Source organism: Streptomyces sp. I05A-00742, assembly GCF_013055795.1.
Classification (GTDB): Bacteria; Actinomycetota; Actinomycetes; order Streptomycetales; family Streptomycetaceae; genus Streptomyces.
Window position 1 is genome coordinate 172612 of sequence record NZ_JABETO010000004.1, and the last position, 57671, is coordinate 230282.

45 protein-coding genes, 3 pseudogenes and 1 riboswitch (2 of these 49 only partly in view) are annotated in these 57671 nt (G+C 73.6%); of the genes and pseudogenes, 18 read left to right on the plus strand and 30 right to left on the minus strand.

Features of this window, described 5'->3' with window-relative positions; translation table 11 throughout:
• The 4 genes and pseudogenes from HN013_RS32760 to HN013_RS05575 form a co-directional block, all read left to right on the plus strand.
• A pseudogene (locus HN013_RS32760) lies at positions 1-304 on the plus strand (type I polyketide synthase) (its annotated part extends 2783 nt beyond the left edge of the window); the annotation flags it as partial.
• Positions 305-413: 109 nt separating this feature from the next.
• A pseudogene (locus HN013_RS33605) lies at positions 414-749 on the plus strand (polyketide synthase dehydratase domain-containing protein); the annotation flags it as partial.
• Positions 750-1277: 528 nt separating this feature from the next.
• Positions 1278-4742, plus strand: coding sequence for an SDR family NAD(P)-dependent oxidoreductase (locus HN013_RS05570; RefSeq protein ID WP_171163570.1), 3465 nt, complete (start codon positions 1278-1280; stop codon positions 4740-4742).
• 70 nt (positions 4743-4812) lie between these two features.
• Positions 4813-6420 (plus strand): CocE/NonD family hydrolase C-terminal non-catalytic domain-containing protein, encoded by a 1608-nt coding sequence (locus HN013_RS05575; RefSeq protein ID WP_171163572.1) that lies wholly within the window; start codon positions 4813-4815, stop codon positions 6418-6420.
• On the opposite strand, the gene HN013_RS05580 is transcribed toward HN013_RS05575, so the two are convergent.
• On the minus strand, positions 6365-7861 hold the full coding sequence (locus HN013_RS05580; protein WP_171163574.1) for an FAD/NAD(P)-binding protein: 1497 nt from the start codon (positions 7859-7861) through the stop codon (positions 6365-6367). The two genes, HN013_RS05575 and HN013_RS05580, sit on opposite strands and share 56 nt — an antisense overlap.
• Positions 7862-7999: 138 nt before the next feature.
• On the opposite strand from HN013_RS05580, the gene HN013_RS05585 reads away from it, so the two are divergent.
• Both HN013_RS05585 and HN013_RS05590 read left to right on the plus strand, forming a co-directional pair.
• Complete coding sequence (locus tag HN013_RS05585) at positions 8000-10195, plus strand: MMPL family transporter (RefSeq protein ID WP_171163575.1); 2196 nt, start codon at positions 8000-8002, stop codon at positions 10193-10195.
• An 11-nt stretch (positions 10196-10206) separates the two neighbouring features.
• Positions 10207-11220: a hypothetical protein gene (locus tag HN013_RS05590; protein WP_171163577.1), complete on the plus strand. Its 1014-nt coding sequence runs from the start codon at positions 10207-10209 to the stop codon at positions 11218-11220.
• Between the two features lie 32 nt (positions 11221-11252).
• Here the strand turns inward: HN013_RS05590 and HN013_RS05595 are convergent, their stop codons facing one another.
• Complete coding sequence (locus HN013_RS05595) at positions 11253-12119, minus strand: SDR family oxidoreductase (protein ID WP_171163579.1); 867 nt, start codon at positions 12117-12119, stop codon at positions 11253-11255.
• Between the two features lie 213 nt (positions 12120-12332).
• Between HN013_RS05595 and HN013_RS05600 the strand changes: the two genes are divergently transcribed.
• The 7 genes and pseudogenes from HN013_RS05600 to HN013_RS05630 all read left to right on the plus strand — a co-directional run.
• Positions 12333-13337, plus strand: coding sequence for a 3-oxoacyl-ACP synthase III family protein (locus HN013_RS05600; protein ID WP_171163581.1), 1005 nt, complete (start codon positions 12333-12335; stop codon positions 13335-13337).
• Between the two features lie 48 nt (positions 13338-13385).
• On the plus strand, positions 13386-13643 hold the full coding sequence (locus HN013_RS05605; RefSeq protein WP_171163583.1) for an acyl carrier protein: 258 nt from the start codon (positions 13386-13388) through the stop codon (positions 13641-13643).
• Entirely contained in the window at positions 13640-14869 is a 1230-nt protein-coding gene (locus HN013_RS05610; protein WP_312018505.1) for a beta-ketoacyl-[acyl-carrier-protein] synthase family protein, read from the plus strand. Before HN013_RS05605 ends, HN013_RS05610 begins: the two co-directional genes overlap by 4 nt.
• Positions 14870-15420: 551 nt before the next feature.
• Entirely contained in the window at positions 15421-18183 is a 2763-nt protein-coding gene (locus HN013_RS05615; protein WP_398978506.1) for a SpoIIE family protein phosphatase, read from the plus strand.
• Between the two features lie 113 nt (positions 18184-18296).
• Positions 18297-20363: a SpoIIE family protein phosphatase gene (locus HN013_RS05620; protein ID WP_249374749.1), complete on the plus strand. Its 2067-nt coding sequence runs from the start codon at positions 18297-18299 to the stop codon at positions 20361-20363.
• Positions 20364-20453: 90 nt separating this feature from the next.
• Positions 20454-20687 carry a hypothetical protein gene (locus tag HN013_RS05625; RefSeq protein ID WP_212763989.1) on the plus strand — a complete coding sequence of 78 codons (234 nt, stop codon included), beginning with the start codon at positions 20454-20456 and terminating at the stop codon, positions 20685-20687.
• Between the two features lie 72 nt (positions 20688-20759).
• A pseudogene (locus HN013_RS05630) lies at positions 20760-20942 on the plus strand (class I SAM-dependent methyltransferase); the annotation flags it as partial.
• A 236-nt stretch (positions 20943-21178) separates the two neighbouring features.
• On the opposite strand, the gene HN013_RS05635 reads toward HN013_RS05630, so the two are convergent.
• The 3 genes from HN013_RS05635 to HN013_RS05645 all read right to left on the minus strand — a co-directional run bounded on the left by HN013_RS05635 (position 21179) and on the right by HN013_RS05645 (position 25259).
• Positions 21179-22747 carry a malate synthase gene (locus tag HN013_RS05635; protein WP_171163587.1) on the minus strand — a complete coding sequence of 523 codons (1569 nt, stop codon included), beginning with the start codon at positions 22745-22747 and terminating at the stop codon, positions 21179-21181.
• 304 nt (positions 22748-23051) lie between these two features.
• Positions 23052-24332, minus strand: a complete 1281-nt coding sequence (aceA, locus tag HN013_RS05640) for an isocitrate lyase (RefSeq protein WP_171163589.1) — start codon at positions 24330-24332, stop codon at positions 23052-23054.
• 351 nt (positions 24333-24683) lie between these two features.
• Positions 24684-25259: a histidine phosphatase family protein gene (locus HN013_RS05645; RefSeq protein ID WP_171163591.1), complete on the minus strand. Its 576-nt coding sequence runs from the start codon at positions 25257-25259 to the stop codon at positions 24684-24686.
• A 96-nt stretch (positions 25260-25355) separates the two neighbouring features.
• Positions 25356-25506, plus strand: a riboswitch (cobalamin riboswitch).
• Positions 25507-25543: 37 nt separating this feature from the next.
• Here HN013_RS05645 and HN013_RS05650 point away from each other — a divergent pair.
• From HN013_RS05650 to HN013_RS05670, 5 genes are all read left to right on the plus strand, one after another.
• On the plus strand, positions 25544-25768 hold the full coding sequence (locus HN013_RS05650) for a CbtB-domain containing protein (protein ID WP_171163593.1): 225 nt from the start codon (positions 25544-25546) through the stop codon (positions 25766-25768).
• 20 nt (positions 25769-25788) lie between these two features.
• Positions 25789-26532: a CbtA family protein gene (locus HN013_RS05655; RefSeq protein ID WP_171163595.1), complete on the plus strand. Its 744-nt coding sequence runs from the start codon at positions 25789-25791 to the stop codon at positions 26530-26532.
• Positions 26533-26718: 186 nt separating this feature from the next.
• Positions 26719-27042 (plus strand): hypothetical protein, encoded by a 324-nt coding sequence (locus tag HN013_RS05660; protein ID WP_171163597.1) that lies wholly within the window; start codon positions 26719-26721, stop codon positions 27040-27042.
• 133 nt (positions 27043-27175) lie between these two features.
• A complete protein-coding gene (locus HN013_RS05665; RefSeq protein ID WP_171163598.1) occupies positions 27176-27706 on the plus strand; it encodes a DinB family protein in 531 nt (176 codons plus the stop codon).
• Between the two features lie 123 nt (positions 27707-27829).
• Positions 27830-28165, plus strand: coding sequence for a YnfA family protein (locus HN013_RS05670; protein ID WP_171163600.1), 336 nt, complete (start codon positions 27830-27832; stop codon positions 28163-28165).
• Between the two features lie 14 nt (positions 28166-28179).
• Here the strand turns inward: HN013_RS05670 and HN013_RS05675 are convergent, their stop codons facing one another.
• From HN013_RS05675 to HN013_RS05795, 25 genes are all read right to left on the minus strand, one after another.
• On the minus strand, positions 28180-28578 hold the full coding sequence (locus HN013_RS05675) for an NUDIX domain-containing protein (RefSeq protein ID WP_312018506.1): 399 nt from the start codon (positions 28576-28578) through the stop codon (positions 28180-28182).
• Positions 28579-28607: 29 nt separating this feature from the next.
• A complete protein-coding gene (upp, locus tag HN013_RS05680; protein WP_171163604.1) occupies positions 28608-29306 on the minus strand; it encodes a uracil phosphoribosyltransferase in 699 nt (232 codons plus the stop codon).
• A gap of 65 nt (positions 29307-29371) precedes the next feature.
• On the minus strand, positions 29372-30574 hold the full coding sequence (locus HN013_RS05685) for a questin oxidase family protein (protein WP_312018507.1): 1203 nt from the start codon (positions 30572-30574) through the stop codon (positions 29372-29374).
• Positions 30571-31008, minus strand: coding sequence for a DMT family transporter (locus HN013_RS05690; protein ID WP_171163606.1), 438 nt, complete (start codon positions 31006-31008; stop codon positions 30571-30573). Before HN013_RS05690 ends, HN013_RS05685 begins: the two co-directional genes overlap by 4 nt.
• 3 nt (positions 31009-31011) lie before the next feature.
• The gene (locus HN013_RS05695; protein WP_312018508.1) at positions 31012-31494 is read right to left on the minus strand and encodes a DMT family transporter; all 483 of its coding nucleotides are present in this window, start codon (positions 31492-31494) and stop codon (positions 31012-31014) included.
• Between the two features lie 13 nt (positions 31495-31507).
• Complete coding sequence (locus HN013_RS05700) at positions 31508-32179, minus strand: HAD family hydrolase (RefSeq protein ID WP_171163609.1); 672 nt, start codon at positions 32177-32179, stop codon at positions 31508-31510.
• Positions 32176-33150: a pseudouridine-5'-phosphate glycosidase gene (locus HN013_RS05705; protein WP_171163611.1), complete on the minus strand. Its 975-nt coding sequence runs from the start codon at positions 33148-33150 to the stop codon at positions 32176-32178. The genes HN013_RS05700 and HN013_RS05705 overlap by 4 nt, the downstream gene beginning before the upstream one ends.
• A gap of 96 nt (positions 33151-33246) precedes the next feature.
• Positions 33247-37341 carry an amino acid adenylation domain-containing protein gene (locus HN013_RS05710; RefSeq protein ID WP_171163613.1) on the minus strand — a complete coding sequence of 1365 codons (4095 nt, stop codon included), beginning with the start codon at positions 37339-37341 and terminating at the stop codon, positions 33247-33249.
• 707 nt (positions 37342-38048) lie between these two features.
• A complete protein-coding gene (locus tag HN013_RS05715; protein WP_171163615.1) occupies positions 38049-40268 on the minus strand; it encodes an NADP-dependent isocitrate dehydrogenase in 2220 nt (739 codons plus the stop codon).
• A gap of 114 nt (positions 40269-40382) precedes the next feature.
• A complete protein-coding gene (locus HN013_RS05720; protein WP_171163617.1) occupies positions 40383-42059 on the minus strand; it encodes an APC family permease in 1677 nt (558 codons plus the stop codon).
• Between the two features lie 164 nt (positions 42060-42223).
• Complete coding sequence (locus HN013_RS05725; protein WP_171163619.1) at positions 42224-43117, minus strand: DMT family transporter; 894 nt, start codon at positions 43115-43117, stop codon at positions 42224-42226.
• 209 nt (positions 43118-43326) lie between these two features.
• The gene (locus HN013_RS05730; RefSeq protein ID WP_312018509.1) at positions 43327-45213 is read right to left on the minus strand and encodes an ATP-binding cassette domain-containing protein; all 1887 of its coding nucleotides are present in this window, start codon (positions 45211-45213) and stop codon (positions 43327-43329) included.
• Positions 45214-45376: 163 nt separating this feature from the next.
• Positions 45377-45772, minus strand: a complete 396-nt coding sequence (locus HN013_RS05735) for a lasso peptide biosynthesis B2 protein (RefSeq protein ID WP_249374750.1) — start codon at positions 45770-45772, stop codon at positions 45377-45379.
• A gap of 17 nt (positions 45773-45789) precedes the next feature.
• Positions 45790-46092: a PqqD family protein gene (locus HN013_RS05740; RefSeq protein ID WP_171163624.1), complete on the minus strand. Its 303-nt coding sequence runs from the start codon at positions 46090-46092 to the stop codon at positions 45790-45792.
• On the minus strand, positions 46086-47840 hold the full coding sequence (locus HN013_RS05745) for an asparagine synthase-related protein (protein ID WP_171163626.1): 1755 nt from the start codon (positions 47838-47840) through the stop codon (positions 46086-46088). The genes HN013_RS05740 and HN013_RS05745 overlap by 7 nt, the downstream gene beginning before the upstream one ends.
• 95 nt (positions 47841-47935) lie before the next feature.
• Positions 47936-48097, minus strand: coding sequence for a hypothetical protein (locus HN013_RS05750; RefSeq protein WP_171163628.1), 162 nt, complete (start codon positions 48095-48097; stop codon positions 47936-47938).
• Positions 48098-48245: 148 nt separating this feature from the next.
• The gene (locus HN013_RS05755; RefSeq protein WP_312018510.1) at positions 48246-49439 is read right to left on the minus strand and encodes a M20/M25/M40 family metallo-hydrolase; all 1194 of its coding nucleotides are present in this window, start codon (positions 49437-49439) and stop codon (positions 48246-48248) included.
• A 17-nt stretch (positions 49440-49456) separates the two neighbouring features.
• On the minus strand, positions 49457-50173 hold the full coding sequence (locus tag HN013_RS05760; protein WP_171163632.1) for an XRE family transcriptional regulator: 717 nt from the start codon (positions 50171-50173) through the stop codon (positions 49457-49459).
• 217 nt (positions 50174-50390) lie between these two features.
• Positions 50391-51599 carry a M6 family metalloprotease domain-containing protein gene (locus tag HN013_RS05765; protein ID WP_171163634.1) on the minus strand — a complete coding sequence of 403 codons (1209 nt, stop codon included), beginning with the start codon at positions 51597-51599 and terminating at the stop codon, positions 50391-50393.
• A 44-nt stretch (positions 51600-51643) separates the two neighbouring features.
• On the minus strand, positions 51644-52909 hold the full coding sequence (locus HN013_RS05770; RefSeq protein ID WP_171163636.1) for an alpha/beta fold hydrolase: 1266 nt from the start codon (positions 52907-52909) through the stop codon (positions 51644-51646).
• Positions 52910-53177: 268 nt separating this feature from the next.
• The gene (locus HN013_RS05775; protein ID WP_171163638.1) at positions 53178-53888 is read right to left on the minus strand and encodes a GntR family transcriptional regulator; all 711 of its coding nucleotides are present in this window, start codon (positions 53886-53888) and stop codon (positions 53178-53180) included.
• Between the two features lie 57 nt (positions 53889-53945).
• Positions 53946-55310, minus strand: coding sequence for an aldehyde dehydrogenase family protein (locus tag HN013_RS05780; RefSeq protein ID WP_171163640.1), 1365 nt, complete (start codon positions 55308-55310; stop codon positions 53946-53948).
• Complete coding sequence (locus HN013_RS05785; RefSeq protein WP_171163642.1) at positions 55307-56311, minus strand: proline racemase family protein; 1005 nt, start codon at positions 56309-56311, stop codon at positions 55307-55309. The genes HN013_RS05780 and HN013_RS05785 overlap by 4 nt, the downstream gene beginning before the upstream one ends.
• Positions 56312-56340: 29 nt before the next feature.
• Positions 56341-57249 (minus strand): dihydrodipicolinate synthase family protein, encoded by a 909-nt coding sequence (locus tag HN013_RS05790; protein WP_171163644.1) that lies wholly within the window; start codon positions 57247-57249, stop codon positions 56341-56343.
• Between the two features lie 73 nt (positions 57250-57322).
• Positions 57323-57671, minus strand: the final stretch of a protein-coding gene (locus tag HN013_RS05795; RefSeq protein WP_171163646.1) for an NAD(P)/FAD-dependent oxidoreductase. The gene runs 1217 nt beyond the window's last position; 349 of the gene's 1566 nt are visible here — the last part of the coding sequence; its start codon lies off the right edge, out of view; its stop codon occupies positions 57323-57325.

Below are 57671 nucleotides of genomic sequence, written 5' to 3' on the forward strand. Positions count from 1 at the left end.
CCTGCCCGCCGCCGCATACCTGGAGGCCGCGTTCGCCGCGGCCGGAGAGGTCTTCGACGGGCCGGTGGAGGTGCTCGGGCTGCGCATCGACCGGGCCCTGAGCCTCCCCTGGGAGGACGACGCGGACCCGGTGCGGTTCCAGCTGTCCCTCTCCGACGAGGACGGCACGTTCCGCGCGGCGAGCCGCCGGCAGGACGGCGGCCCCTGGCAGCCGCACGCCCGCGGCAGGGTCCGCCGGCTGCTGCGCCCGGCCCCCGGACCGGCCGGCCCGCCGCCGGACGACGGGCCGACCGCCCACACCGTGGACGCCGGGGAGCACTACGCCCGTGCCGCCCGCGCGGGCCTCCCCTACGGCCCGGCCTTCCGGGTGCTCGACGACCTCCGCGTCGGCTCCGGCGAGGTCGTCGCCGCCTATGCCACCGGCCTGCCGCTCGACGGCNGCGGGCCTCCCCTACGGCCCGGCCTTCCGGGTGCTCGACGACCTCCGCGTCGGCTCCGGCGAGGTCGTCGCCGCCTATGCCACCGGCCTGCCGCTCGACGGCTGGCGGGCGCATCCGGTCGTCCTGGACGGGGCCCTCCAGGCATGTCTCCCCCTGCTCGCCGGACCGGGCCGGGGCGACACCCCGTACCTGCCCGTCGAGATCGGAGCGGCCCGGCTGTGGCTGTCACCGCCCGCCACGGGCCGGGTGCGCGTCAGGGCGCGCGGGACCGGGGCCGCCGAACTCCGCTGCGACATCACGCTCCTGGACACGGACGGACGGGTGACCGCGGAGCTGGAGGGGGTGCGGCTGCGCCGCTTCCCGGCCGCCGGGGCGGTCTCCATCAGCCGTTCCCACACCGTCCTGCGGGCCCTGTCCCACCCTCTGCTCCCGCACCCCGCCCCCGACGCACCGCTGGCCACGCCCGACGAGTCGGCCGACGCCGCCCCCGCCGTCCCGGAGCGGGAGCACCTGCGGTTCCTCCGGTTCAGGAACTCCGTCGCCGCACTGGCCGCGGACGCCGTGCGGCGGCTCCTCGCCGGGACGGGAACGGCCGGGACGGAGACCTTCACTCTCGCCGACCTGGCGGCGGCGGGAGTACGGCCCCGGTACGTCCCACTGCTGGAGGTGCTGCTGGCCCTGTGCGAGGAACAGAACCTGCTGCTCCCGGCCGACACCGACACCGGCCGGGCGTGGCGACGCCCACCGGGCGGCTCGCCCCCGCCGCGGCGGGTTCTGGAGCAGGCCTTTCGCGAGCTCCCCGAACAGGCCGTCGCCCAGGCCCTGTACGCCCGGTGCATGCTCCACCTGCCCGACGTCGTACGCGGCCGCCTCGACGCCCGCGAACTGCTCTTCGCCGAGGCGGACCGCCACCTGGTCGACCAGATCTACGCAAGCGCCCCGTACATGGAGAGCCAGCTGGCCATCGCCTGCGCGACGCTGCGCACGGCCGTCGCCCGCTGGCCGGCCGACCGGCCGCTGCGCGTGCTGGAGGTGGGAGCGGGCACCGGGGCCATGACCGGAGCCCTGCTCGACGTGCTGCCCGCCGAGCGGACGGAGTACGTGTTCACCGACGGATCCGCGGCCTTCCTGCACCGCGCCCGGCGGCGTTTCGAGCACCACGCCGGCCTCGGTCTCCGCACCTTCGACATCGACGAACCCTATGACGAACAGGGCTTCCTGGCGGGCGAGTTCGACGTGATCGTCGCTCATCACGCGCTGCACGTGGCCCGGGACCTGCGGAGGGCGCTCGGCCGGCTGGCGGAACTGCTCGCCGACGGCGGCCTGCTGCTGGCCACCGAGATGCACGACACGGCGTCCAGCGCCCTCTGCTTCGGACTGCTGGAGGAGTTCTGGTCCCACACGGACACCGGTCTGCGGCCCTCGTCCCCCCTGATGAGCGCGGCGCGCTGGAAGGAGGTGCTGGACGGCTGCGGCTTCACCGGGACCCGGATCGTCGGACAGGGCCGCCCGGACGGTCCTCCCGACGCGTCGGTGCTGCTGGCCCGGCGCGCCGCCCCGGCCGTCCGTACTCCGGAACCGGCCGTGCCCCGGTCTCCGGGCGACGACGCCCGGTGGATCCTGGTGACGGAGGGGGCGGAGGACGGCCGGACGGCCGAGCTCGCCGGCCTGCTGGCCGCCTCGGGGGCCCGCGGGGTGCGCCGGACGGAGCTCTCCACCGACCCGGACCGGTGGGCCGGGTCCTGGCGCGGTGCCCGCGATGCCGCGGACCCCGTGCACGTCGTCTGCCTGCTGGACGACCGGGGGACCCGGTCGGACCCGGAGGAGGCCGCCGAGCGGGCGGTGCGCCGCACGGCAGGTCTGGCCGCCTTCGCCCGGGCGCTGACCGAGCAGGGTCCGCCGCCGGTGGCGGCGCTGTGGCTCGTCACCGCCTCGGGGGCGGCCCTTCCGGCGCCCGCCTCCGTCGGCCCGCCGGAGGACGCCGCGGCGTGGGCCGCCGCCCGGTGCCTGGGCAACGAGCACCCCGCGCTGGCCGTGCGGCGGATCGCGGCCGGGAGCGGGACGGCCGTCCGGCGCCTGGCCCTGGAACTGCTGAGCCCCACGGACGAGGACGAGGTCGTGCTCACCCGCGACGGGCGGTTCGTGCCCCGCCTCACGTTGCTGCCGGAGGAGCGTCCCGCCGCCCCCGGCAGGCCGTTCCGGGCCGAGGTGCGGGAACCCGGGCTCGCGCACCGGGTCCACTGGACCACCGCCGCGCCTCCCCCGGCCGGGCCGGACGACGTCCTCGTCGAGGTACGGGCCGCCGGGCTGAACTACCGCGACGTCATGGAGTCCACCGGGCTGCTGCGCCCGGGGCCCGCGGCCGTCACGGCCACCGGGCAGTGCCTGGGCCTGGAGTGCGCGGGGATCGTCACGGCCGTCGGCTCCCGGGTCACCGGCCCGGCCCCCGGCGACCGGGTGTACGCCATGGCCCCGCGTTCCCTCGCGTCGCACGCGGTGGCCGACCGCCGGCTGGTCGCCCGGATGCCCGACGGGATGGACTTCGCCGCCGCGGCCACCCTGCCGGTGGTCTTCCTCACCGTGCAGCACGGCCTGGAACGGCTGGCCCACCTCACCGCCGGCGAGACCCTGCTGGTGCACGGTGCCGCGGGCGGCGTGGGGCTGGCCGCGCTCCAGCACGCCCGTGCCGTCGGCGCGCGGGTGATCGCCACGGCGGGGACGCCGGCCAAGCGGGACCTGCTGCGTCAGCTCGGGGTCGAGCACGTCTTCGACTCGCGCGGCCTGGACTTCGCCGAGCGGGTGCGCGGGGCGACGGGCGGCCAAGGCGTCGACGTCGTGCTCAACTCGCTGGCCGGGGAGGCTCTGGTGCGCGGCGCGGAACTGCTGCGGCCCGGTGGGCGGTTCGTCGAACTCGGCAAGCGCGACATCGACGCGGACAGCCGGCTGCCGATGTCCGTGTTTGACGCCAATGTGTCGTTCCTCGCCGTGGACCTCGGCCGGCTCCTGCACGCGGGACCGGTGCCCGAGGGCGTCCTCGACACCGTGGCGGAAAGGGTGCGCGACGGCGTCTACCGCCCGTTGCCGTACCGGAGCCACCCGGCCGCCCGGCTGCCGGAGGCCATGACCGCGCTGCGGCACTCCCGGCACCTGGGCAAGGTGGTGGTGACCTTCGACGCGCCGCCGCCGGTCGAGCCGCCTCCCGTGCCGGCGGCGCCGGATCCCGCGGGCGCGTACCTCGTCGCGGGCGGCCTGACCGGGCTGGGCGCGGCCTTCGCCCGGCACCTCGCCGAGCGGGGCGCCCGCCATCTGGTGCTGCTCGGACGCCGGGGTGCCGCGACGCCGGGCGCCGACACGCTGCTGGACGACCTCGCGGCCCGCGGGGCGCGGGCGGAGGTCCACGCCGTGGACATCTGCGACCGGGAGGCGGTGACGGGGATCGTCCGGGGCCTCCGGGCGGCCGGCCGGCCGCTGCGCGGAGTCGTCCACGCGGCCGCCGTCTTCGACGACGCGCCGCTGGCCCTGCTCACCGAGGAGCGCGTGCGCGGCGTGCTCCGTACCAAGGCCCTGGGCGGGCTCGTCCTGGACGCCGCGACGGCCGGGGAACCGCTGGACTTCTTCGTCTGCTGTTCGTCCGCCTCGGCTCTGGTCGGAAACCGGCAGCAGGCCCACTACGCGGCCGGGAACCTGTTCCTGGAGTCCCTCGTCCGGGCCCGGCGGGCGGCCGGGCGGCCGGGGCTGGCCGTCGCCTGGGGCGTCATCGACGACACCGGTCATGTGGCGCGCGAGGACCTGGCGGCCGTGCTCCGGCGCACCGGTCTCGGGCCGCTGACCTCCGCCGAGGCGTACACCGTGCTGGAGGGCCTGCTGGTCACCGACGCGACGGCCGTGATGGCCGGCCGGTTCGACTGGGCGCGGGCCGCCGCCCACTTCCCGGCCCTGGGCGCCCCCCGGTTCACGGGGATCGTGCCCCCCGCCGAACGCGACCGGGGCGACGGGGCCGCGGCGCTGCGCCGCCGGCTGGCCGCGGCGGAACCGGACGAAGCGCTGGAGCTGGTGGCGGAGGCGCTGCGCCGGGCGGTCGCCGACGTCCTGCGGACCGAACCGGAGCGCGTCGACCGCCGGCAGCCCCTCGACAGTCTCGGCCTGGACTCGCTCATGGCCGCCGAACTCGTCGGCGTCGTGTCGCGCCGGCTGGGCTGCGAGATCCCCGCCGTGGAGCTGCTCGACGCGGGCAGCGTCGACGGGCTGGCCCGGCGGGCCCTGGAACGGCTGGGCCGCGGCGCGGGAGCGGGGGGCGGCTAGCGCGCGGTGGGGCCCTGCCCGGCCGCCCCTTCTCGGCCGGGCCCGCCGGAGCACCCGACGAAAGGACCGTATGACTCCTTCCTCTTCTCCCTCTTCCGTCTGCCGCTCCCCGGCCGGCCGTCGCGCGGCAGCACTGCTCCTGGCCCTCGCGGGCCTCCTGCTCGCCCTGGCCGTCCCGGTGCCCCCGGTGCGCGCCGCGGACCGCCCGGTGGCGCGGCCGTTCGTCTTCCGCGGTGTCGGGGGCACCCCGCTCGAGGGGACCGTCGCGGAGCCGGCCGGCCGGGGGCCGCATCCGTTGCTCCTCCTGCCCTGCTGGGTGGCCATGCCGGAAGTGCTCATGCGCGGAATCCAGCTGGAAGCCGCGCGCAGGGGTTTCGTGGCCATCACCTACCGGACGCGCCTGCCGGTCGGCCCCGGAGCCAGCGATCTCCAAGGCCCCCGGGACGTCGGTGACGTCTCGCGGGCCATCGACTGGGCGCTGGATCACGCCCACGCCGACGTGCGGCACATCGGTGTGGGGGGTGTGTCCTACGGGGCGGCCCTGGGGCTGCTGGGAGCGGCCCACGACCGCCGGATCTCGGCCGTCGCCGCACTGAGCGGCTGGGTGGACGCGATGGACGTGCTGGAGGACAACGGGACGCCCACCCTGGTCTCGCCGGGAATGGGCGTCTACACCTCCGTCCAGGGACGCGGGGCGCTGCTGGGTGCCGTCCGGCGCCATGACCGCGCCCGCCTGGCCGCCTGGGCCCGCCCCCGTTCACCGCTCACCTACCTGGACCGCTACAACGCCCGTCGCGTCGCCATGTTCTTCGCCCACACCTGGGGAGAGGGGGTCGTCCCCGCTCCGCGCCTGGGCGACTTCTTCGACCGGCTCCGCGGGCCCAGGCGGCTGGAGATGCGGCCCGGGGACCACGCCGGACCGGAGATCGCCGAGGCGCTGGTCCCCGGCGAGCTGATCCGGTCGGTCCTGCGGTGGATGGACCGCCATGTGAAGGGGGTGGACAACGGGGTGGACGGGGAACCCCCGCTGCTGCTCCGGCCGGTCAACAGCGGTCCGCGGTTCGGCGCCGGGTACGGCTGGGAGGGCCACGCGGGCTGGGCGGCGATGACCGGGGCCACCCGGCGGCTGTTCCTGGGCACCGGACGGTCGCTGCGCGAGGCACCCGACGGCTCCACGACCGGCGCCGCGCTGCTCACCGGTCCCGGGTCGGTGACCGACAACGGGCTGCTCATGGTGCAGCGTTCGGCCGAGGCGGCCCTCGGGGCCCAGGTGCCCCGGCCCCTCGCGCTGGTTCCGCGGGGTGTCGGCGCGGTGTGGACCTCCCGCCCGGCAGCCGCTCCCCTGTACGTGCGCGGGAGGCCCCGGATGCGGCTCACCCTCACCCCGGGGGCCGGGACGGGCACGGTCGTCGTCCACCTCCTCGACGCGGACGCCCGGGGCAACGGCACGCTGATGACCTGGGCTCCGTACACCTTCTCCGGCCGGACGCCGGGCAGGCCGTTCACCGTCGAGGTCCCGCTGCACGCGACGGCCTACGACCTGCCGGCCGGCCATCGGCTGGCCCTGGTGGCCGGGACTGCGGACTCCCGGGTGCTGGCCCGGAACGCCCCCCTCCGGCGGATCACCCTGTCGTCCCCGGCCGGGTCGCCCTCCTGGGTCGACGTGCCTCTGCGCTGACCACGCCGGCGGCCACGGCGCGGGCCACGAGCCCGCTCTGGTGGACGAGGCTGGGCAGGCCGAAGTGGAACAGCACGGCGCCGCGGGTGGGATGTCCGAGCGCGTGGAGGCCGGTGTGCGCGCCGCCGACGCCCGGGACGCGGTGGGTGCGCCGGTCGGTGCGCAGGCCGCCCAGCGGATGGGCAGCGCCGCACCGCGCGGCGAGGGTCGCCTCGACAGGACCGGCCCGGCCGTCGCCCGGGGCTCCGGGGTTGAGGGCGTTGAAGAGCACGTCCACAGGGCACGTGGCGCCGCGCGCGATCAGGTCCAACCCACCGCGCCGGCCGGGTTCGACCGCCGACAGCCCCGCGAGGACGGTGAGCCGGCCCGACGTGAGCAGCCGCAGCATCAGCTCGGCCCGGTGCCGGGGCATGGGGCAGCACAGGCTCGTGACGGCGCGGCCGTGACACCGCCAGAGGGCGGTCTGCTCGGCCTCCGGCAACAGGTTCCACGCCTGGCCGGCGAAGCGGTGGAGGGCCTGCCGGAGGACGGCCAGGGCCACGCCCCCGCCCGCGGCGTCGGCCAGTTGTCTGCGCAGCCGGTCCACCGGCGGCTCCGTGAGCGCGAGTTCGCGGTGGAACACCTCCTCGCCGACGCCGGCGGACCGGAGTTCGGCCCGCAGCAGCGTCCGCAGTCCGGACGCCGTCAGGGGCCGGCCGGCGGCCAGTGACTCCAGCCGGGGCAGCGTCAGGTGGCGGGGCGGGTGCGGGGCGGGCGCGGCACCCGCCGAGGGCAGCACCCCGCCGCGCGAGGCGAGGGCGATGGGCCCCCGGTGACCGCGGGCCACCAGACCGGCCACGATGTCCACGGCCGTCAGGCCGGACCCGAGGACACCGACGTGCGCGTCGGCGGGGACGGCGGCCAGCGTGCGGGCGAGCGGGAACGGCACCGCGACCCAGCCGGGGACACCGGCCAGGCCGTAGGGGTCCGGCGGGGCGGCGGGCCCCGCGCACAGGACGACGTGGTCGAAGCGCTCGCCCCGCCCTCCGGCGGTCACCACGCGCACCGACTCCCCCGCGGGTTCGAGCCCGCGGGCGTACTCGCGGACGACGCGCAGCCGCCAGCCGGCGTCCACCAGCCGGCCGGCGGTCAGGGACAGCGTCTCGGCGAGGTACACCCCGTACAGGGCGCGCGAGGTCAGCCCCGACGCGTCGAGGACGCCGGGACCGCGGGCCCTGAGCCACCGTTCGGCGTGCGACGGGTCGCCGGGACGTACGGACATGTGCGCGGCGGCGATGTTGGTGATCACGTCCGCGTCGTCGGGCTGGTAGGCGCGGCCGCGCCAGAGGACGGGGGCGCCGTCCACGACGGTCAGTTCGCAGGGCCGCGCGACCCGCGCGGCGAGCTGTTCGACCAGACACGCTCCGGCCACCCCGGCCCCGACCACAGCGATGCGCCGCATTCGGCATGCATACCCGGCCGTGCGCCGGGAATTCGCCGACCGAATTTTCCTACTGTCATTCTATTTTCAAGGCAGGTAGGTGCCGGTCCTTCCCTCGCTAATCTGGTCGCCGGGAGCGGGGTGACCCGGGGAGGGCCCATGGCGCGCACAGCCCGTGCGATATTGCTGTCCGCGTCCCTCGTCGCCCTGTTACTGGCCTGGGCGGGAATCGCCGGAATGGACCGGCTGACAAACAGCGGATTCCTTCCCGACGACGCCCGGTCACGCCACGACAACGCCGCTCTGAGTGCCCGTTACCGGGCCGGCGGCGCCGATGTCGTCCTGCTCGTCGACGCCGCCGCGGGCGTCGACTCCGCCGGAGCGGCGCGGGCCGGCCGGCTGCTGGAGGAGCGGGTCCGCCGGGCGCCCGGAGTGCTCGCCACCACCTCGTACTGGTCGTCCGGGGACCCCACGCTGCGTTCGCGGGACGGGCGCACCGCACTCGTCGCCGTCGACCTCACCGAGGGCGAGGCGGCCGCCACCCGGGCCGCGGAGCGGCTCGTGCCCCCGCTGCTCGGCCGGGACGGGCCGGTGGAGGTGTCGGCCACCGGCCCGGCGTGGGTGAGCGCGGAGACGATGCGGGCCGCCCGGCGGGACCTGCTGACCGGTGAGCTCGTCGCGGTGCCCCTGACCGCGTTGGTCCTGCTGTTCGTCTTCCGGTCCGCCGTCGCCGCCCTGATCCCCCTGCTGACCGGGGTGTTCGCGGTGACGGGCACACTGGCCGGACTGCGGCTGCTGGCCTGCTTCATGGACGTGTCCTCCTACGCGGCCAACATCACCTGCGCCCTGGGCCTCGGACTCGCCGTGGACTACGGCCTGTTCATGGTGACGCGCTTCCGCGAGGAGCGCGCGGCGGGTGCGGCGGTCCCCGGCGCCGTGGCCCGCACCCGGCGCACGGCCGGCCGGACGGTGGCGGTCTCGGCCGGGGTCGTCGCGCTCTCGCTGTGCGCCCTCTTCGTCTTCCCCTTCGGCTTCCTCCGCTCCGTCGCCGCGGCCGGCATCCTCGTCGCCCTGCTGTCGGCGGCCGCCACCGTGCTGCTGGTACCGGCGATGCTGACGCTGTGGGGCGGGCACGTCGACCGGGGGGACGTCTTCGCCCGGCTGCGCCGCCGCACCGCGGGCGACGGCTCCGGAAGCGTGCCGTGGCGGCGGATCGCGACGGCCGTCTGCCGTCGGCCCCTGCGGTGGACCGCCGCCGCGCTGGCCGTCCTCGCCCTGCTGTCCCTGCCGTGCGCGCACGCCGTATTCGCCCCGAGCGACGACCGCGCCCTGGCCGCGGGCAGCGACCTCCACCGCGCGGGCCGCCGGCTCGACAGCGGCTTCTCCCCCGCCCCGGACCGGGTGGTGACCGTCGGTCTCCCGGCCGGCACCGGCGACGGCGCCCTGGACGCCTACGCGCGGCGGCTGGCCGCCCTGCCCGGCGCTGCCGGGGTCCGCACGGCGACCGGCGCCTACGCGAACGGCGGCCGGCTGCCGCTGCCCGCGCCGGAGGCGGCGCGGTTCGGCACCCCGGCCGGTCCGCTGCTCACCGTGGTCTCCCGGACCGGGCGCACGGACGACGCGACGCACCGGCTGGTCCGGGCGGTCCGTGCGACACCCGCGCCGGGGGGCGGCCGCGCCCTGGTGGCAGGCGAGTCGGTGCGGACCGTGGACACGGCGGACTCCCTGGCCGGGTCCCTTCCGCTCGCCGGCGCCCTGGTGGCGGGGGTCACCGCGGTCCTGCTCGGCCGCTTCACCCGCAGTGCGCTGATCCCCCTGAAGGCCGTGGCCGTGGCGGCGGCGAGTCTCTCCGCCTGTCTGGGCGTCCTGGTCCACGTCTTCCAGGACGGCCATCTCCGTTTCCTTCTGGGCGACTTCGCGACCGGCGGGTTCCTCGACGGTTCGCTCGTCGTGTTCGTCCTGGTCGTGGCGTACGCCCTGTCCGTCGACTACGAGGTGTTCCTGCTCTCCCGTATCCGTGAGGCGTACCTGGCGACCGGTGACAACACCGCGGCCGTGGTGCGGGGGGTGGAGACCACGGGCCGGGTGGTCACCGCCGCCGCGCTGATCGTGGTGTGTGCCATGGCCGCCCTGGCGTCCTCCGGCGTCACCGCGCTGAAGACCATCGGCACGGGCCTGGCCGTGGGCGTCCTGGTGGACGCGACGCTCGTCCGGGGCGTCCTGGTGCCGGGTCTGATGACCCTCGCCGGCCGCTGGAACTGGTGGCCGTCGCCACGGCCGCGTACGGCCGCCGCTCCGTCCGCACCGTCCCCTCCCGCTCCTCCTGCCCCTCCCCCTGATCCCCGCGGTTCCTGAGGAGGAACGACATGCGCATTCCGTCCGCCGTCGGTGTGGTGTCCGCCGCCCTGTGGCTGCCCCGCGGGCACTGCACGGTCGAGGACGCGTACATCGACGGCGTCCTCGTCGACGGCCAGGACGTGCCGCCGTCCCCGGACCGGGTGCCGCAGACCGGCGGCGAGACTCCCGAGTTCATGGCGGCCGGGGCGGTGCGGGAGGCACTGGCCGCGGCCGGCCGGGCGGCCGGCGACCTGGACGTCCTGGCCTACGCCTGGACCGTGCGGACGGGCCCCGAGCTGTACGCGCCGCCCTTCCGCCTCGCCAAGGCCCTGTCGGTCGGGGACTGTTCGGTCCTCGGCGTCGTCCAGGCGTGCAACGGCGGGGCCGCGGCGTTGGAGGTCGCGGTGACACGGATGCTGGCGGACGACCGGATCCGCCTCGCCGCGGCCGTGGCCTCGGACACCTTCGAGGAGTTCGGCTCCCGCCGGTGGACGGATCCCACGGTGATGGTCGGCGGGGACGGCGCCGCGGCGGTGGTGCTGTGCCGGGGGCCGGGGCCGCTGCGGCTGCGGTCGCTGGTGTCCAAGGGACACACCTGCGCCGGCATCCTGGAGGCCGCGCAGGGCCTGCGCGGCCGGCTGCCGGGCACGGAGACGGTGCCCGAACCCCCCTCCGAGACCCACCTCAAGGAGTCGCTGCACAGCGCGGAGCGGTTCGGGGTCTGCATCCGTGAGGTGGTGGACGAGGCCCTGGACGACGCCGGTCTCCGGGCCGGCGACCCGGGCATCACCACGGTCCTGCTGCCCCGCCTCGCCGCCCCGTTCGTCGAGGCGTTCGTCCTTCCGGCCCTTCCCGGACCCCTGCGGGACAAGGCGTTCGTGGCCGACCCGCACACCGGCCACCTGGGATCGGGCGACGCGCTGGCCAACATCGAATACGCCCGCCGGAACCTGACGTTGGACGCCGGTCAGCACCTGCTCGTCCTCAACGGCGGTCAGGGCGTGACGGCGTCGTGCATGGTGTTCGCGCCGGGCGAGGGCTGAGACCGCGGGCGCCCCGCCGGGCGCCCGCCCGGTCAGCCGTCGAGGTCGACGCGGGGGACGGTCCGGAGCAGCCCCGTCATCCGTCGCTGGATGCCGTCGGTCAGCGCCGGGGGCGCGTACTGGTGGACGCGCACCATCAGGCTCTCCCGCCCGGTGCAGTACCGCGCGGCGGGCCGCCGGGCGCACACCGCCCGGCACACCACGCGGGCGGCCTGCCCGGCCGGGCGGAAGGGGCGGTGCCGTGCCAGGCCGCCCAGGGCCACCAGGTAGGCGTTCTGGTACGGCGAGGCGCCCTCGGCCGCCAGCCGGATCATGCGCTGCGCGCCGTCGGCGACCATCGGCGACTCGTGGAAGCCCGGCTCGACCAGCGTCACTTTGACGCCGTCCCCCGCCACCTCCATCCGGAGGGCGTCGCTGAGCGCCTCCAGGGCGTGCTTGCTCGCCGCGTACCAGCCTTGGAAGGGGGAGGCGACGAGGCCGGCCATGGAGGTGACGTTGACGATGCGTCCCTCGCCCCGGCGCCGCATGCCCGGCACGGCGAGCCGGCAGATGCGGGCCGGGCCGAAGAGGTTGACGTCCAGCACCCTGCGGGCCTCCTCGTCGGTGACGTCCTCGACCGCCCCGGCGAGGTGCGTCCCGGCGTTGTTGACGACGGCCCAGGGGCCGCCGCCGGTCAGCTCCTCGATCCGTGCGAAGCCTTCCTCGCAGCTCTTGGCGTCGGCCACGTCCATCAGGACGGTCCGCACCGTGGTTCCGCCGTCCCGGGCCGCCGCGGCGAGGGCCGCCGCCTTCTCCTCGGTCCGGACCGTGCCGATGACGTCGAGCCCCCGGCGGGCCAGGCCGAGGGCCACCTCCCGGCCGATCCCGCCGCTGGCTCCGGTGACGACCACACTGCGCATGTGATTCCCCCTCGTCTCCTCGTGCCGGAAAACACCCGCGTCGGATCCGGCATTCATGCCTACCCGTACGGCGCTCGCCCGATTCCCCCGTCCATCGCACCGGTATTCCCCATACGACCCGATCGTCATATCGGCAATTCCCCTGGTTGTGCCCGCACTCCCCGCCGGGTATAGATGAGGGGCGGTCCTCAACCGCCCGAGAGGAGGCGGGAATTGACCCGTCCGCGCTATTCCCGGATGTCCGCCGTGGCGGCCCATCTGCCGGAGCGGAGGATTTCCACCGACGAACTCGAGGACATCATCCAGGAGAACAGCCCGGAATTCCGGGTGCCCCGGGGGATGATCCGCCGTATGACCGGCGTCGCCCACCGGTACCTGCGGCCGGACGACCAGATGCCCTCCGACCTCGCCGTGACCGCGGCGGGCAAGGCCCTGGCCGACGCCGGGTGGCAGCCGGGCGACCTGGATCTGATCGTCTTCGCCGCGGTGTCCATGGACCTCCTGGAGCCCGCCACCGCCCATGTCGTGGCCGCCAAACTCGGGGCGGGCTGCCCCGTGTTCGACGTCAAGAACGCCTGCAACAGCCTGCTGAACGGCTTGGAGGTCGGGGACGCGCTGATCAGGTCGGGGGCCTACCGCCGCGTTCTCGTCTGCTGCGGCGAGTGCCCCACCCACATCCTCCGCAAATCCGTGTCCGGGCCGCGCGAGTTCCTCGACGCCATGGTCGGTTACACCGTCTCGGACGTGGGGGCGGCGGTCCTCCTGGAGGCGTCGGACGAACCGGGACTCCTGGGGTTCGGCATGCGGGCGATCTCGTCGGAGTGGCCCGCGGGCGCGGTGCCGCTGCCCGGCGTCCCTTCCGGCGCCTCCCGGCTGCGCTTCGACCTGCCGGTCATGGCCAGGGCGGTCCACCGGCTCGTCGACGAGGAGACCCTCGCGTGGTCGTCGGGGCGGACCGGGCTCCCCATGACGGAGGTCTCGATGTGCTGTGCCCACCTGGCGGCCGGCGCCCTCGCCGACGACTTCTCCGCCACCGTCGGTATCCCCCGGAGCAAGCTGGTCACCACCATCACGTCCCACGGCAACACCGCCTCGGCCACCCTGCCCCTGCAACTGGACCTCGCCCTGCGCGAGGGCCGGGCGGCCCGGGGGGACACCGTCCTGCTGGCCGGTCTCGCGAGCGGCATCAGTCTGGGATTCCTGTGGCTGCGGTTATGACCTCCGCGGCCACGGGCGAGAAGCAACCGAGGGATGGAGGGCCAGCCCGTGTCCGATCTCCATGAGACCCTGTTCGGCGTTCTGGAAGGAAACTTCGGCATCCCCCGCACGGAGGTGAGTCCCGGGACGAAGCTCACCGAGCTCGGCCTGGAATCGCTCGCCCGCGCCGAGCTGGCGCTGATCCTCCGGGACCGGCTCGCCGTGGCGCTGACCGACGAGGACGTGCCCGAGGACACCACCGTCGGCGATGTGATCGAGCTGCTGTCCACCCGGGTGGCGGAGGCCGGCGCCCGGGAGGCCGGGTGACCGGGGACCGCCGGGTGGCGGTGACCGGCATCGGCCTGGTCACCGCGGCCGGGATCGGCCGCGCCCCCACCTGGGAGGCCGTGTGCGCCGGCGTCGGAACCGCCACCCGCACACCCGCTCTCCGCGGACAACGGGTCGACTTTTTCTGCACGTTGCCCCCTCTCGGCGCCGCCCTCGCCCCGCTGCGCCGCAAGGTGTGGCGGCTGGACCCGTTCGCGCGCGCCGCGCTGCTCGCCGCCCGCGAGGCGATGGCGGACAGCGGTCTCGACCCGGCGGAATGGGACGCGTCACGCGTCGGCGTCGTGCTGGGCAGCGGCTGCGGCGGGGGCTGGAGCGTGTGGCAGCAGCAGGAGCGGCTGCGCGACCGCGGGCCTGAGCACGTCTCCTCACTGCTGCATCCCATGAGCCTGATCAACATGGCGGCCGCCGAAGTGGCCCTGGAATGCGGGGCGCTGGGCCCCAGCCTGACCACCGTGACCGCCTGCGCGTCCGGGGCGGACGCCCTCGCCGCGGCCCGGCTCTGGCTCACGGCGGGGCTCTGCGACATCGTCCTGGCCGGTGGCACCGAGGTGGCCACCACCCCGCTGAACGTCGTGGGCTTCGACCGGCTCGGCCTGCTCTCCCGCCGCCGCGACGACCCGGCCACCGCCTGCCGCCCCTTCGACGCCGACCGGGACGGCTTCGTCGGCGGCGAGGCCGCCGCCGTCCTGGTCCTGGAACGCCCGGAGCACGCCCGGGCGCGCGGCGCCGCCCCCCGGGCCCTGCTCACCGGCTGCGGCTCGTCCACCGACGCCCACCACCCGACCTCCCCGCACCCCGAGGGCGCGGGCGCCCGGCGGGCCCTGCGGCTCGCCCTGGCGGACGCGGGGATGACGCCGGAGGAGGTGGACCACGTCAACGCGCACGGGACCGGCACCCCGCTCAACGACCTCGTCGAGGGCCGCGTCATCGAGGACCTTCTGCCGCACGGGCCCGGCGTCACCGCCACCAAGGGCGTCCTGGGCCATACGCTCGGGGCCGCCGGGGCGGTGGAGGCTGCGGTGACGGTACTGACCGTCCAGCACGGCCTCGTCCCGCCCACGGCCAACCTGGACCGGCTGGACCCGGGGCTGTCGCTCGACGTCGTGCGGGGCGCACCGCGGAAGCAGCGGGTCGGGGTCGCCGTGAGCCATTCCTTCGGGTTCGGCGGGCACAACACGGTGCTGGTGTTCCGTACGGCGGAGTGAGCGGGCCCGGCGGACGCCCGGAAAAATCTCCCGTGGCAGCCGTCCGACCGGTGTGGAACGGTGGAATCCGGAAAGAAGCACGACCGGAACCGCACACCCGACCCACCCGAGGAGGCCCCATGTCCTCGAAGCGACGCCGCAAGAAGAAGGCCCGCCGCAACCACGCGGCCAACCACGGCCGGCGCCCCCAGACCTGACGACGGCGGATGTGGCCCTCCGCCCCTCGGACGGGCACGTTCTCCCGGACGTCACCCGTACGAGGGGCGGAAGGCTGCGCCGCGCCCCGCCTGCGTATGGGATGGGACTGCGTGCGGTACAGCGCAGCCGACCGCTCTCCCCCGAGCCGAATGAGGAGCCGGCAGATGACCTTGTCGGAACGCGACGTGGCGGACGAGATCGAGCAGATGAAGGAGGACGCCCTGAACCAGGTGGTCACCGACGAGGACCGGGACGCCGGTCTGGCCGACGAGGACTGGTGAGCGCACGACGGGGCGCCCCCCGCGCGGCGGCTATCGTTCGCGCCGGGCGGGGCGGCGGGGTAGACATGGAGCATGGCCCGAATCCGGGGCCGCTCCTGGAGGCCCTCGGGCCGCTGGTCCGCCGGCCGGCACGTGGGTGAACGGCGCGAGCGGCGGCAGTGGCGCCGGCGGCCGCGCGGGGCGTCGGCGCGCCGGTGGCCGGTGGCGAGCACCCGCAGCGTCGCCGGTCAGATGTTCGTGCTGCAGGTGCTCATTGTGCTGCTGCTCGTCGTGGCGGCCGTCGGCACGCTGCTCTTCCAGGCGCGGACCGACAGGTTCCAGGCGGCGCGCGACCGATCGCTCGCCGCCGCGGAGGCGTTCGCGCACGCCCCCGGCCTGCCGGCCGCCATGGCCGGTCCCGACCCGTCCTCCGCCCTCCAGCCCCTGACCGAGGACGCCCGGCGGCGCGGCGGCGTCGACTTCGTCGTGGTCACCGACCGCGACGGCATCCGCTACACCCACCCCGACCCCTCCCGCATCGGGAAGCACTTCGTCGGCACCGTCGATCCGTCGCTGAAGGACGGGAAGGTCACCGTCGAGAGCGTGCACGGCCCCCTCGGCGAGGAGGTGCAGGCGGTCGTGCCGGTCCGCGACGACCGGGGCCGGATCATCGGCGCCGTCTCCTCGGGGATCAAGGTCACCGCGGTGAGCAGCGCGTTCGACCGGCAGCTGCCGTTCGTCCTGGGGGCCGGCGCGGTGGCGCTGATCCTGGCGACGGGCGGGACGGCGCTGGTCAGCCGGCGGCTGCGGCGGCAGACCCATGGACTGGGCCCGGCCGAGATGGCCCGGATGTACGAGCACCACGACGCGGTGCTGCACGCGGTCCGCGAGGGCGTGGTCATCGTCGGCGGCGACGGCCGGCTGCTGCTCCTCAACGACGAGGCCCGCCGGCTCCTGGACCTGCCCCCCGACGTGGAGGGCCGGCACGTCACCGACCTCGGCCTGGACCCCCGGACGGCCGAGCTGCTGGCCTCCCGCCGCGTCGTCACCGACGAGGTGCTGCCCGTCGGGGACCGGCTGCTGGCGGTCAACAACCGGCCGACCGACCGCGGCGGCGGCCCGCCGGGCAGCGTCGCCACCCTGCGGGACTCCACCGAGCTCCGGGCGCTCGCCGGCCGGGCCGAGACGGCCCGCGGCCGGCTGCGGCTGCTGTACGACGCGAGCGTGGCCGTCGGCACCACGCTCGACGTGCGGCGCACGGCCGAGGAGCTCACCCAGGTGGCGTCGCCCCGGTTCGCCGACTACGCGACCGTCGACCTCGCCGAGCCCGTCCTGCACGGCGAGGAGCCGCGGATGGTGATGGGCGGCGACACCGCCGAGCTGCGCCGGGTGGCGCTCACCGGGCCGCGGGACGACCATCCGCTGTACCCGGCGGGCGACCTCGTCACCTTCGCCGGCCCGACGCCGCAGGCCACGGGCTTCGTGAGCGGTCACCCGGTCCTCGTCACCGATCTGGCGACCTCCGCCGGCTGGCGGACGCAGGACATGGACCGCACCCAGGCCGTCCTCGACTACGGCTTCCGGTCGCTGATCACCGTGCCGCTGAAGGCGCGCGGCGTCCTGCTGGGCATCGCCAACTTCTGGCGCACCCGCGACAGCGAACCGTTCGAGGACGAGGACCTGTCGCTCGCCGAGGAGCTGGCGGCGCGCGCCGCGGTCTGCATCGACAACGCCCGCCGCTACACCCGCGAGCACGACATGGCCGTCGCCCTGCAGCACAGCCTGCTGCCGCGCGGCCTGCCCGAACAGACGGCGCTCGACGTCGCCTTCCGTTACCTGCCGGCGCAGGCCGGGGTGGGCGGCGACTGGTTCGACGTCATCCCGCTGCCGGGAGCGCGGGTCGCCCTGGTGGTCGGCGACGTGGTCGGGCACGGGCTGCACGCCGCCGCCACCATGGGGCGGCTGCGCACCGCCGTGCTGAACTTCTCCGCCCTCGACCCGCCGCCGGACGAGCTCCTCGGGCACCTCGACGAACTGGTCGCCCGCATCGACCAGGAGGCGGCCGGCGACGCCGACGAGCCCTCCATCGCGGGCGCCACCTGTCTGTACGCGGTCTACGACCCGATCTCCGGCATCTGTTCGCTGGCCCGGGCCGGGCATCCGCTGCCGGCCCTGGTCTCCCCCGAGGGCGCCGTGGACTTCCCTGAGCTGCCGGCCGGGCCGCCGCTGGGCCTGGGCGGCCTGCCCTTCGAGGCCGCGGAGCTGCGGCTGCCGGAGGGCAGCAACCTGGTGCTCTACACGGACGGGCTGGTCGAGGACCGCCAGCGGGACATCGACGCGGGCCTGGCCATCCTCCGCGACACACTGGCGGAGCAGCCCGGCCGGACCCCGCAGGAGACCTGCGAGGCGCTGCTCGACGCGCTGCTGCCGGCCCGGCAGAGCGACGACATCGCCCTGCTCGTGGCCCGTACCCGCATCCTGGAGCGGGACCGGATCGCCGAGTGGGAGCTGCCCTCCGACCCGGCGGTGGTGGGCCGCGCCCGGGCCGACGTCACCCGGCAGCTGGCGGAGTGGGGCCTGGAGGAGGCCGTGTTCACCACCGAGCTGGTCCTCAGCGAGCTGATCACCAACGCCATCCGGCACGCCTCCGGCCCGATCCGGGTGCGCCTGCTCCGCGACCGCACGCTGATCTGCGAGGTCTCCGACACCAGCAGCACCTCGCCGCACCTGCGCTACGCGGCGGCCGAGGACGAGGGCGGCCGGGGCCTGTTCCTGGTGGCGCAGCTGGCCGAGCGCTGGGGCACCCGGTACACACCCGAGGGCAAGGTCATCTGGGCCGAGCAGCCGCTCGGCTGAGTGGTGCGGCGGCCGCGTACCGGCCCGCCTCCGCCGCGGGCGGGCCGGCCGGTGATGTCATGCGCGGGGGGCCGGCGCGGGCGCCGGGCCACCGGACGACGGGAGGACCGACCATGACAGGCCAGGACAGCGCCGCGGCGCCGCCCCTGCCCCACGACTGGCGGATGTTCGACCCGGCGCCGGTCGCCATGGCGGTCACCCGGGGCCCCCGGCACCTGCTGGTCTACACGAACGCCTGCTACCGCGAGCTCTTCGGCGACCGGTCGCTCGGGGTGCCGGTCACCGAGGCCTTCGCCGATCTGCGGCAGCGCGGTGACCTCGCGCTGTTCGACGAGGTGCGGCACACGGGCGCGCCCGTCTCGCTGACCACCGCCCCGGCCCGGCTCCGCCCGCCGCCGGACGGCGACACCCGCTATTTCACGTTCAGCCTCTCGGCCGTCGGCGGCTCCGGGGAGGAGCGCGGGGTGCTGGTGGTGGCGACGGAGGTGACCGACCGGGTCGCGGCGGCCGAGCGGGTGCGCACACTGTCGGAGGAGCGGCTGCGGGCCCTGCGCCGGTTCGAGAACCTGGTGGCCGCCGGGACGCAGATGGTGTGGGTGACGGCGGCCAAGGGCGGCACGATCGAGCCGAGCCCCGGCTGGGAGCGGGTGACCGGCCAGACGTGGGAGCAGTTCCGCGGCGACGGCTGGCTCGACGTCCTGCACCCGGAGGACCGTGCGCCGATGGAGGCCGCCTGGCAGCAGGCGCTGCGGGAGGTGCCGGACGAGTTCCGGTACGTGTACCGGCTGCGGACGGTGGACGGTTCGTACCGCCACTTCGATGTGCGGGCGGTGCCCGTGCGCGAGGACGGCCGGGTCGTGGAGTGGGTGGGCACCTGCACCGACATCGAGGACCGGTGGCGGGAGGAGCGCCGCAAGGACGTCCTGGCCCGGGGGGCCGCCGTGCTCGCGGAGTCCACCAAACCGCGCGCCGCCTTCGCCGCGCTCGGGGACGTCATCGTCCCGGCCCTCGCCGACAAGTGCGGCATCTACCTCTTCCGCGACCCCACCGACCAGTTGACGGCCGGCACCCCGCTCGTCGTCGAGCGCATCGCCGCCCGCACCCGGGCCGGGCTGCCGGCCCACCCGGCCCGGCTGGGCGAGGAACACATCGCCGCGGACAGCGCGTTCGCCCGGGCGGTGCGCGAACGGCGGGTGATCCACGCCTCGTTCTCTCCCGAGCGCATTCCCCCGGGCACCGCCCCGCCGGACAGCGTCGAGTGGCTGCGGAACGTGAGGGCGCACAGCATGGTCGTCGTCCCGGTGGTCATCGACGGCACGCTCGCCGCCATCGTGGACGCCTTCTCCTGCGGCGACCGCGACCCGATGGGCCCGACGGACGAGGCCCTGCTCCGCGAACTCCTCGAACAGGCCCACGATCCGCTGCGCAACATCATCGAGTTCCAGCGCACCCAGCGCGTCGCCCTGGCCCTCCAGCACAGCCTGCTCACCGAGCCGCCGCGCTACGACGACCTGGTGATCACGGCCCGCTACCTGCCCAGCCCGGCCGCCGCGGACGTCGGCGGCGACTGGTACGACTCCTTCGTCCTGGGGGACGGCGCTCCGGTCCTGGTCATCGGTGACGTCGCCGGGCACGACATCGAGGCCGCCGTGACCATGAGCCGGATGCGCAATATGCTGCGGAGCCTGACGGCCGACCGCGAGGAGCCGCCGGGCGACATCATCCGCCGGCTGGACCGGGCCACCCAGGTCCTCGACCCGGACGAGTCCACCGCCACCTGCGCCCTCGTCCGGATCGAGCACGCGCCGGACGGCGGCCGGCAGGCCCACTACTCCGTCGCGGGCCACCCCCCGCCGCTCGTGGTGGACCGGGACGGCGGCACCCACTTCCTGGACGCCGCCACCTCCCCGCTGCTGGGCCTGCCCATCCCCGACGAGTGGCGGGTCAGCGCCGTCGAACCGCTGCCCCTGGGCGGCACGCTCCTCCTCTACACCGACGGCCTGGTCGAACGCCCCGACGAGGACATCGACCACGGCCTCGCCCGGCTGGCCCACGCGGCCTCCGGGCTCGCCCGCGCCTCCCTGGACGACTTCTGCGACGCCCTCCTCTCGGAGGCGGCCGCCGTCGGCAGGGACGACATCTGCCTGATCGCCGCGCGGCTGCCGGAGGACGACGGCTGACACTCCCCGTCGGACGGACGCCGGGGGCCGATACATGGCCCCGCCCGGTACCGTTGCGTGAGCCCGAACTCCCCGAGCGGAGGGCCGACGATGCTGCCCGAGATCACCGAACACGAGTGCACCGGTTGCGGCAGGGCGGTCAGGGGCATCTTCGGCCGCTGGGCCTGCCCCGACTGCAAGACCAGCTCCCCGTACACGGAACCCCCCGCCCCGTACGCGACCGGCCTCCGGAACGGCGTGGCACCACGGCGCGACCCGCTCCGGCACCATGTCTGCGGCGAGGTCGCGTGCGTGTGCCCGCGGCTGAACTGCCGGGGCCGCTAGCGCTCCCTGCGGGCGCGGTGCTCCGACCGCGCCCGGTACGACCGGCGGATCGGCGCGTGCCCCGACCATTTCGTCGACTTCGAGGCCGACGACTCGTGGTGGGAGCGGCTGACGGCCGCGGGGGTCGATCCGCGAAAGCCCGCGGTCGTCGCGTCGACCGGAGTCAGCATGTACCTCACGCGCGAGGCCAACACCGCCACACTGCGCCAGGTCGCCGCGCTCGCGCCCGGCCCCGTCTTCGCCACGACGTTCCTGGTGGCGAAGGTGTAGCACCATCAGCCCGTCCGGCGATACCGCCGCGGTGCGGCACTTCAGCCCGTCCGGCGATTGAGGACAAGCGGCGCAGCCGCTTTCACGGGGTCCAGGGCAGCGCCCGGCACTCAAGCCCGTCCGGCGATTGAGGACGCGCGCCGCAGGCGCGCTCACCGGGGGTGCGGGGCCCTCCCCGCGGAAACGGCGAAAGGGAGGGCCAGGGGCATTCCCCCCGCCCGTCACCCCCGCCGCACCAGATACCTCGCGTACGCGTCCGTAACGAAGAACGCCGACAGCTCCTCCTGAAGGGCCGCCCGGACAAGGACATCCCGCGCGTCCGCCCACCGCGCATGCGGATGCTCCGCGGCCAGAGCCGCACTCTCCTCGTCGAGCAGACGCAGCACCGCGGCCCGCCGCACCACCCCGTGGTGGAGCCACTGCCACAGCTGGCAACGGGCGAGTTCGGAGGTGGCGGCATCCTCCAGCCGCCCATGGTGGACGACGCGCCCGCTGCCGCGCAGCCAGGAGTCCAGGCAGCGCAGAGCGGTGGCGATGCCGGCGCGAACGCCCTGTTCGGTGGGGCGGCCGCTGGTGCGGTGGACGGCGAGCAGGTCGGGGGCGGTGACGTGGACGTCCTCCCGGGTGCGTTCGAGCTGGTGCGGGCGGTCGCCCAGGACGGCGTCGAAGACCGTGCGGCAGACGGGGACGAGCCCGGGGTGGGCGGCCCGGGTGCCGTCGAAGCCGTCCTCGGCCTCCCGTTCGGCGTCGAGCCGGATCCGGGCGAGTGCCGCCTCGTCCGCCTGGGGGTCGTGGCCGGGCACGTGGAAGGCCGTGCCGCCGATCGCGTGAGCGCCCCGCCGGTGGCAGGTGCGGACGAGGAGTTCGGTGTACGCGCGGAGGAAGGGCGCCGTCACGGTGATCTTCGCCCGGTCGGGCAGGACGTGGTCGCGCCGGTGCGGGAAGGTCTTGACCACGCTGCACAGATAGCCGCGGTGATCGGCGGTGAGTCCGGCGGCATGCTCCCGGAGTTCGTGCAGGATCTCCTCCATCTCGAAGGCGGCGGTGACCGTTTCGACGGTGACGGTGGCGCGGACCGTGCCGCGCGGGATGCCGAGGAGGTCCTGGGCGAGGACGAACACGTCGTTCCACAGCCGCGCTTCGAGGTGGTTCTCCAGGTGGGGCAGCGAGAAGTACGGGCCGCGTCCCGCGTCGGTCTGCCGCCGGGCGCAGTGGAAGAAGTAGAGCCCGAAGTCCACCAGCGAGGCGGGCACGGCCCGGCCGTCGATGAGCAGGTGCTTCTCGGTGAGGTGCCAGCCCCGGGGGCGTACGACGAGCGTGGGGGCGGTGGAGCCGCCGGGCCCGGCGAGCTCTTCGGTGAACGTCAGCAGCGTCCGGTGCCCGTCGATGACGTTCTGCCAGGTGGGGGCGGTGGCGTCGGCGAAGTCCGCCGTCCAGACCCGGGCGCCGGAGGCGAGGGCCTCGTTCGCCGTGAGCCGGTCGGGCGGTCCCGTGAGCTCGGTCCGGCGATCGGTGAGCCCGGGCGCGGGCGGTGCGACGCGCCACGAGCGGTCGGCGCGGACGGCCGTGGTGGCCGGGACGAAGTCGAGGGCGCCGCCGCGGACCAGCAGGGCGGCCCGGTGGCGGCGCTCGGCGAGAAGAGCGGAACGGCGGGCGGCGAAGGCCTCGTCGAGGCGGGCGACGAAGTCGAGGGCGGCGGGGGTCAGGATGCCGTCGAACCGGGCGGTGCGGTCGCCGAGGACGCTGAGCGCGCGAGCGCGGCGGGGACTGGAGAGGGCGGGGGATGCCATGGCGATCTCCTGGGGGTGGTGTGCGGGGCCCGGTTGGCCGGTGTGGCGCGGAACAGTGGTGGCGGTGGGGTGAAAGGGGGCGACGGGGCCCTGGGGAAGAGAGGGGGGTGCCTTCGGGGAGGGACCGATGGCTTCCCCCTCGGGCCCGCCGCGAGGCCGCCCGAGGGCGGCCCGGTCCGCGACGGATGGTCCGCGGGCGAGCCGCCCGCAGGGGAACTGCCCTGGAGGTCTCACGGGGAAACCGCTCCGGCGGGAGCCGTTCCGCTCGGAACGGTTCCTGCCGGAACTGCTGCCCGTCCAGGGGTTAGTGGAACTGTTCTTCTTCGGTGGAGCCGGTGAGGGCGGTGGTGGTGGAGGTGGGGTTGAGTGCGGTGGTGACGAGGTCGAAGTAGCCGGTGCCGACTTCGCGCTGGTGTTTGACGGCGGTGAAGCCATGTTGCTGGGCGGCGAACTCCTTCTCCTGGAGGTCGACGTAGGCGGTCATGCCGTGGGTGGCGTAGTCGCGGGCGAGGGTGAACATGGCGTGGTTGAGGGAGTGGAATCCGGCCAGGGTGATGAACTGGAAGCGGTAGCCCATCGCGCCGAGTTCGCGCTGGAACTCGGCGATCTCCTGGTCGCTGAGGGCGGCTTTCCAGTTGAAGGAGGGGGAGCAGTTGTAGGCGAGCATCTTGTCGGGGTGCTCGGCGTGGATCGCCTCGGCGAACTCCTTGGCCTGGGCGAGGTCGGGGGTGCCGGTCTCGACCCACAGAAGGTCGGCGTAGGGGGCGTAGGCGAGGCCTCGGGCGATGACAGGGGCCATGCCGTTGCGGACGCGGTAGAAACCCTCCGGGGTGCGTTCGCCGGTGCAGTGGGGGGCGTCGCGTTCGTCGATGTCGCTGGTGAGGAGGGTGGCCGCGAGGGCGTCGGTGCGGGCGACGATCAGGGTGGGGACATCGGCGATGTCGGCGGCGAGGCGGGCGGCGTTGAGGGTGCGGATGTGCTGGCCGGTGGGGACGAGGACCTTGCCGCCGAGGTGGCCGCATTTCTTCTCGGAGGCGAGCTGGTCTTCGTAGTGGATACCGGCCGCCCCCGCGGCGATCATCGCCTTCGTCAGCTCGAACGCGTTCAGCGGCCCGCCGAACCCGGCCTCGGCGTCCGCGACGATCGGAACCAGCCAGTCCAGGGTGTTGTCGCCCTCGGCGGTGGTGATCTGGTCGGCGCGCAGCAGCGCGTTGTTGATCCGCCGCACCACGGCCGGCACCGAGTTCGCGGGATACAGGCTCTGGTCGGGGTAGGTGTGCCCGGCCTGGTTCGCGTCCGCCGCCACCTGCCAGCCGGACAGATAGATGGCTTCGAGTCCGGCCTTGACCTGCTGCACGGCCTGCCCGCCGGTCAGCGCACCCAACGCGTGGATGTAGTCCCGCTCGTGCAGCTGCCGCCACAACCGCTCCGCACCACGCCGCGCAAGAGTGTGCTCCTCACGCACACTCCCACTCAACCGCACCACATCCTCCGCGGAGTACGTCCGCTCGATCCCCCTCCACCGCGCATCCGTCGCCCACCGCCGCGCCAACTCCCCCGCTGCCGCCGTCCCTGCCTCAACCATGACCGTCTCCTGGTGTCGCCTCGAAGATGCGTCCGATCACCGGCGGGGGCGCGGTCCGTGCTCCGGGCCCCTGCCGCAGTGCTGTCGAGCTATCGCGTGCGGCCCGCGCCGCTCCCGGGCCCGCTCCGGCGGGGCGGTGCGCGTCACGGGTGGCCGGCGGCGCGCGTCGACGCACCACCGGGCCGCACCATGACTGTGACAGTGGCACTCAGTGCCATCAACCGCGGCTTTCTGCCAATTTCCGTGACCCTCCGCCGACTTTCCGCGACCGTCAGCACCCACCGGAGAACGTCCGGACCGAACCGGGAACTTCGGGAAATCCATGGAGATCCCGGGCGCCCTCCGGTCGCGTCAGCGCGACAGCGGTCCGCCGCAGCGCCAGTTCCACCGCCCCGCCCGCCCGGTGAGGTCCGTGCGGGACAACGGCGGTACGTCCAGCCGCCAGAAGACCGCCGCCGGAAGATCCAGCGCCTGGACGACGGCGGCGCGGATCACCGCCGGTCCGGCGACGACGAGCACCCGGCCGCCCTCCTCCGCCTGTGACGCGAGCCAGTTCCCGGTACGGGTGAGCAGAGCGCGCACCGATTCGCCGCCGTGCGGCACCGCGTCGGGGTCCCCCAGCCATGCCGCGACCCCCGCCGGATCGGCTGTCGCGACCTCCTCCAGCGTCCGTCCCCGCCACCCGCCCACGTCCGGGTCGCGCAACTCCGGGGCTGGCACGGAGTGCACTCCCAGCGCGTCGGCCGTCGCACGGCACCGCCTCTCCGGAGCGGTGTACACCCGGCGAAAACCAGCCGATGCGGGCAGACTCGCCGCTACGGAGCGAACCTCCCGCAATGCGGCCTCATCCGGCATGTCGTCGTCGAACCGCGCCGCCCGCAGCGCCGGACTCATCGCCGGCGAGACCAAGATCACCCTGACCGTCATCACACCCGCCCTTTCCGTGACTTCACCCTCACACACCCGGCACGGCCAGGGGTTTCACGCCCGGCGGAGCGCGGGTGCGCCTCCCCTCGTCCATGGCGCGGGAGTGGCTCAAACGGTACGGTCGCGTGGACATGACGACGGGGTGACGGAAGCCGGTGGAAATCCGGCACGGTCGCGCCACTGTGTTCCGCCGGCGTTCCTGTGAACGCCCCGGGGAGTCAGACCCGCCCTTCGTCGTCCGAAACCCGAGGAACGGGACGCGACACTCCCCAGGAGGTTCTGCCATGCCGTCATCCACCGCCACCGCACCCGGCCCGTCCGCCGCACCCGCGGTAGCGCCGATATCCCTGAAGGCCATCGCCCCGTGGGCGGTCTTCGTCGGCCTTCTCATGCTGGTCCTGCTCTACTTCGTCGGTGCCGAGCAGGGCGCCACGTCGCTCATCGCCGGCGAGGACGTGCACGAGTGGGTCCACGACGGACGCCATCTGCTCGGCTTCCCGTGCCACTGACCGGCGGGGAGGCACGCACCGTGAACCCCGTCTCCGTACGGGCGCTGCTCGTCCGCGGGATGCTCGCCGGGCTCGGCGCGGGGCTGCTCGCCCTGGTCGTGGCCTACGCCCTGGGCGAGCCCCACGTGGACGCGGCCATCGCGTTCGAAGAGGCCCACAGCCATGAGCACGGCGGCGAGGAACTCGTCAGCCGCTCCCTCCAGTCCACCGCGGGCCTCGCCACCGGGATCCTGGTCTACGGCGTGGCGCTCGGCGGCATCGCCGCGCTGGCGTTCTGCGTGGCGCTGGGCCGCGTGGGCCGGTTCGGGCCGCGGGCCACGGCCCTGCTGGTGGCCGTGGGCGCCCTGCTGGCCGTCTACGTCATCCCGTTCCTCAAGTACCCGGCGAACCCGCCCTCGGTGGGGGATCCGGACAGCCTGGACCGGCGCACCGCGCTGTACTTCCTGATGATCGCGCTCAGCGTGCTGCTGAGCGTCGGGGCGGTCGTCCTCGGCCGGAGGCTGGCCCCCCGGCTGGGCAACTGGTACGCCACGGTGGCCGCCGCGGCCGCGCTGCTGGTCGCGGTCGGGCTGGCGTACGCCTTCCTGCCCTCGGTCAACGAGCTGCCCAAGGACTTCCCCGCCGGTGTCCTGTGGCGGTTCCGGCTCGCCGCGCTCGCCGTACAGGCCGCCCTTTGGGGGTCCTTCGGCCTGTTCTTCGGCCATCTCGCCGAACGGCTGCTGGTTCCGGCAGCGGTACGGGCCCGTCCGGTCACCGCTCGCTGAGCCCGGGGCGCCGTGCGCGTGGCCGCCACCACGCGTACGGTGTCCCGTCCTTCACCGGGGTGACGCTCACCCGATCGGGTGGTCGCACGTCACGGCCCTTCACCCGCCTCCGAAGGGGCACGACCCTGGCGTCGAGGCCCGGTGCCGTGCGACGCCCGGCAGGGCCGCGGGGCAAGGAGGTCCCTCATGACCGTACTGAGAAACGCGGCCAGGGCGGCGCTGGCCGCCTGTGCCGCGCTCGCGCTGGTGGGCGGGGTGTCCGTGGACGCGCACGCGGCGGTCGGCAAGTTCGAGTACGCCGGTGCGGACGGCATCAACAGCGTGTTCGTCAACCCCCCGACCGGGCCGTGCATCGGCTTCACCAAGGAAGCGGTCAGCGCAGGCAACTACACCGACACGGACGCCAAGGTGTACGAGGGCCTGGCGTGCGGCGGCCAGGGCGAGTCCCTGCCGAAGGGCACGGGAAAGTCCTGGGGCGTGTTCCGTCCCAACAGCGTGCGGTTCGGCTGACACATCACTCCCGGGCCGGTGCCCCGGCCGGCGGGAACGCGCGAAGCCGCCCTGCCGTCCGGCACCGGCCGCTACCGTGGACGGAACGAGGGGAGCGAGCCGGGGAGCACCGCGAGAAAGGCGATCACGACCATTGGACGATCCCACCACCGCCACCACGGTCACCGCATGCGCCGCCGGACAACTGGGCCAGGTCGGCGAGTTGGTCCGCATACTCACCGACGACCAGTACGTGCACCGTCCGCGCGGGGCGAGTCCCATCGCCGGTCATGTGCGGCACTGCGTGGACCACTACACGGCCATCCTCGCGGGGGCCGGCAGTGGCACCGTCGACTACGACCGGCGCACGCGCGGCGGACCGGTCGAGACGGACCGCGGGGTGGCGCTGGCCCGGCTGGCGCATGTGCGGAAGCTCGTCCGGACCGTCGCGCCGGGCGCCCTCGGCCGCCCGGTCGAGGTGGTGAGCGTCGTGGCGCCGGACGGGTCGATCGCGCGGACGCCGTCCACGGTGGGGCGTGAGCTGGTGTTCGTCGCCCACCACGCCGTCCACCACCTGGCCGTGATGGTGCCGCTCGCCCGGGCCCTCGGGGTGGAGGTCCCGGCCGAGTTCGGCTACGCGCCGGCGACCCTGGCCGCCGCCCGGCGGCCGGGACCCGGTGCCTGATCCGGGTGCCTGATCCGGGTGCCCGATCCCGGTTGCCGAACCGGGGGCCGGAGCGGAGGGGATACGGTCGGGGGCGGGCACACCCGCTCCCCGTCCCCGTCCCCGTCCCGTAGGAAAGCCCCCATGCTCGTCGCCCGTTCCGCCGCCCTGTTCGTCGTCGCCGCCCTGTTCGAGATCGGGGGCGCCTGGCTGGTCTGGCAGGGGCTGCGGGAGCACCGCGGCTGGATCTGGGTGGGCGCCGGGGTCATCGCGCTGGGCCTCTACGGCTTCGTCGCCACGTTCCAGCCCGACGCCCACTTCGGCCGGATCCTCGCCGCGTACGGCGGGATCTTCGTGGCCGGCTCGATCGTCTGGGGCATGGTCGCGGACGGCTACCGCCCCGACCGGTACGACATCGCCGGCGCGCTGGTCTGCCTCGCCGGGATGGCCGTCATCATGTGGGCGCCGCGCGGCAGGTGACCCCCACACACAGTTCACGTCCCGTCCGCCCCGCCCGCCAGCCGGTCCAGTGCCGCCCGGGTCGCCCGGCTGACGGGCGCGGGCCCGGCCGGGTCCAGCCAGGCCAGTTCGGCGATCTCGGACCGGGGCTCCGGGGTGCCGCGGTGGTCGGCCGTGTAGCAGGCCATGCGGACCTCGGTACCGCCGGGCTTGCCGTGTGCCGCCGCCCGGACGGTGAACGCCGGGGTGACGGTGTCCGGAACCAGGTCGACGCCCAGTTCCTCCCGGACCTCCCGGACCAGCGCCTCCCGGTCGCTCTCCCCCGGCTCCGGCTTGCCGCCGGGCAGGTAGTACGCGTCCTTGCCCCGCGAGCGGGCGACGAGGACCCGGCCGCCGTCCTCCCGGTGGATCCACGCCACCTTCTCGATCACCACCGGGCCCGCGGTTCCCTCCGGCCCGCCCATCAGCGCAGGCCGATGTCGGTGCCGAAGAAGCGGTCGCCGAAGTCCCCGATGCCCGGGATCATGTACGCGTTCTCGTTGAGCCGCTGCTCGACGGAGGACGTCACGATGCGCACCTTGGGATAGCGCCGGCAGACCGTGTCGATGCCCTCGGGCACGGTGATGAAGTTGATGAAGATGATGTTCTCCTCGGCGATGCCCTTGTCCAGCAGGAGCTGGATGGTGGCGAGCAGTGTGCCACCGGTGGCGATCATGGGCTCCATCACCAGCACATGCCCCTCGGTGATGTCCGCCGGGAGGGAGGTGTAGTAGTGGTGCGGCTGCTTGGTCTCCTTGTCGCGCTGCATGAGGATCTTGCCGATGCGGATGTCCGGGAGGACGGCGCGCAGTTGGCCCTCCATGCTCTCCCCGGCGCGGACGATGGAGACGCCGCAGACCGGCGAGGCCGGGCGCAGGCCCCGGTAGGTCGCCCCGACGGGGGTGGTGACGTCGTGCTCCTCGTAGGGCAGCAGGTCGAGGGCCGCCTCGACGAGCTTGCGGATGATGCCCTCGGAGGCGTGCAGGAAGTCGGCACGGGACGCCCCGCGGTCCCGGGCGACGGTGTGCAGGGCCCGCAGGTGGGGGGTCTCGGGCAGGACGTGGACGCTGGTGCCGAGGTAGGCGTCGACGGACGGTGCTGCGGAGGCGGTGGTGGTCGGCATGGCTGCCGTTCTCCCAACGTACGAGGGGTGGTTCGGGGTGGTCACGCGGCCGGTGCGGCCGCGGCTCACTCGTTCGGCGGCTGCTCGAAGGACGGCGGCAGCGCGGGCGTGGCCGTGAACTGCGCGGCGGCGTGGCGGTAGAGGGACCGCTGTCCGGTCCGCTCCCACATCCGGCGCATCACATAGACGAGCTTGGGGTTGTGCTCTTCCTCCTCCTCGAAGGAGCGCGCGGTGGTCAGCCGCCAGTCGGGCGCCCAGACCGCGGTGTCGCCTGCGTCGGCCGCACCGGCGAACGCGGCGTGCAGCGCGGCGAGTTTGTCCCGCTTCGGGAAGTCGGCCAGGGCGAAGACGACGCCGAGCATCCCGGTCCAGTAGCTGGTGAGGACGGTCCGGTGCTGTTCCTCCGACAGCCGGGCCGCGATCTGCTCCAGCGCGTGCAGCGAGGTGAGCAGGTGGAGCAGTACGAAGTCGCCGGGCCGGGACAGGTACAGCACGGTCACGGCCTCGTACAGCTGCTCCCACGAGGTCTCGACGGGCTGCGCGGCGATCCACGACGGCACGGCGTCGATCAGCGGGTGGCCCTCGGCGAGCATCCGCGCGTTGCGGTACTGGAGGCCGGAGCGGGCGAGTTCGGGGTGGATGCCCTCCGGGAGCGGCCCGTTCTCGGGGACGGTGCCGATCTCCCGTGCCCAGGCGGTCAGCGCCTCGCGGTCGGCGTCCCAGGCGCCCGCGACGCGGAGCAGCGAGTCGACCGGGCCGGCGTCGGCCGGGCCCTCGGCCGGGTCGCCGGCGCGCTCCGGGTGGGAAGGGACGTACGAGAACACCATGTACGCCAGACCCTCGACGGCCATCCAGCGGTTGCCGATGTCCAGGGCCCAGCCCAGGTGGATGGTGGCGTGGGTGAACGCGCCGACCCAGCCGGGGACCAGCTCGGGCACGTAACGGCGTACGACCTCGTCCAGGCCGAGTTCGCGTTCCTTGCGGTCGAAGTACTCGCAGAGCGCCGTGAAGTCGTACCGGCGGCCCAGGTACTCGCGCCAGTTGTCGTCGGTTACCTCGGACTTGGCGGGGCGGGCCGGTTCCAGGCCGTACCCGTAGGTGGTCAGGGTCGCGTAGCTCTCGTAGTAGTCCTTGATGCGTTCCGGGGCCGCCCCGAGCCGGGCCAGGGCGACCACGGCGTGCTTGACGTGGTTGCTGAGGTGACCGTTGAACTCGATGTGGTGGCTCCGGTCGTCCAGCAGTCGCTCGATCAACGGCGAGGTGTTCACTTCGTCTGTTCCTTCTTGCCACGCGTATGTGACAGGTAGATGCCGGCCAGGACGACGGCGACCCCGAGGCAGCGCAGCGGGGTGGGGGCCTTGCCCTCGGTCTGCCAGTCGATGAGGACGGCGGAGATCATCTGGCCGCTGATGACCAGCAGCGCGGCGTGCATCGCCCCGAGGCGGGGGAAGACGTAGCTGTTGACGGCCACGAACAGGGCACCGAAGAAGCCGCCCAGGTAAGCGGCCCACGGCGGGGAGGCCGCCCCGAACTCCCACTGGCCGAGCACGAGCAGGGCCAGGGTGAGGAACGCGAAGCCCACGGCGTGGTTCCACAGGGACGCCCGGAAGGGGCCGACGGTGGCGCCGAGACGTCCGTTGACGGCGCGGCTGGTGCCGATGACCGCGCCGTTGAGGAGGGCGAGGAGCACGTAGAGGAGCATCGCTCACCCTCCGCCGAAGATGATGAGGGCGCTGCCCGCGAGGACGCAGAGTGCCACGACGCCGTCCCGGGCGGTGATCCGCCGCTTCGGGGTGCGGAACATCCCGAAGTGGTCGGAGACCAGGCCGAAGACGATCTGGCCCACGAGCATGAGGGCGATCGTGCCGGACAGCGCGAGGCTGCCGTTGACCGCGATGGCGGCCAGGATGACGGTGAACGCGCCGGGGATGCCGCCCAGGTAGACCCAGCGCGGTACGTCCGCCGGCCGCCCGGGCCGCTCCTCCTCCCGCCCGCTCCCCCAGCGGAACAGCCGGGAGCCGGCGAGCAGGACGAGGAGGAGGGCCACCACCGCGCCCAGGCCGTGCGCGATCCATGAGGCGAACGTGGGGGTGGTGTGCTTGGCGAGCAGGCTGTTGTAGTGGGTCATCAGGGCGAGGAGCACCCCGCCGGTGATGCCCAGTAACCAGTCGGTCGACCGTCCGAACACGACGCCCCCGCCCTCAGTCCCCGACCGGCACGGCCGTGATGTGGTCCAGGACCTCGTCGAAGGTGTGGGCCAGCCAGGTGGGTTCGGCCGTCAGCAGTTCGGCCTCGGCGTGCACGCCGTAGGTGACGCCGATCGACCGCATGCCGCAGGCGCGGGCCATGAGCAGGTCGTGGGTGGTGTCCCCGACCATCACCGCGCTCCCGGCCGGGGTGTCCAGCTCGCGCAGGATCAGCTCCCCCGACTCGGGGTGCGGCTTGGGGTGGGTGACCCGGTCGGCGCCGACCACCACGCGGAACCGGTCCCGGATGCCCGCCGCCGTGAGCAGCGCTTCCGCGCTGGCCTGGAACTTGCTGGTGGCGACGGTGAGGACGACACCCCGCGCCTGAAGGCCGGCGAGGCCGTCCGCGACGCCGGGGAAGAGCAGTTCGGGGGCCCGGGGCAGGACGATCTCGCGGAACAGGGCCTGGTAGCGCCGGACCCCTTCCGCCGCCTGCTCGCTGTCGGGCGCGACCTCCATGAGCGAGCCGAAGGCCCGTTCCAGGGGGAGCCCGATGGTGGCCCGGACGGCCTCGGGCCGGGGGGCGTCGAGTCCCATGGCGGCGAACGCGGCGGTGAAGGTCTCGACGATCCCGCGCGGGGTGTCGACGAGGGTCCCGTCCAGGTCGAAGACGGCGACGGCGGTCATCGGTCACCGCCCGCCGGCCGCGCGGAGTCCTCGGTGCGGAGCCGGGCGTGGGCCACCGCGAGACGGCCCGCCAGTTCCGCGGTGCTGACGAGGACGGACGCGTTCGCCTGGGCGGCGCGGCCCTCGGTGACCCGGTCCACGGCCCGCATCAGGTACTTGGTGATGGCGTTGCCGCGGACGCCCTCGCGCTCGGCGGCGGCCGTGGCGTCGGCTATCGCGGCGTCGACCTCGGCGCTGTCGATGGCGTCCTCCTCCGCGATGGGCGTGGCCACCAGGAAGGAGCCGGGGGCGCCGAGCGCCCAGTGGGCCTCCACGGCGCGGGCGATCACGTCCTCGTCGTCCAGCCGGTGCGGGCTGCGGATGCCGCTGGTGCGGCAGTAGAAGGCGGGGAACTCGTCGAACCCGTAGGTGACCACGGGGACGCAGTGCGTCTCCAGGAACTCCATGGTCAGGCCGAGGTCGAGGATGCTCTTGGCCCCCGCGCAGACGACGGCGACCTTCGAGCGGGTGAACTGGACGAGGTCCGAGGAGATGTCCATCGTGGTCTCGGCCCCGCGGTGCACCCCGCCGATCCCCGCCGAGGCGAAGAACGGGATGCCCGCGAGCTCCGCGGCGACCAGGGAGGACGCCACGGTGGTGGCGCCCATGCCGCCCCGGGCCAGGACGACGGGCAGGTCCCGGCTGCTGACCTTGGGGATGCCGGGGGTCGAGGCGAAGCGCTCGATGTCCTCGTCCGTCATCCCGACGAGGATCCGCCCGTCCTCGACGCCGATCGTGGCGGGGACGGCTCCGCCGGCCCGGACGGCCGCCTCCACCCGCCGCGCGGTGGCGGCGTTGTCGGGGTACTGGAGGCCGTGGGTGATGACGTTGGATTCCAGTGCGACGACCGGGGCGCCGGAGCGGACCGCCTCCGAGACCTCTTCGCTGAACACCAGGGGGATGTCGCCGGGCTGTGAGCGGCGCGTGGTCATTCCTGTCCGATCCTTGAGTTATCTTCTTCGGAATTCAACGAATCTCTTCGCGATACTTCCGAGTTCTGCTGAATTTCGCTGGGTACTGCGGAGTTGTCAGTAATTCGGCGTCTTGCGCAGCAGTTCCTTGCGCCCGACCAGTTCGGGCACGTAGACCTGTTCGTTCCAGGCGTCCTGGTCGACGGGTTCGAGGGCGATGGAGACGACTCCCTCCTCGACCCCGAAGGCCGACTGCACGGCCCTGGTCACCGCGGCGACGAGCTCGGACTCCCGCTCCTCGCTGAGGGCGACGGGGAAGTGCTTGATGTTGACGTGGGGCAAGGTGAGCTCCTTGTTCTGGTCGTCGAGCCGGCGCCGCACCGCCCGGAGCAGTTCGTCGACGTCCGGGTCGCGCAGCAGGCCGTAGTGGTCCGCCCGGAGGCCGATCACGGTCGGCGGCTGCGCGGAGAAGCCGTCGCTGTTCTCGATGAACGAGTAGTCGTCGCCGCGGGCCTTGAAGAGGGTGACGGGGGCCTCGATGCGGCGTTCGGCCAGTTCGCGGAAGGTGTAGGTGAACTCGTAGGTCTGCCGGACGATACGGACGATCCGCTTCACCAGTTCGGTGTCGAGGCCGCTGAAGGTGCTGCCGATGAACGCGGCGAAGGACTCGTCGTCGGTGGCCTGCCGGAGGCACTCCTCCAGCACGGGACCGCTGATCGTGCCGGCGAAGACGGAGAACAGGATGGTGACGAACGCCGGGTTGCGGTAGCTCGGTTCGTCGCCGTGGACCGCCGCGTCACCGGCCCTGACCTCGGGCGAGCCCGGGGCGATCAGGAACAGGTTCGCCACCCGCTCGCCGGCCCGCTCCAGCTGGTGGGCCGTCTCGAAGGCCACCCGGGCACCGAAGGAGTAACCCCACAGCGTGTAGGGCCCGGTGGGCTGGATCCGCCGGATCGCCTTGATGTCCTCGGCGGCCATCTCCGCGATGGTGGCGTACGGCGTCTCCCCTTGGTTGATGCCGTGCGCCTGGACGCCGTAGAACGGCCGGTCGATGTCCAGCCGGCCGGCGAGCAGCCGCAGGTTCATGGGGTAGCCGCCGAGACCGGGCCAGCAGAAGACCGGGCTGCGCGAGCCCTCCTCCCGCAGCCGCACCAGCCGCGAACCGTCGCCCTCGCCGGCGGTGCCGTCGACGCGGCGGGCCAGCTGCTCGACGGTCGGCGACTCGAAGAGGGCCTGGAGCGGCAGGGAGGCGGCGAAGGTCCTGTTGACGCGGTTGATCAGGGAGACGGCGATGAGGGAGTTGCCGCCGGAGGCGAAGAAGTCGTCCCGCACCGAGACGGCGTCCCGCTTCATCAGCTTCTTCCAGATGTCCCCGATGCGCCGCTCGGTGCGCGTCCGGGGCGGGACGAAGGGCCGGTCGCCGACGTCCAGATCGGTCCGGCCGGAGGACCGCAGCGCCTTGACGTCGATCTTGCCGTTGGCCGTGAGGGGCAGCCGGTCCAGGACGACGACCTTGTTCGGCACCATGTAGTCGGGCAGGAAGCCGGCCAGATCCTCCTTGATCATCTCGGCCGGTCCCTGCATATGGACGATGTCCTCCTTCATCCCCTCACTGCGCACCTGGGCGGGGCTCACCCGGCCGCCGACGAAGAAGTAGGAGGGCCCGGTGCCGTCGCCCCGCGCCCGCAGCACGGCGTCGATCCGCCTGGCCGCCGGCAGGGCGTTGCCGGTCTCCGAGCTGTAGCCGGAGGACATGAAGCCCAGGCCCAGGTCGTTCATCTGGTACCGCTGGAGGGCGCGGCCGAGGTCCACGTAGGCGAGCCAGCCGCGCCCGGGCCGGCTCAGCACGGTGATGCCGAACTGCGCCCGGTCGTAGACGCGCTGGTTGATCGCGATGACGTCCTTCCTGCGCACCACCTCGTCCGATATTCGTTCCAGCCCGCCCGCGGAGTACCGGTACTGGCCCGGCTCCAGGTCCGTGACCTTCCCGGGGTGGGCCTGGACGCAGATGTCGAGCGGCGGTTCGGTGCGCGGCCCGCCGGACGGGACGATCCCGACGGTGCCCAGGTAGTAGTCCTCGTCCGCGCACTCCAGGACCTCCCGGACCGCGGGCACGAACTCCGGCTCGCCGACGGCCAGTCCGTACGCGGGCAGGACCTCGTCGAAGAGGCCCACCATGTGACCGGTCTCGATCGCCAGGACTTCCTGGATGTTGTTCTTGTAGACCGGCTCGATCGCCTGCTTCCTGCCCATGAAGTGGGCCACGAGCCGCGGCGCGCCCTCCGGCAGCTCCCGGATCAGCACCAGCCGGTGGGCCGACGGGTCGTAGTAGTAGTGTCCGGCCGGCAGCCCGGCGACCCCGCTCAGCTCCAGGTACAGCTGCGTGGCGTAGAGCGAACCGGGCGAGGCGTAGCCGTACTTGGGCAGCAGCCGTTCCGCGCTCCGGTACTGCCCGAAGTACCGCAGGACCGCGCCCAGTTCGGTGAGCTCCAGCTCCTCCGGGCGGCGCGAGGGCGCGCCGTCGGGCTCCCGGCCGAGCAGCCGGAGGAGGTCGTCCCGGGTGACCTCGCCGCCCTCGTAGAACCGGTAGGTCTTCCGGGCGAAGACGCGCCGCCGCTGTTCCGGCGTCGGCTCGGCGCCGGGGAGGGCGACCGCGGTCCGGCCGGCCAGGTCCTCCGCGTCGCGGGCGCCGGCGTTCGAGAGCTGGGCCCGCACCTGGAGCTTGCTCTCCTTCGACTGGTGGTGGGCCCCGTGCCGGCCCTGGTCCATCAGCGCGGCTTCCTTCGGGCTCAACTCGACGCAGGCGATCAGGTTCTGGAAGCCGGTGCGGGGATCGTCCTTGACGAGCACCGCCGCGTTCTTGACCCAGTCGTGGGCCTCGATCGCCAGCCGGATCTCGTCCAGTTCCACCCGGAAGCCGCGCAACTTGACCTGGCTGTCCACCCGTCCGGCGAACTGCACCGTCCCGTCGTCGTTCCAGGAGGCCAGGTCCCCGGTGCGGTACAGCCGGCCCTCCCCCGGGAACGGGCTGTCGACGAACCGTTCCGCCGTCAGCTCCGGCCGCCCGAGGTACCCGCGGGCCAGCTGGACGCCCCCGACGTACAGTTCACCGATCTCGCCGACGGCGACCGGGGACAGCGACGCGTCGAGGATGTGGTACCGGGTGTTGTGGACGGGCGACCCGATGGGGACCGCGCCCGGGCCCTCACCGATGCTCTCGCGGTCGACGGTGAACGCCGAGGCGTTGATGGTGCACTCGGTCGGCCCGTAGAGGTTGACCAGGTCGGCGTCCGGCAGGGCGTTGAGCACCTGGAGCGCGAGGTTCCGGGACAGTGCCTCGCCCCCGCTGAAGATCTGGCGGAGGGAGGTGCAGCGGCCGAATTCCTCGGTCTCCATGAGCGCCTGGAGCAGCGTGGGAACGCACTGGAGGGTGGTCACGCCGTGCTCGACGACGGTCTCGATCAGCCCCTCGGGGTCCCGGTACACCCCGGGGCCGCCCACCACCACGCGGCTTCCGCAAGCAGGGGCGAGGATTTCCCACTGCGCGGCGTCGAAACTCATGGGTGTCTTCTGCAGGACGACCTTTTCCCGGTCCAGTCCGCATTCCGCCCGCAGCCATTGCATCTGATTGACGATGCTGCGGTGCTCGATCATCACACCCTTGGGCTTTCCGGTGCTCCCGGAGGTGTAGATGACATACGCCATATCCGTGGCGTCCGGGCTGAATTCAGCATGCACCGGATCCGTCTGAGCAGATTCCGATAATTCCTTGACATCCCGCAGGGTGACGATTCTCGTGCCCGGCGGGGAAAGCTCCGCGAGCTTGTCCCGGAGCCGCTCCTGAGTGAAGACAATGCCGGTCGCGGCATCCTCGATCATATACCGCAAGCGCTCTTCCGGATACTCCGGCGAGAGCGGAAGATAGGCCCCTCCGGAGCAGATGATCCCCCATGCCCCGACCATGAGGTCCAGCGACGGCTCGACGAAGAGCCCCACCCGGACGTCCCGCTCCACCCCGAGACTCCGCAGGTGGCGGGCCACTTCCTCGCTCTTCTCCAGCAGTTCGCGGTAGGTCAGGCGTTCCCCGCCGGAGACCGCCGCGATGTCATCGGGATGTTCCGCGACCCGTTCGCGGAGCAGCTCCGGCAGCGATGCGTGCCCAGGCCACTCATGCCGGGCACCGCGAACACCGTCAACAAATAAGTGAGACATACTTCCCCCGTCACATGCGCTTTTGCGCGTGCCATTCCATATACCCGTACGAACGTGGCCGGTCTTGCCTCTGAGGAAATGTCGCCGACCCGGGCATTGCCACGCATGCCAGCATGCATCCTCCCGATTCATGCACGGCGCGCAAGACCGGAAAAGAGGTGATATCGAGACAGTAGGCGTTGGCCATGGACGGGTCAACGGTGGCCGGAAGGATGACCTGAAAGTTAGCGCGCTGTTTATACGGCGGACGACCGGATCGCCTCTTGGCGCGGTGGCGCCGGCGATCCGGCCGCGCTCTTCCGCGCCGCGGTCACCAGCCGCTATCCGGGGGTGCGATCCGTTCCGTTTCCCTTGATCCCCTTACGTCACAGGCTCGTTCGGGGGCGCGGAACGGTGGGCTCCGCGGGGATCGCGCCGGGACGAGGGGTGGCGGCGAGGGCATCCCCGACACGTTGGGGATGGCCGCAACCGGACGGGCGGTTTTCGGCCACAGAGGTGAGGGTGCCCCGGTCCCTCCCCCAGAAGGGGCACCCCCAGCGGGCTGAATAGCCCGTCCGGCGTTTGAGGACGCGCACCGCAGGTGCGCTCGGGGGTGCGGGGGCGCAGCCCCTGCAAGAAACAAGAAGGGGCGGGACCGGGGCACAAACACCAACGGCCCGGCAGCCGGCCGAGAAGCCGGCCACCGGGCCGCAACAGCGAAAGACGAATCAGCCCAGCTGCGCCAACGCCTGGTTGAACGTCACCGACGGCCGCATGACGGCCGACGCCTTCGCCACGTCGGGCTGGTAGTACCCACCGATCTCGACGGAAGACCCCTGCACGGCGATCAGCTCGCCGACGATGGTCCCCTCCTGCTCGGTGAGCACCTTGGCGAGCCCGGAGAACGCCTCGGCGAGTTGCGCGTCATCCGTCTGGGCGGCCAGCTCCTGGGCCCAGTACATCGCCAGGTAGAAGTGGCTGCCGCGGTTGTCGATGCCACCGAGGCGACGGCTGGGCGACTTGTCCTCGTTGAGGAAGGTCGCGGTGGCCCGGTCCAGGGTGTCGGCGAGGATCTGGGCGCGGGCGTTGCCGGTGGTCTTCGCGTAGTGCTCGAAGGACGGCACGAGGGCGAAGAACTCTCCGAGCGAGTCCCAGCGCAGGTAGTTCTCCTTGACGAGCTGCTGGACGTGCTTGGGCGCGGACCCACCGGCACCGGTCTCGAAGAGGCCGCCGCCGTTCATCAGCGGGACGACGGAGAGCATCTTGGCGCTGGTGCCCAGCTCCAGGATCGGGAACAGGTCCGTGAGGTAGTCGCGGAGCACGTTGCCGGTGACGGAGATGGTGTTCTCGCCGCGGCGGATGCGCTCCAGGGAGAGCTTGGTCGCCTCGACCGGGGGAAGGATCCGGATGTCCAGGCCCTCGGTGTCGTGCTCGGACAGGTACGCCTTGACCTTCCCGATGAGCTGCGCGTCGTGGGCGCGGCCCTCGTCCAGCCAGAACACCGCGGGGTCACCGGTCGCGCGGGCGCGGGTGACGGCCAGCTTGACCCAGTCCTTGATCGGGGCGTCCTTGGTCTGGCACATGCGGAAGATGTCTCCGGCGCCGACCGTCTGCTCCAGGACGACGTTCCCGTTGCCGTCGACGACCCGCACGGTGCCCGTGGTGGGGACCTCGAAGGTCTTGTCGTGGCTGCCGTACTCCTCGGCCTTCTGCGCCATGAGGCCGACGTTGGGCACGGAGCCCATCGTGGCCGGGTCGAAGGCGCCGTGCGCGCGGCAGTCGTCGATGACGGCCTGGTAGACGCCGGAGTAGCTGCTGTCCGGGAGGACGGCGAGGGTGTCGGCCTCCTGGCCGTCCGGGCCCCACATATGGCCGGAGGTGCGGATCATGGCCGGCATGGAGGCGTCGACGATGACGTCGCTGGGGACGTGCAGGTTGGTGATGCCGCGGTCGGAGTCGACCATCGCCAGGGCGGGGCCCTCGGCGAGCTCGGCGTCGAAGGACTCCTTGATCTTCGCGCCCTCGGGCAGGGCCTCCAGGCCCTTGAAGATGCCGCCGAGACCGTCGTTCGGGGTCAGGCCGGCGGCGGCCAGCGCCTCGCCGTGCTCGGCGAAGGTCTTCGGGAAGAAGGCACGGACCACATGGCCGAAGACGATCGGGTCGGAGACCTTCATCATCGTGGCCTTCAGGTGTACGGAGAACAGCACGCCCTCGGCCTTGGCCCGGGCGACCTGCTCCGTCAGGAACTCGCGCAGCGCGGCGACGCGCATCACGGACGCGTCCACGACCTCGCCCGCGAGCACCGGCACCGACTCGCGCAGGACGGTGGTGGAACCGTCGTCGCCGGAGAGCTCGATGCGCAGGGTGGCGTCCTCCGCGACGACCGCCGACTTCTCGGTGGAACGGAAGTCGTCGACGCCCATGGTGGCGACGTTGGTCTTCGAGTCGGCCGTCCAGGCGCCCATGCGGTGCGGGTGCGCCTTGGCGTAGTTCTTGACCGACGCGGGGGCGCGGCGGTCGGAGTTGCCCTCGCGCAGGACGGGGTTGACGGCGCTGCCCTTGACCTTGTCGTAACGGGCGCGGATGTCGCGCTCCTCGTCGGTCTTCGGGTCGTCCGGGTAGTCCGGCAGGGCGTAGCCCTGCTGCTGCAGCTCGGCGACGGCGGCCTTCAGCTGCGGGATGGAGGCCGAGATGTTCGGCAGCTTGATGATGTTCGCGCCGGGCGTCTTGGCCAGCTCGCCGAGCTCGGCCAGGGCGTCGTCGATGCGCTGGCTCTCGTCCAGGTACTCCGGGAAGCTGGCGATGATGCGGCCGGCCAGGGAGATGTCGCGGCTCTCCACGGTGACGCCGGCCGTCGAGGCGTACGCCTTGACCACGGGCAGGAAGGAGTGCGTCGCCAGCGCCGGCGCCTCGTCGGTGTGGGTATAGATGATGGTCGAGTCAGTCACCGGGTGCTCCGCTCCACGTTTGCAACATTGCTCGATATCAAGATATCCCGAGTGGGGCCGCTTCCTCACAGGGCCCTGCCCCACCCGGTTTCGGCGGGGCCTGGCCCACCCGTTTCAGGAAGACGCGGTCGCCCGGTCCCGTGCGGCGGCGCGAGGAGCGGGAACGGCGGGCACCGACCCGCCGTCGGCGTCGGCGTCGGTGCCGAGCACGGGGTCGGGGCCGGGCAGCCCGTCGTGGTGGGCGCGGACGCCGGCGCGGACCGCCCAGAAGTAGAAGCCGAGGGCGGACACCCCGACCAGGGCGGTGTCGAGGCCGCCGGGGATGATCCCGTGGCCGCCGAACTCGGGGCTGCCGAGTGCGGACAGCAGGGCCGTCCAGAGCAGGAACGCGGCCATCCACCAGGCCGGCGCGAACTGTTTGGCCAGGCTCCGCTCGCCCTTGCGGCGCAGGACGACGGCGGCGATGGGCAGCGAGACGAGGGTGAGCAGCGCGACCTTGCCGGTGTTGGGCCACTTGGACCAGTACAGGGCGCACGCGGCGAACGCGAAGGTCAGCGGGCAGAGCACGGCGGCGGCGGGGAGCCGGAACGGGCGGGGCAGGCCGGGCTTGGTCTTCCGGAAGACGCCGACCGCGATCGGGCCCATCAGGTACGAGACGACCATCGCGGCCGAGACGACGCTGGCCAGGGCCTCCCAGCTGTGGCCGATGGTGAGCAGCAGCAGGACGGAGAAGCCCAGGTTGAGCCACATGGCGGGGCGGGCGACGCCGTAGCGGGGGTGGACCTCGGCGATCTTCTTGGGGAAGAAGCCGGTCTCGGCGAGGTTCTGGGCCAGGTACGCGGACGAGGCGACGTTGCCGATGTTGGCGCCGGACGGGGAGATGAAGGCGCCGAACTGGAGCAAGGTGACGACCCAGTGCAGCATCAGCAGCTTGGCGAGGTCCGCGAACGGCGACGCGAAGTTGATCCCGCTCCAGCCGCCCGCCTCCGCGAGCCGCTCGGGCGGGACCGAGCCGAGGAAGGCGACCTGGAGCGCGAGGTAGATGACCAGGCCGAGGGAGAGGGCGCCGACGAGGGCGAGCGGAATGGCCCGGCCGGGGTTCTTGGCGGCGCCGCCGAGGTTGACGACGGCCTGGAAGCCGTTGAAGGCGAAGACGACGCCCGAGGCGGAGACGGCGGTGAGCACCGCGGACCAGCCGTTGGGGGCGAAGCCGCCGTGGTTCGTGAAGTTGCCGGTGTGGAAGCCGGAGGCGATGAGCGCGGCGATCGCCAGGACCGGGATGGCGAACTTCACCAGGGTGAGGAGGTTGTTCGCCCGCGCGAGCAGGGCCACCGACCAGTAGCAGGCGAGCCACAGGGCGACGGTCAGGACCAGGGCGGTCGCGATACCGCTGGCGGTGAGGCTGCCGTCGGAGACCAGCCCGCGGGCCCAGGCGAAGTTCCAGGACGCCATGTACTGGGTGCCGGCGATGGACTCGATCGGGATGAGGGAGGCGGTGGCGATCCAGACCGCCCAGCCGGTGACGAAGCCCAGCACCGGGCCGTGCGAGATGGAGCCGAACCGGGCCATGGCACCGGGCAGCGGGTAGGCCGCGCCGACCTCGGCGTAGGACATGGCGATCATGCCGATGAAGATCGCGCCGATGACCCAGGCGACCAGCGCGGCGGGGCCGGCGACCTGGGCCGCCTGGCCCGCTCCGAAGAGCCAGCCGGAGCCGAAGATGGACCCCAGGCCGATCATGATCAGGGCGAAGAGGCTGAGGCCCTTACGGTTGGCCGCGCTCACATCCACGAGGTGTTGTTCCGTTCTGCCCGGCTGCCTGGGCACTGTCGACGAGGGCTCGAAGCCGCACGGGCCCCCGGGAACGGACACCGGGTGTGGCGGCGAGAACGGCCGAGGACGTACAGAGCGACGTCGGACATAGTACGACAACCTGCCGAACGGCTTTCATCGGCTCAGGGCGGGCCGCCGCGGTCCGTCGTTTCGGCGGCCGGTTCCCCACCCTCCGGATCGACCCCGGGCAGCAGCAGGATCCCCCAGGTGGCGAGCACCGCGCCCACGCCCTCGGGGACCAGCCACCACCCCGTCCGCACCCGCTCCCCGTAGACGAGCATCCCGAGGGCCAGACTGACCACCCCCTCGCCCAGGGTGAGCGCGGGCTGGGAGGCCACCAGCGGGCCCGACTCCATGGCGTTGGCCAGCAGGAAGAGCGCGCAGGCCCCGGCCGCCACGAAGGCGTACGTCTGCCAGGCACCGAAGAAGGCCGCGGGACCGCGGTCGTCGAAGACTCCGGTGGCGGCCTTCATCAGCGTGGCGGTCAGCGCGTAGCCGATCGCCGACGCCGAGGCGAACAGGGCCGCCCGGGCCCGTCCGCGGGACCGGGGCAGGGCGCCCAGCACGCACAGCGTCATGGCCGCCCCGGTCACCGCCAGGGTCACCGTCCACCGGCCCGGGGAGACCTGGTCACGACCGCCCACCGGTGCCGCGGCCACCAGCGCCAGGCCGAGCCCGGCGGCGACCATCAGCGACGCCGCCCACCCCGCCGCGGGCAGCCGCCGCCGGGCGACCGCGCAGGCGATGAGGAGCGTGAACGGCAGTTCGGTGACCAGGATCGGCTGGACCAGCGACAGCGAGCCCAGGGTCAGCGCCAGCGCCTGACAGCCCGCCGCCCCGACGATCACGGCGACCCCGCCCAGCCACGCCGGACTGTGCACCAGGTGCCGGACCAGGCGCACGCTGAACGCGTCCCCCTCGGGCACCGTACGCGCGGCCAGCCGCTGGAGAACGGTCCCCGTGGCATTGGCCACGGCCGCCAGCAGGGCGACCAGCGCGGGAAGCACGGCAGTCACGACATCACCTCCGTCCGGCCCGTCGGCCACTGGTGCCACGTTCCCAGCGCCACCGGCCCCACCGCGGCACCGGCACCACCCGGCGGCACCGGTCACCCGCCCGGCCGCGCCGCGGCCGGGCGCCGCTTCCTGTACGACGGCGTCTGCCCGGTTGCCGCGGTCCGTACGGGTGCGAAGTGCCGGAGGGACCGCGGCCGGTCTGCGCGGCGTCATCGGTCTTCTTGCAGTTTGTAGAGCTCGAAGAAGATTCCCGTTCCCGCGCCGACGAGTTCGTCGAAGGTGCCCGTCTGGGCAATGCGGCCCTGGTCGAGAACGACGATGCGGTCGGCGAGGCGGGTGTTGGCCAGGCGGTGGGTGATGAAGACGGTGGCCCTGCCGTCGGCGAGGTTCTTGAGCCGGGTGAAGACGCGGTGTTCGGCGCGGGCGTCGAGGGCGGCGGTCGGCTCGTCCAGGACGAGGACGGAGCCGTCGCGGTGGAAGGCGCGGGCGACGGCGATCCGCTGCCACTGCCCCCCGGAGAGGTCATGGCCGCCCCACCAGGACCGGGCCAGCGAGGTGTCCAGTCCGTCGGGGAGTGCGGCGATGACGGTGTCCGCCCCGGCGGCTTCGGCGGCGGCGTGGACGGCGGTGTCGCCTTCGGAGCGGGGCCGGCCAAGGGTGATGTTCTCGCGGGCGGCCAGCGGCCAACGGGTGTAGTCCTGCGGAACGAGCGCGAGACGGGCCCGCACACTGTCCGGATCCGCGTCGGCGAGATCGACCCCGTCCCATGCCACCGTGCCCGAGGTGGGCAGGAACAAGCCGGTCAGAACCTTGGCCAGGGTGGTCTTGCCGGAGCCGTTCTCCCCGACCAGCGCGACGACCTCGCCTCGCCTGAGATCAAGGCTGATGTCCTTCAGCGCGGGCCCGGCTGCGCCGGGGTAGGTGAAGGAGACGTTCGCCGCGCTGATGACCTGCGGACCGTCCCCGGCGACGCGGACGGTGCCGCGGCGGCAGGCCCACGCTTTCGCCACGGTGAGGAAGCGGGCCCAGTCGTCCAGGGACAGCGAGGTACGGAACAGCCGGGCGCCGGCCCGCACCGTTGACGTCAGCGCCGCCCCGGAGGTCCGGACGGCCAGGGCCGCTGTGCCGGCGACGGCCAGGTCGATGCGGCCGGTGGACACGAGCAGCACCAGCACGGCCCAGGTCAGCGCGGTGCCGACGGTGGCCAGCGCATCACCGATGCCCTGGACCACCAGGGCCTGGCCGGTGGCCCGCAGTTGCTCGGCCTCCAGACGGCCGGAGATGACCCGGTATTGGCGGATGAGGAAATCGGCCATGGTGGCGGCGCGGACTTCATCCGCGGTGCCGCGGTCGGTGGTGTAGGAGCGGAAGACCGAACGGAGCCGGGAGTCGGCGAGGTTGCGGTGGTGGGCGGCGTGCTCGATCCGGGCCCCGCGCACCGCCCCCCAGGCCCCCGGGATGACGGCCGCCACCAGCAGCGGCAGCATCACCGGGTGCAGGACACCGGCGACCGTGGCGGCGGCGGCGAGCTGGGCGGCGGCGGAGGTCAGCTGCTGGGCGTCCACGATCAGGTCGCCGGCCTTCTCCGCGCCGTCCGAGGCAGCCGCGTGGGCGTCCTCGAAACCAGGGTCCTCGTAGGCGACGAGCTCGGCCGAGGTGGCGGCGGTGATGACCTCGAGGTCGGCTTCCCGTACGGCTTTCGGCGCGAGCCGGGCGGCGGCCGCGCGGGCCCCGCCGTCCAGCACGTACCGGCCGGCGGCCGCACATACGAGGAGTACCAGGGAGCCAAGGCTGCTGCGCAGGGAGCCGGTGATGTCAACGGAGGCGAACAGCGCGGCCAGGACACGGGTGGTGGCCGCCAAGGCCGTCGCGGTGAGCACAGCGGCACCGCTCTGGCAGCCGAGCAGGACCACGACGGCCCTGCGGTCGGTGCGCCAGCCGAGGCGGGCGGCCTGCCCCAGCGTGCGCGGCAGGCGGCGGGCGATGGCCCAGGTGGACAGGTTCACGGTCGCGTCGAAGTGGCGGTCGGAGGCCAGGCGCATGACCGGGGCCTGGCCCGCCGGGGCGGGCGGACGGGGGGATGCGGGTGGAGTCACGCGCCCCATGAAGGAACGGAACGCCCCTGACGGGCAAGGGAAATTGTTACCGTCGCAGCGCATCGCGCCTGGTCCGCTCGTCGCCCCCTGCCCCGCATTCACCCGTGAGGGGAGGACGGGGTCAGGAGGCGGAGCAGGCTCCCTGGACCACGGTGGCGGCGGGCTACGGAATGACCAGGACAGCCGTCCATGGCCGGTCGGCCGCGTCGGCTGTGTCACGGCCGACCGCGCCTTCGAGGGCTTCGACCCAGGCATGAGCGGCATCGGGCAGGAACCGGGCACCAAGCACCCACCGGGCCTGACCACCTGTCAGCGCGGTGGCGATGACGGTAGCCAGGCTGATCTCCATGCAGGCGATCCGGCCGGGCCACCAGACCGGCGTGACCGCGTGCACCGCGGCGTACAGGGCGCTCACACGCCCTGCTCGCGCATACGGCAGCACGCGCACGGTACGGACAGCGGCAATCTGCCGGCGCAGCGGCAGCCGGGCGAGAGCGACGGCCGCGGCGAGCGCCACGACGGCCACCGCACGGTCGGGCAGCGGCGTGGCGGACGCCATGTCCGGGGCCATGGACGTCACCGCCACCACCGCTTTCGCCGCTGCTGGGCCGGACGGTCGGTGTCGGCGTCGACGAGCACGCCGCGTTCCAGGAGGCCGTCCACGAAAGCGGCGATGCCCCTCTCGACAGTCCGGGGGTCCTGGCCGGTAGGCGCGGCGATCTCCTGGGCGAGTCCGGCGGTCGAGCCGTGGCGGGTGAGGGCGTGCCAGACGCGGGTGGCGTCCGCATCGAGCATCAGCCACTGCCCGTGGCGGACATCGAGCACGACGGTGCCGTGGCCGGTGTCGGCGTAGTGGATGTGACAGGCGGGGATCAGCATGCCACCCCCAGCGTGGCCCGCTGCTGCGGAGCGTCCGTGTGGCCGGTGAGCCACCAGCAGGTCACGACCAGCTGGTGCAGGTCGGCGATCGCGTGGGTGCTCTGTCCGCGTGCCGCCTCGGCCAGTGCCTGACGAACCGCGTCCAGGTCGATGAGCCCCTCGGACACGAGTGGGCTGTGGGAGATCAGTGCGTCGAGGCGGTCGTGGTTGCGGGCCAGGCCGGCGATGCGCTGGGCGGTGAAGGAGCCTTTCGAGCGGCGGGAGGTCAGCCACGCAGGAAGCTGGGGCAGGGCGGCGGCGAGCAGGGGTTTGTAGGCGACCATGCCCCGCCGGGCCAGGGCCGGGACGGCGAACGCAGCCCGCACGACCTGGTTGTCCAGGTAGGGGTGGACCGGCCGGATGTCGAGAGCGTCGCCGTAGGGCATCCAGCCGCGGGCCGAGGCGCCGACTGCTCGCAGGGCCGCCCATTGGTCGAACGTGTCCGCCCGGTCCGGCTGCCGAGTGTGCATGGCTTGCCGGACGAGGACGGCGACCTGCCGGCGCCCGCCGGTGGTCAGCCACGAGGCGGCCGGGCCCGGACGGCACCAGGACCACCCACCCCGGGTAGCAGGCGTCACAGGTCCGCGCTCCAGGGTGTCGGCGGCCTCGGCCAGAGCACCGACGCGACCGAGGCCGGCGGCCCGGGTGAGTGCCTTCCAGTACGGTCCGGGCGCGGCGTTGCGCAGCCGGGCGAAGGCGACGACCTGCCGCCGGGCCTCCCGGCGGTGGCCGTCCTGGATCAGCCGCACCCAGCAGGCGGAGGAGGAGTCGAGCACGACGTCACCCCCGTGCCCGGTCAGATGCAGCGCCAGGTCGCGGACCGGGTGCAGGTAGGCGGCGTCCATCGCGAACATCGCCGCTTCCAGGACCGGTTCGCTCGCGGTCGGCTGGCGGGCGGGGAAGGAGAACGGCAGCTCGGTCTCGGTCCCGGTGGCGACCGTATGCGTGATGGCGGGGTGGCGGGCGACACGGGCGGCGAAGGCCATGTCCTCGCCACTGGTGTAACCGTCGGTGTACGTCACCGCCCGCACCCGTCCCACCTCGGCCGCCAGCATCACGGCCGTCGAGGAGTCCAGGCCTCCGGACAGGTCGGCGCCCACCGGTCCCTCGGCGGCGTGGAGCCGGTGCTGGACGGCTTCGGTGAGCGCCTTGCCGAAGCGCCGGGCGCCCTCGCGCAGACCCACCGCCGGGCACGCATCGCTGACGTCCACGAGCTGGGGCGGCGTCCCGGGGGTGAGCAGCAGCCCGTACCCCCCGGGCACCTGTCGGACCTGCTCATACGGGGTGCGGTGCGGCCAGTGCTGCTCGCCGACGGTCAGCTGGGCCGCCAGCAGGCCCAGATCCGGCGCGGCATGCATCCCGTCGGCCAGCAGGCGGACCTGGGTCGCCCACTCCACCCGCCCCTTGCGCAGGCTGTAGTAGACGGGCCTGATGCCGGCCAGGTCACCGCACACGAACCGCTGATGCCCGTTGTCCGCGACCACCCAGTACGAGCCCGTCCAGTGAGTGAGTTCCGCCCACCGGCCGGACGCCGCCGGCGGCGCGGCCCTCATCTCTTCCTCGGTGACCGAGCAGTCGCCCAGCACCGCCAGCCGCACCTGTCCCTCGACGACGATCCGCACCCGTGCACCAGCCCCGCGGCGCACATTGTTCAGCCCTTCGACCTGCACACCGCCGGCGGCGCCACTGGCGAGCCACTGCTGTTGCATCCTCAACCTCCCTGGATCCGTCCGCTGTGACGCGCCCCCGGGGGCCCGGCCGCAGGCCGGCCCCCCGGAGGTTGTTCAGTCACGCCCTGGGCGTGTCACTCGAAGTAGTTCGACTTGTCGGCGTCGTTCTCCTTCTGGCGTCCCAGGGTCAGGACGGCCACCGGGTGGGTGCTGAACCGCGGCGCGAAGACGCCACTCGGTGCGGCTGCGCCCTCCTGCTCGACGGGGCTGTGCGGATCAGGCGTGTTCAGGACCATGACCGGCCCTCCTTCACATCGGTTGACCTGGAGGTGGTGCGATGGTGCCGACTCCATGTCACCGCGTTCGAAGGGCGGTTCCCAGAGACAGAAGTGGGGACTTCCGAGGAGCGGATCCGGGACGTTCCTGGAACCGGGCTGGAAGCTGTCAGCCTGCGTGGAGGAGGTCGAGGACTGCCCGGTGGTAGACGGCGTAGACCTGCGGCAGCTCGGCGAGGCGGGCGCGCTCGTCGATGCCGTGCAGCCCCTCGTAGGCCGGTCCGAACCCGGCCGTGGCCGGAATGCCCTCACCGGCCAGCAAGTTGCCGATATTCGACGGCCCCGCCGTCTTCGCCCGCACCGTCAGCCCCTCGGTGACGGCAGCCCTCAGCAGAGCGGCGGCCGGCTGTTCGTCCGCCGCGAGACGGAACGGTGGCCAGCTGGCCACCGGGGTGATCCGGGTCGGCAGGGGGGTGGGCAGCGTCGCGTCGAGCTCGGCCACCGCCGTGCACACCAGAGTCTCCGCGTCGTGCGCATCGAAGGCCGGTGTGGTGCGGATGTCGACGTTCAGCTCGCACCGGTCGGGGGTGACCGAGAAGCCCTGGCCGCCGTGGAATGAGGTCACGGACAACTTCGGCGGCAGCGGGAACCCCGATCCGGCCTCGACGCCGGGCAAGCAGGCCGCGTCAAGAAGACGTACGAGGTGTGCGGCGCGGGAGATCGCCCCCACGACAGTGCGGCTGGCCCCCGAGTGCCCGGAGGGGGCATGAACCGCGATGACAGCGCGCCACAGACCACGTCCTCCGGCTACGACCTCCTTCAGCCCCGGGTAGCCGATCATCACCCCTGCGGGCCGGGCGGCGGCGGGGTCGTCCAGATAGGCGCGGGCGCCGCCGAAGCCGCCGGTGTGCTCGTCCACGTCCAGGAGCACGGCCAGCCCACCGTGCAGGCCGGCGGCGCGGGGGTGCAGGTCGGCGGCGATGTGGCAGAACATCGAGGCGGCGAGCTTGGAATCGGCGGCGCCGCGGCCGCGCAGCCAGCCATCCACCACGTCCCCGGCCGTCGGCGAAAACGACCACGCGCCCTCGTCCCCGAACGGAGCAGTGTCCATGCAGGCGTCCAGAGCCCACCACCGGCCAGGCCTCCCGCCCACGATCTCCACCAATAGCCCTACCAGTGCACCGACTTCGTCATACAGGCGCCGGTGCGGCAGCGCACGGTCCGTCAGCCAGCCTTCAAGAACGCGCAGGACGGGCCCGTAGTCGTCGATACCGCCCCGGCTCGGCAACCGGATCAGCTCCTGCGCCAGGCCGATGACGGACGCGCACCGCTCGGCGGCCGCCGCCTGCAAGTTCTCGCTCACCCTGTTCTCCTCGCCCATCAGATGTGCCGCACCGACAGCGCGCGTACGGCCTCGATCGTCTCCACCGGCCGCGCGGACGCACACGCCTCCCGCCCGTGATGGACCAGCCCCACCGCCGCCTCCCGGCCCAGCAGCACCCCACAGTCAAACCCCTCCGCCCCGTGGAAACTCGGCAACGGCGCCACCGCGGCCGTCTCCGACGCCACGAAGAACCGTTCCAGTGCCTCCGACTGCTCGACCATCCCGATACGCAACGTCTTTCCACCGTTGCGCCGGGCGGCCGGGTCCCGCAGCTCCAGCAGCCGCACCAGATGATCGGTCAGCGCACGGTGCCTCGGCGGCCCGTACAGCACGCGGTAGTGCACCAGGTCCGCGTGCTCGGCCACCGCAGCCTCGATCGCTGCCAGATATGCCCCCTCCCGTGACCGGCTGCCGGTGACGACCAGCTGCTCGCGCGCGCCGGAAGCGACCTCGATCATCGCCTCGATCAGATCGGTCCAGCGGGTCAGCAGCTTGACGACCTGCGCCGTGCCGGAGCGCTCCAGCACGCTCGTGACCGCCCCGTCCTGATGGGCGAACAGCACCTCCGACCGCTCCCGGTACAGCTCGCACAACCCGGCCCGGTTCCGCTTCCCGGTACGCCGCCGCCCCGACTCGAAGGCGCTGAGCAAGCTCGCGTCCGCCGCCAGTCCAGTGATCACATTGAGGGCATCGGCCGCCTCCTCCAATGTCATGTTCCGCGCCACCCGGGCCCGCTTGAGTGCCGAATCCCCATCACTCCCCGCGGCCACGGAAACCACCCCTTCCCGTCCGCCGGATCCTCCCGCCTCTATCCTTCCCCGGCCGTCAGTGGATCAGCTTCCGGGTCACGGTCAGCGTCGTCCCACGGCCCGAGCCGCACACCTGTCTGAACTGCGTGACGCCGAACGTCACTTCGCCCCCACCCCGCCGTCAGGACCCCCGCCGCGCCGCCGTGACGCGCACGGTGTCCGCGGACCGGTCGCCCGCGAGGACGTCGATGCGGACGCCGGCGGACGGGTCGGTGAAGGTGCTGCCGGGATGGTGGGCGGCCAGGTCGAGGGGGGTGCAGCCGGGAGGGGCGGGCAGAGGGGCGGATGGGGAGGGGGTGGGGGGCAGGACGCGGATCGGGCCCTCGCCCGTCGGGACCGACGAGTCGACCTTGTAGATCAGGACGCCCGTGGAGCAGGGGTCGGGGTCGTTGCCGCCGGCCCGTCGGGACTCGGCCACGTACGCCGTGGTGGCGCCGGTGCGGATGACGGCGATCTTGGTGCCGCCCGGGCGTTCCACGGGTGTCAGCCGGACCGTGCGGCGGCCGGGGGCGGCCACGCAGGCGACCTGGGCGGCGCGGATCCAGCCGAGCTTCCAGGCGTGCCAGCCGAGGTACTGGGGAGCGGCGCCGGCGATGTCGCCCATGACGTCCCAGCCGCCGACGTGGCGGTGGGTGTCGCCGGTGAAGGCGTAGAGGTCGGGGAGGCCGAAGATGTGCCCGGTCTCGTGGGCGGCGACCTTGTGGCCCCACCGCCACATGTCCTGGCCGAAGGTGACGGCCCATTTGAGGCGTCGGCCGTCGGCGGTGATGCCGGAGCCGGCCGGGTCGTACAGGTACGTCGGGGAGAAGGGGATCGCCTTCGCGGTCCTGGTGGGGACCACGTACACCATGTCGTAGCGGGAGAAGTCGACGCCCGGGTCGGCGGCCGTGACGGCGTCGCGGAGGTAGCGCTCGTGGGCCTCGAAGGTGAGGCCGCGCTGGAAGCCGTAGTCGGTGGAGGCGGCCGGCATACGGACCCAGCGGTGGGAGAAGGTGAGGTCGAGCCGCGTCCGGCCGTAGGAGGCGGTGCGCATCCAGCCGGCGGCGGGGGCGAGGTGGGCCGCGTACGCCGTGGTGGAGTCGGGGGCGGGCGCGTCGGGGAAGTCGACGAAGAGGGTGAGGACGCGGTGGGTGCCGGTGGCGCGCCGGAACTGCTTGCGGTCGGTGTCGTGGCCCTCGTCGGTCCAGCCGGTCCGGCCCGGCAGCGCGCAGTCGGCGGCGGACGGCCGGTCGGGGCGGGGTGCCGCCGAGGCCGGGACGGGGGCGGTGCAGCAGGCGGCGAGGGCGAGGGCCGTGGCGAGCAGCCGGGGCCGGAGGGGCGGCGTGGGCATGGCACTCCTTGTTCGGACGGGCCGGTCGGGGAGGTGATCGGGGGTCAGGCGCGGCCCGCCGCCAGCCTCATGAGGCGGTCCAGGACCCGCCCGCCGGAGGCGCCGACGCCGTCGTGCTCCCACTCGTTGGTGACCCAGGCGCGGACCCCGGCGACCTCCCGGGCGGTGCGCAGGGAGAGTCCGGCGTCGACGTACATGTCGTCGTGGTAGACGGCGGCCGCGACCGGGACCCGGTTGGCGGCGAGGCGGGCGGGGTCGTACAGCGGCTGCCAGTCGTCCCGTTCGGCCAGCAGCGCGGTGGCGTCGGCGAAGGGACGCAGTCCGGCGACGTCCCGGAACATCCAGGGGTAGATCATCTCGCCGGTGAGCAGCAGCGGGTCCGCGTCCTCGGCGAACTCGGGGAAGCCGGCCAGGGCGCGGTGCGCGGCCCAGCCCGTGGGCCCGTTCCCCTGGCCGTAGAGGGTCTCCTGGAGGACGGCGAACAGGGGGTTGTCCGTGAACGCGGTCAGGGCCATGACCTGGTGGAGGAAGGTGGCGGTCGGTTCGCCCCGGTCGTCGAGGGCTTCGTCGAGCAGCCAGTGCAGCCGCTCGAAGCCGTCGCCCATGCCGAGGACGAGGCCGAGGGTGCGCAGTCGCCGGGCGGTGAGCCGGTCGCCGTCGGGCAGCCGGACCTCGGTGGTGGCGAGCAGGTCGGCGAGGCGGCGCAGGCGGGGGGCGTCGTCCGGGTAGCGGTCGTAGAAGTCCAGGACGCGGTCCCGGACGCGGGGGTAGGTGCGGGCGTAGACGTCGTCGGCGGTGGCGGTGAGGCCGGGGAGGCCCCCGGTGATATAGCAGGCGCGCAGCCCCTCGGGTGCGCGGGAGAGGTAGGTGAGGGTGACGAAGCCGCCGTAGCTCTGGCCGAGGGTCTCCCAGGGTTCGTCGCCGCACAGCGCGCGGCGGATCAGTTCGGCGTCGGCGACGATCGCGTCGGCGCGGAAGTGGGCGAGGTGGGCGGCGAGTTGGCCGGGTCCGGCGAATCGGGCGGCCGTACGGGCGGTCACGGGGGACGAGCGGCCGGTGCCGCGCTGGTCGAGGAGCAGCACCCGGTGGGTCTCCAGCGCCCGGTCCAGCCAGCCGGGTGAACCGGCGGACGGCCGGGGCGACTTGCCGCCTGGCCCGCCCTGGAGGTAGAGCAGCCACGGCAGCGCGTCGGCCGAGCGGGCGGGGTCGGCGACTTCGCGGGCGAACACCCGGATGGTGAGCCCGTCGGGCGCGGAGTGGTCGAGGGGGACGGTGAAGACGTGGTCGGCGGTGGCGTACGCGGGGTTCATGTCTCCCTCTCCGGACGGCGGTTCTCCGGACGGCGGACGGCGGTTCTCCGGGCGGCGGTTCTCCGCACCGCGGTTCTCCGCACCGCGGTTCTCCGCACGGCGACCCTCCGGGCGGCGACCCTCCGGACGGAGGTCGCGGAAGACAGCCTGGAGCCGGCGCCGGGCCGGGGGTACTCCCGTCTGCCCATCGTCCGGCGTTATGGAGCGGGCAGGCGGTATGACGAGAGGGGGCGTGCGACGGGCACGCCCCCTCTCCCCCGCCCACGGCTCACCGGCCGGCGCGCGCCTTCCCCCGTCCGGCCCGCCGCTGCTCGTCGCCGCCCCGGGCCCACAGCGAGCGCACGTGGCCCAGGTGCCGTCCCATGCACTGCTCGGCGCCCTCGGCGTCGCCCGCCAGCATCAGGTCGAGCAGTTCGAGGTGCTCCTCGGCCGAGGGGATCAGCTCGTCGCGCTCGTCCAGCGCGGTCAGCCCGTACAGGCGCGAACGCTTGCGCAGATCGCTGACGGTCTCGACCAGGCGCTCGTTGCCGGAGAGCCCGAGAAGGGTGAGGTGGAACCGCCGGTCGGCCTCCAGGTAGCCGATGAGGTCGTGTTCGCGTGCGGCGCGCACGATCTCCTCGGCGACGGGCCGGAGCGCCTCCAGGTCCTCGCGGGCCGCGGTGCCGGTGATCCGGCCGACCATGGGGACCTCGATGAGCGTACGGATCTCGGTGTACTGGTCCAGGTCGCGCTCGTTGACCTCGGTGACCCGGAAGCCCTTGTTGCGGACCGGTTCGACCAGTCCCTCGCGGGCGAGGTCGAGCATGGCCTCGCGCACGGGCGTCGCGGAGATGCCGAACTCCTCCGCGAGCCCGGGCGCCGAGTAGACCTCGCCGGGGCGCAGTTCACCGGAGATCAGGGCGGCGCGCAGGGCGTGGGCGACCTGGTCGCGCAGCCGCTCCCGGGCAGTGATGAGGTTGCGCTGCTTGAGGTGCCCCATGGTGTCCCTTTCGTGCCCCGATGGACTGGACCACCAGCGTACAATGTCACATTGGATTCAGGGCAACAGGGTGTACGTACGGCTTGACGTGTAGAACTCCAGTGCGGCCGCTCCCTGTTCGCGCGGGCCGTGGCCGGAGGCTCCGGCGCCGCCGAACGGCAGGTGGAAGTCGACGCCGGTGGAGGGGGCGTTGACCCGGATCATGCCGGTCCCGAGATGGTCGAGCCCGTGCAGGGCCGCGTCCAGGCCGGCCGTGTGCACCGAGGTGACCAGCCCGTACGGTACGGAGTTGGTGATCCGGACCGCGTCGGCGAGGTCGTCCGCGGCCAGCAGCGCCGCGACCGGGCCGAACACCTCCTCGGTGAGCAGCCGGTGGCCCGGCGGCACCTTCTCGGCCACGGTCGGCGCCGCGTACCAGCCGGGCCCCTCCGGGGCCTGCCCGGCGGCGAGGACGGAGACACCGTCCAGGGCGTCGGTGACGCGGTCGCGGGCCCCCGCGGAGACGACCGGCCCGCACACCGTGGCGACCTCGGCCGGATCGCCCACCGGGAGGGCACGCACCGCCTCCGCCAGGGCCTCGCGGAGGGGTTCGAGGGCGGCGCCCACCGCGATGACCCGGCCGGTGGCGGTGCACTTCTGGCCCGCGTACCCGGCGATCGCGGCGGCGATGTGCGCGGCGGCCCGTCCGATGTCGGCGTCCGGCAGGACGATGGCGGCGTTGAGACCGCCCATCTCGGCCTGGACCGGGACGCCCCGGGCGGTCGCCGCGGCGACGACCGCGGTGCCGACGGCGGTCGAGCCGGTGAAGGAGACCGCGTCGGCGGTGTCGAGCACGGCACCGCCCTCGGCCGCGCCGCCCGGTACGACCGTGAACACCCCGTCCGGGAGGGCCTGTCGCACGGTCTCGGCGAGGCGCAGGGCGCAGACGGTGGCCTCGGGCGCGGGCTTGAAAACGACCGTGTTGCCGGCCGCGAGGGCCGGCGCGGCCTTCCAGCTCGGGATGGCGTAGGGGAAGTTCCAGGGCGTGACGAGGCCCGCGACGCCGTGCGGGCGACGGCGGGTCAGCAGCAGTCCAAGGCCGCCGGCCGGTTCGTGGACGGCGCCGGTCGGCGCGTAGGGGGCCTGCGCGTAGTAGCGCCAGATGGCGACGGTCCGGGCCACCTCCGCCCGTGCCTCCGCGATGGGCTTGCCCACCTCGCGCACGGCGAGGGCGGCCAGTTCACCGGCGGCGGCCTCGATCGCCCGGGCGACCGCCGTGAGGGCCGCGGCGCGGGCGGCCGCGCCGCCGTCCAGCCAGCCCGGCTGCGCGGCACGGGCCATCTCGACGGCGTCGGCGGCGGCGCGGGCCCCGGGCGCCGTGAACTCGGTCAGGACGTCGGAGGGGTCGGCCGGGTTGTACGAGACCATGGGGGCGGAAGTCATAGGAGGAAGCCTCCGGGGAAGGGATCGGCCGGGTCGAGGAAGTACTGGGCGGTGCCCGTGATCCAGGCGCGCCCGGTGATGGCCGGCACGACGGCCGGCACCCCGCCGACCTCCGTCTCCCCCACCAGCCGGCCGGTGAACCGGGTGCCGATGAAGGACTCGTTGACGAAGTCCCGGCCCAGCGGGAGCGCGCCGCGGGCGTGCAGCTGGGCCATCCGGGCGGAGGTCCCCGTGCCGCAGGGCGAGCGGTCGAACCAGCCGGGGTGGATGGCCATGGCGTGCCGCGAGTGGTGCGCGTCCGAGCCGGGCGCGGCCAGGTACACGTGCTTGAGGCCGTTGATCCCGGGCTGCTCGGGGTGGACGGGCCGGTCCGGCGAGGCGTTGACGGCGTCCATGACGGCGAGCCCGGCGGCCAGCAGGTCGTCCTTGCGGGCCCGGTCGAACGGCAGCCCCAGCGCGTCGAGTTCGACGAAGGCGTAGAAGTTGCCGCCGAAGGCGAGGTCGTACGTCACCGTCCCGTACCCGGGCACGTCCGCCTTCCGGTCGAGGGCGACGCAGAAGGAGGGCACGTTGGTGATCGTGGCGGAGGTGGCCGCGCCGTCCTCGACCCGCACGTCGACGGTGACGAGGCCGGCCGGGGCGTCCAGGCGCACGGTGGTGACGGGCTCGGTGACCGGCACCATGCCGGTCTCGACGAGGACGGTGGCGACCCCGATGGTGCCGTGGCCGCACATCGGCAGCACCCCGGACACCTCGATGTAGAGGACGCCGTAGTCGGCGTCGGGGCGGGTGGGGGGCTGGAGGATCGCGCCGCTCATCGAGGCGTGGCCGCGCGGCTCGTACATCAGGAGGGTGCGGAGGTGGTCGAGGTGGTCGACGAAGTGCTGTCTGCGCTCGGCCATGGTGGCGCCGGGTATCACCCCGACACCACCGGTGATGACGCGGGTGGGCATGCCCTCGGTGTGCGAGTCGACGGCGTGGAAGACGTGGCGGGTGCGCACGGACGTCCTTTCGGGAGGCCGCGGGGCGGTCAGTGGTGGCCGTCGGCGACGGCCTTCTCGGTGGCGGCGCGCACCAGGGCCTCGGCCTCGCCGGTGAGGGGGAGGCGGGGCGGCCGGGTGGGACCTCCGGGGCGGCCGACGATGTCCATGGAGAGCTTGATGGCCTGCACGAACTCGGTCTTCGAGTCCCAGCGCAGCAGCGGGTGCAGCGAGGTGTAGAGCGGCCGGGCCGTCTCCATGTCCCCGGCGACGGCGGCGCGGTAGAGCTCGGCGCAGGTGGCGGGAAGGGCGTTGGGGTATCCGGCGATCCAGCCGACGGCGCCGGCGGTCGCCAGCTCCAGCAGGACGTCGTCGGCGCCGATGAGCAGGTCGAGTTCCGGGGCGAGTTCGGCGATCTCGTAGGCACGCCGGACGTCGCCGCTGAACTCCTTGACCGCCACGACGCTGCCGTCGCGGTGGAGCGCGGCCAGCAGGGCGGGCGTCAGGTCGACCTTGGTGTCGATGGGGTTGTTGTAGGCGACGACCGGGATCCCGGCCCGGGCGACGTCGGCGTAGTGGGCGCGGACGGCACGCTCGTCGGCGCGGTAGCCGTTCGGCGGCAGCAACAGGACGGAGCCGCAGCCCGCCTCGGCGGCCTGCTCGGCCCAGCGGCGCGCCTCGGCGCTGCCGTAGGCGGCGACGCCGGGCATCACCCGGGCCCCGTCGCCCGCCGCCTCGACGGCGGTACGGACCACGCGGGCGCGTTCCTCGTCGGTGAGCGTCTGGTACTCGCCGAGCGAGCCGTTGGGGACGACGCCGTCGCAGCCGTTGTCCAGGAGCCAACGGACGTGCGCGGCGTAGGCGTCGTGGTCGACGGAGAGGTCGTCGCGGAGCGGCAGCGTGGTGGCGACCATGATGCCGCGCCAGGGGCGGGCGGTGTTCCAGGAGGTGGCGGTCATGCCGTGAACCCTTCTGTGCTGTGTGACATTTTATTGATGGGCGATCGTATCCACAAGAGGGAGGCGACCGGGGTCAGTTGACGGCTTCCTCCCCGGACGCACCGGCTCCTCCCCCGGACGCACCGGGCCCGGGGGCAGCTTCTTCCCCGGACGCGCCAGGTTCTCCCCCGGACGCACCGGGCCCGGAGGAATCCTGCCCGTCGAGCGCGCCCAGCACCCCCAGCGGGACAGGCGCGGCGAGCGGTCTGCGGTCGGCCGACGGCGGTACGGCCCCCTCCGCCGTACCGCCGCCGGCGAGACAGGCCACGGCCGCCCCGCACACCCGCCCCTGGCACCAGCCCATGCCGGCCCGGGTGAGCAGCTTCACCGTCCGCGCGTCCCGGGCGCCGAAGTCGGTGACCGCCTCGCGGATCCGGCCCGCG

Coding starts and splice junctions, on each gene's coding strand:
- HN013_RS05570 (WP_171163570.1), top strand. CDS start 1,278: ATGCTCCACCTGCCCGACGTCGTACGCGGCCGCCTCGACGCCCGCGAA.
- HN013_RS05575 (WP_171163572.1), top strand. CDS start 4,813: ATGACTCCTTCCTCTTCTCCCTCTTCCGTCTGCCGCTCCCCGGCCGGC.
- HN013_RS05580 (WP_171163574.1), bottom strand. CDS start 7,861: ATGCGGCGCATCGCTGTGGTCGGGGCCGGGGTGGCCGGAGCGTGTCTG.
- HN013_RS05585 (WP_171163575.1), top strand. CDS start 8,000: ATGGCGCGCACAGCCCGTGCGATATTGCTGTCCGCGTCCCTCGTCGCC.
- HN013_RS05590 (WP_171163577.1), top strand. CDS start 10,207: ATGCGCATTCCGTCCGCCGTCGGTGTGGTGTCCGCCGCCCTGTGGCTG.
- HN013_RS05595 (WP_171163579.1), bottom strand. CDS start 12,119: ATGCGCAGTGTGGTCGTCACCGGAGCCAGCGGCGGGATCGGCCGGGAG.
- HN013_RS05615 (WP_398978506.1), top strand. CDS start 15,421: ATGGCCCGAATCCGGGGCCGCTCCTGGAGGCCCTCGGGCCGCTGGTCC.
- HN013_RS05620 (WP_249374749.1), top strand. CDS start 18,297: ATGACAGGCCAGGACAGCGCCGCGGCGCCGCCCCTGCCCCACGACTGG.
- HN013_RS05625 (WP_212763989.1), top strand. CDS start 20,454: ATGCTGCCCGAGATCACCGAACACGAGTGCACCGGTTGCGGCAGGGCG.
- HN013_RS05635 (WP_171163587.1), bottom strand. CDS start 22,747: ATGGCATCCCCCGCCCTCTCCAGTCCCCGCCGCGCTCGCGCGCTCAGC.
- aceA (WP_171163589.1), bottom strand. CDS start 24,332: ATGGTTGAGGCAGGGACGGCGGCAGCGGGGGAGTTGGCGCGGCGGTGG.
- HN013_RS05645 (WP_171163591.1), bottom strand. CDS start 25,259: ATGACGGTCAGGGTGATCTTGGTCTCGCCGGCGATGAGTCCGGCGCTG.
- HN013_RS05650 (WP_171163593.1), top strand. CDS start 25,544: ATGCCGTCATCCACCGCCACCGCACCCGGCCCGTCCGCCGCACCCGCG.
- HN013_RS05660 (WP_171163597.1), top strand. CDS start 26,719: ATGACCGTACTGAGAAACGCGGCCAGGGCGGCGCTGGCCGCCTGTGCC.
- HN013_RS05670 (WP_171163600.1), top strand. CDS start 27,830: ATGCTCGTCGCCCGTTCCGCCGCCCTGTTCGTCGTCGCCGCCCTGTTC.
- upp (WP_171163604.1), bottom strand. CDS start 29,306: ATGCCGACCACCACCGCCTCCGCAGCACCGTCCGTCGACGCCTACCTC.
- HN013_RS05690 (WP_171163606.1), bottom strand. CDS start 31,008: ATGCTCCTCTACGTGCTCCTCGCCCTCCTCAACGGCGCGGTCATCGGC.
- HN013_RS05700 (WP_171163609.1), bottom strand. CDS start 32,179: ATGACCGCCGTCGCCGTCTTCGACCTGGACGGGACCCTCGTCGACACC.
- HN013_RS05705 (WP_171163611.1), bottom strand. CDS start 33,150: ATGACCACGCGCCGCTCACAGCCCGGCGACATCCCCCTGGTGTTCAGC.
- HN013_RS05710 (WP_171163613.1), bottom strand. CDS start 37,341: ATGTCTCACTTATTTGTTGACGGTGTTCGCGGTGCCCGGCATGAGTGG.
- HN013_RS05735 (WP_249374750.1), bottom strand. CDS start 45,772: ATGGCGTCCGCCACGCCGCTGCCCGACCGTGCGGTGGCCGTCGTGGCG.
- HN013_RS05740 (WP_171163624.1), bottom strand. CDS start 46,092: ATGCTGATCCCCGCCTGTCACATCCACTACGCCGACACCGGCCACGGC.
- HN013_RS05745 (WP_171163626.1), bottom strand. CDS start 47,840: ATGCAACAGCAGTGGCTCGCCAGTGGCGCCGCCGGCGGTGTGCAGGTC.
- HN013_RS05750 (WP_171163628.1), bottom strand. CDS start 48,097: ATGGTCCTGAACACGCCTGATCCGCACAGCCCCGTCGAGCAGGAGGGC.
- HN013_RS05760 (WP_171163632.1), bottom strand. CDS start 50,173: ATGACATTGGAGGAGGCGGCCGATGCCCTCAATGTGATCACTGGACTG.
- HN013_RS05765 (WP_171163634.1), bottom strand. CDS start 51,599: ATGCCCACGCCGCCCCTCCGGCCCCGGCTGCTCGCCACGGCCCTCGCC.
- HN013_RS05770 (WP_171163636.1), bottom strand. CDS start 52,909: ATGAACCCCGCGTACGCCACCGCCGACCACGTCTTCACCGTCCCCCTC.
- HN013_RS05775 (WP_171163638.1), bottom strand. CDS start 53,888: ATGGGGCACCTCAAGCAGCGCAACCTCATCACTGCCCGGGAGCGGCTG.
- HN013_RS05780 (WP_171163640.1), bottom strand. CDS start 55,310: ATGACTTCCGCCCCCATGGTCTCGTACAACCCGGCCGACCCCTCCGAC.
- HN013_RS05790 (WP_171163644.1), bottom strand. CDS start 57,249: ATGACCGCCACCTCCTGGAACACCGCCCGCCCCTGGCGCGGCATCATG.